The following is a 57,671-nucleotide window of genomic DNA, read 5'->3' as shown; positions in this document are numbered from 1 at the left end:
TGATCGGAACGATGATCGCAAAAAAAGTCAAACCGCATCATTTGATGTCGATTCCTATTTTGGCAGCCGGACTGCTCATTTTTGTCCTCGGCTATACGGATAAGCTGTGGATTTATTATGCGGCGGCTTTCGTCCTCGGCATGTGCATCGGCCCTGTCAATATCGCCATCGGCGGCTGGATGCCGAAAATCGTTCATCCGAAAATAATGGGCCGGGTCAGCGGCTGGCAGGATCCTTTTATGATGTTTGCCCAATCGATTACACTCGGACTGGTCGCCCTGTTATTTCCGAAATTCGTTACCAATATTGATTACCTTTATTACGGCATGGGAATCGTGATTTTAGCGGTATTTGTGTTCTATTTTATCGCTCTTCCGAAATACAGCGCCGAGGCAGCAGAGATCGATGTGCAGCAATCATTAAAGGCTGATTCTGAAAAACATGCGAAACCTGTCTAATAAAGGAAAAAGATGCGCCCTTTTCATCAGAAAAAGGCGTATTTTTATAATCAATATTTGCATTTCAACGCTAAAAAAGTATAATCTATATATGAACTTGATCAATGCAAAGGAGAGAAATAATGGACGACCACGCTTATTCGAAAGAGCTGCAGCCAACCATCGAGAATCTTTCAAAAGCTGTTTATACTGTGAACCGCCATGCAAAAACCGCCCCCAACCCTAAATACCTTTATCTGCTGAAAAAACGGGCATTACAAAAGCTTGTGAAAGAAGGCAAAGGGAAAAAAATAGGGCTTCACTTTTCAAATAATCCCAGGTTTAGCCAACAGCAGTCAGACGTACTTATCTCTATCGGAGACTACTATTTTCACATGCCTCCAACAAAAGAAGACTTCCAGCATCTTCCGCATTTAGGTACGTTAAATCAATCGTACCGCAATCCTAAAGCACAAATGTCTTTGACAAAAGCGAAAAACGTATTGCAAAAATATGTGGGCTTAAAGGAAAAACCGCTTGCCGCCAACAGGCAGCAGCCCGCTTATCATAAACCCGTATTTAAAAAACTTGGTGAGAGTTATTTTTAATTCCGCCGCAAAAAAAGCCGATGCGTCATGCATCGGCTTTTTCTATTCAATCACGTACGTATCCACTTTTTTAATGAGCTCGCTGATTTCAGGCTTGCTGATCTGTTCATCCGCTCCGACGACTTCGCCCCGGTGGCGCAGGTCGTCCGTAATCAGGGACGAGAAAATCATAATCGGCACATCAGAGCTTTGCGGGTTATCCTTAAGGAGCTTCGTCAAACGATGCCCGTCCATTTTCGGCATTTCAATGTCACTGATAATCATGTCAATATGGTCTGACAGGTTTGCTCCGTTATCCGTCAGTTCCACGACGTAATCATACGCTTCTTTTCCGTTTTCAAACGTAACGATTTCACTGTACCCCGCCTCAGTCAGCTCATCCGTCAAAAGACGCATCAGAAGCGGCGAATCTTCAACGATGATCAGTTTTTTACCCGCCCGTCTTTCATCAAATCCTTCCTGATGGACATGATAAGTCTCAACTCCGGATGCCGATTCAATATCATAAATGATCTTTTCATAATCAGGCAGAAAGAGCATCGTGTCTTCCAGTTTGATGATTCCCGTTAAATGCCGCTCCATCCCCTGGTTCAGGGAAGTCGGCTTTTCAATCGCCTCCCAGGACACCCTGTGGATTTGTGAAACGGAACCGACGTGAAAGACGATTTTCCGCTTGTTGAATTCCGTTACGATATATTTATCGTCTTTTGCTCCTTCGGCATCAACGCCGAAAAAGGTATACAGACTGATGACGGGAAGAATTTCGCCTCTCAGCTTAATCATCCCTTCTACGTCTTTATGAGACTGAGGCACAGATGTGACATCTACCGGCTGAATGATTTCCCGGACTTTCATCACATTTATGCCAAATGTATTGACGCCTACTTCAAATTTGACGATTTCTAATTCGTTTGTGCCTGAATCCAATAAAATATCGTATTGTTGTAAAGACAATTCAATCCCTCGCTATCCGCATTCAGTATTGTACTGTATATATCGGCTGTAAACAGAAAAAGTGAATGTATTCGGTCCAACTGGCCATGAACTCTTTATAAAAAGATGCTTTTTTCTGATATCCCATTGACTTTTTGACATCGAGTGGTAAAATAGTCAAGGATTTTTCAGGAAGAAGGGTGTAATAAATGGGTACAGTAGTCATATTCGACCAAGATCAAATGACAGTGTTAGAAGATATCAGCAAAACGGCTTACCTGCAAATGAAAAAAGAGGCGAAAGAGCGTCCCGACAAGCCCGCTCCATACATCTTATGGCGGGAAGACGTCAGCTTTGAATACGGGTATTAATGACATTCGCCACATATCACAATAGATAGATCATGATACAATGAAGACAATCATTTCAGCTGGTTGTCTTATTTTTTTCTGAAAGAAGGTATGTTTTCACATATCGGACATATACTCGGGATAGTTCAATAAAAAGATGACAAATGCTCAGCTAGTGGTAAAATAGGAGAAACTCAATATATAGTATAAGGTGATGAATTATGGAACATTTGCTTAATCCGAATGTAAAAGAAATTGAAATTTCAGGAATTCGCAAATTCTCAAATCTTGTAGCTCAGCACGACAATGTCATTTCGCTTACGATCGGTCAGCCGGATTTCTTCACGCCGCACCATGTCAAAGCGGCTGCCAAAAAGGCAATCGACGAGAACGCAACGGCATATACTCCGAATGCGGGCGGCCTTGAGCTGAGACAGGCCGTACAGCTTTATATGAAGAAAAAAGCTGATTTGAATTATGAAGCCGAAACTGAAATCATCGTCACAACCGGGGCAAGCCAAGCGATTGACGCGTCTTTGCGGACGATTTTATCTCCGGGCGATGAAGTTATTCTCCCCGGACCGATATATCCGGGCTACGAACCGATCATCCGCATGTCGGGCGCCGTTCCGGTCCATGTGGATACGACGACACACGGATTTAAGCTGACGGCGCGGCTCATTGAAGAATCGCTGACACCAAAAACAAAATGTGTCATTCTTCCTTATCCGTCAAACCCGACCGGAGTGACATTGTCTGAGGAAGAGCTGCAAAACATCGCAGCCGTCCTGAAGGGCAGAAATGTTTTTGTCCTGTCTGATGAGATTTACAGCGAATTAACCTATGACAGACCGCATTATTCGATCGCGTCTTATTTGAGAGACCAGACGATCGTCATCAACGGCCTGTCAAAATCACACAGCATGACGGGCTGGAGAATCGGTTTCATTTTCGCACCGAAAGAAATTGCCAAGCACATCTTAAAAGTTCACCAATACAGTGTGACATGCGCGTCTTCAATCTCTCAGAAAGCGGCTCTTGAAGCGGTGACAAACGGTGTTGATGATGCGCTTATTATGAGAGAACAGTATAAAAAGCGGCTTGACTATGTATATGACCGTCTTGTTTCAATGGGGCTTGACGTCGTAAAGCCGTCAGGCGCATTTTATATCTTCCCTTCCATTAAGTCATTCGGAATGTCATCGTTTGATTTTAGTATGGCTCTTTTAGAGGATGCAGGTGTGGCTCTTGTGCCCGGCAGCTCGTTTTCAAAGTTGGGTGAAGGGTATGTGAGGCTGTCATTCGCATATTCACTGGATACATTGAGAGAAGGCTTGGACCGGCTGGAAGCATTTATTTTAAAAACGAGAGAATCCATGCAGACTATTTAAACAACGGCATAACGCCGTTGTTTTTTATTGTTTCGGGAATGTAATATGAAAGGCCGTGCCTCTATCCGGTTTGCTGTCTACTTGGATAGCTCCCTGGTGGTTTTTAATAAGGTTGAATGTGACCATCAGCCCCAGGCCGGTTCCTTTTTCTTTCGTTGTCAAAAACGGTTCGCCTATTCGTTTCAGCACGTTTTCCGGTATCCCGTCACCCTCGTCTTTCACCGTCACATTAACGGAATACTCATCTTCTGTCATGATGATGTGAACCGTTCCCCCATCCGGCATCGACTCAACGGCATTTTTAATCAGGTTGATAAACACCTGTTTCAGCTGATTTTGATCACCGTTAATATACATGCTGTCATGTTCGTAATCCGTTTTGATAAAAATCCCTTTAAGATTTGCCTGCGTCTCTAAAAGAGCGGTCACTTCACTTATAATTTTCTTTAAGTTTACACGCTCTTTCACGGCGTTTTGCTGAGGTTTGGCAAGCATTAAAAGCTCACTTAAAATTAATTCGATTCTGCTCAGTTCAGAAAACACGATTTCAAAGTAATGTTCGTTTTCCTCCATCGTCGGCTTCATGAGCTGTAAAAATCCTTTGATCGCCGTCAGCGGATTGCGGATTTCGTGAGCGATTCCCGCCGCCAGCTGCCCTGCGATAGACAGCTTCTCCGACTTCAGCATTAATTCCTCCGTCTGCTTCCGCTCAGAAATATCACGCAGAATGACCTGCACGGCCGTTTCTCCGAAAAACGTCGTCGGAATGCAGACCATTTCCGTGTAGATCAGCCGGTTTTTAAAGGTAAACCACGACTGCTTAATGATTTCTGACTCGGTCTTTCGGTCGATAATATTTTGGATCCGCTGTTTCAAGCCGTCATGATCACAGGGATGAAGCTGATCATAGACGTTTTTCCCGATTAAATCTTCATATGTTTCAGCCTCAAACAGCGAAATGCCCGACTCATTCATGAATACCCATTTATCATTGTGAATCACGGCGATCGTGTCAATTGAATTCTGAATGAGGAGCTGATAACGCTCTCTGCTTTTTTGCAGAATCGTTTGGAATTTTTTTCGTGAAGAAATATCAATCAGAAGCAGCAATTCCGCCCGCTGATTTTTATATGTCGTCGGTGCCGCTTTCACTTCTAAATGAACGGGCGTGCCGTCGAGCCTTCTCCACGTCTGTTCGATCATTCCGACTTCCATTCCTTTTTGCATCCGCACAATTCGGTTTTTCACAATGTCGTGGTACTCTTCTTCAATAAACTCATAAGAGCGCCTGCCGATTACCTCGTCTTTGCTTTCGGCTCCCAGCATGGCAAGCATCGCGTTGTTGGCGTAGGCGATTGTGCCGTTGATGCTGACATATAAAGGATTCGGCAGCATTTCGACAAGACGCTCGAATTCGCCGTTTCCAGCCGCATCTTCCGAATGTTGTTCTGCCTTTTGCTTCTTTTGTTCATACATATAAGGCCGGCGGGGCGTCTTCTCCTCAAGCACCTTGATTTTGAGGATGATTTCCCGATCCGTCCCCTCCATTTGCGGTGTGACAATTTCCACACCCGCTTCAAGCCATACGATGGTATGATCTTTTTTAATAAGACGAAAGGTGCAAGGCATCAAATGATGCTCATTATAGAAATAACTTTCAACCAAAAATTGATCTTCTTCATGCAGGAACGTTTTGAGAAATGACCCGATCATCTCTTCCTGAGAATAACTGAAGTACGATTTGCAGTTTGCAGAAATATACATAATACGCCCGTTAGACGTCAAAACGGCATGAAGATCGGTTTTCGATTGAAACTGTTTGACATGCTGAGTATCCTGTTCCACAGAATCCCTCCTTTGCATTATACTCGCACTGCAGGCTGGACACGGACTGGTATAAAAAGAAATTCCACTAGATTGATTCGCTAAAAAATGAGCATTCTCCTTCTATTCTTATTGTGAACGTCAATTTTCCTGAATGAAAGAAAGGGCGCACGAGATGTTCGGCCGCCCTTTCATTTGTTATTTTTTATTGTATTTCTTTTCAAGCTCTTTGTAAGCGTCAACTGCTCCCTTGGCAATGTTTTTGCTGACATGATCGTGATCATCCTGAACAGTCGGTACGACGACGCTGAATGCCACTCGTGGATGTTCTGACGGATAATAGCCGACAAAGGTCAGGTTATACGTCTCTTTCCCCCACCAGTTTTTGTTCGTGCCGTAATAGTGCGTCTGCGCGGTTCCCGTTTTTCCGGAAACATCGGCGCCGGACCCCTGGAATGTTGAATAAGCCGTTCCTTGAGGTGAGCTTGTAACCAACTTCATCCCTTTATGAACCTGATCAAAATCGCTCGGGCTGTTATTTACTTTGTTCAAAATTTTACTATCTCGCTGTTCAATCGCTTTTCCAATCTTGTTTTTGCTGTCCGGTTCATGAATGCTTGTGACGATCCGCGGCTGGACGCGATACCCGCCGTTTGCGATGGCTGAAATATATTGAGCCATTTGAAGCGGCGTATATGTATCAAACTGTCCGATCGCAAAATCCAGCAGTAATCCCCCGACCAATTGCGGATTTGACTGCATGCCTGCTGATTCCTGAGGAAGATCAATCCCGGTCTTCACACCCAAACCGAATTGGGCGTAGTAGTTGCGCATTTTTTTAATATCGTCTAATCCGGCAGGCAGCGTACCGTGCGGGACGTAAGTAATGCCGGCGATATGCATGGCCACATGAAACATATATACGTTTGAACTTCTTTGCAGCGCAGTCAGCTCAGTAATGGCTCCCATTTGTGTCCACGATTGTTTTTTCGTGTCGCCTTTAAATACAAGCGGTGCATCGACAAACGTTTTATAATGCGGGAGGCCGCTTTGGTAACCCGCGAGAACAGTCGCTCCTTTAACAGAAGAGCCCATCTCATATTGGGTCGTAAATGATCCGATCGCAAAATCCTGTATTTTATTTGTTTCGAGATCGATGCGTTTCCCCGCCATTGAGAGAATATCCCCGTTGTTCGGGTCCATCATGACGGCAAATCCTCTGTCAACCATATAGTTGCCTGCGGCGCGGCTTCTTCTCAGCTCTTTTTCAATGACTTTTTCGACTTTCGACTGTAATTCCATATCGAGCGAGAGCTGCAGATCGTAGCCTCTGCTGCCTTCATCGACGGGCTTTTGGCTGACGACCTCACCTTTGCTGTTTTCCACATACTCTACTTTTTCTTTATGTGCGTTTAAATAGTCTTCATACTGATATTCAATGTAGCTTTTACCCACCCGGTCATTCAGTGAGTAGCCTCTTGTGACATAATAATCTTTCCGTTCGCCCAACAATCCCTGTTCCGGTGTCGTCACACCGCCGAACAGAGAGTACAGCGTTTTGTCGTATGGATATTTCCGCGTCCAGTCATTGATCACGTCAATGCCGGGGAGCTCTTTCAGGTGCTCGGATACCACGGAAACTTCTTCATATGTCAGGTCGCTTTTTGGTTTTTGCTTGTTGTTTTCATGCTCGTCAAGCAGTGAACCGCTGTTTCCGTTTCCGTTCAGCTTATTCGGGTCCATTGATTTGACGACTTGCGGCTGATAGGCGTTGCCGCTTGAAAAACGCGTATAAATCGCCGCGATTTCCAGCTCTTTTTTATTTTGTTTGATCGCATCAATCTCCTGCTTCGGGACGCGTTCAATCTGGCGTTTGTACACTTCTTGGGAATTCAGGCTGTTTTCTGAATCCTTCATAAGCTTTTCCGCCTTCTTCGGATGTGCGGCAAGCCAGTAATCAATGATATTTCGATCCTTCATAAATTCAGTATCAATATGAATCAGTGCGGCGAGATTTTTTGCCGTTTTCAATTTGTCCTTTGCCGAGGTTTTTGAGGTAGAAACGTATACAATTTCAGGCACAGCCTGGTTATCAACCGCCACTCTGTTCCGCTTGTCATACATCTTTCCCCGCGGTGTCGGATAATAGGCGGTTTTTGCATTTGCCTTCTCCGCATCCTGGCGGTGTTTATCCCCTTCGACAATCTGGACGATGCCGAGTTTAAAAATCAGTGCCGTAAAGAGAAGAAAAACAATCAAAAAATAGAGATTCATTCTCAGCGCTCTGTAACGTTTCGTTTTTTTCTTTGGTTCGCGCGCGACTTCAGCCACTTTCTGTTACACCTCTCAAATCATTGAATATATTTACATAAACAGATTTTAATTGTAACATTTTTGTAAAAGTTGTTACAGCGAAAACGGGTAAAAAAAACTGTCAAGATCAAATTATCTTAAAATATATCTAACACTTCAAATAATTTGAAGATATGTAACAGATTTTAAAAAATAATACAGATCGTTTTTCCCGGTATAGAGCCATTTTTCTGCGCTCAATTACAATTATGACAAGAGTTTGTTGTCAAAGGAAATGGCTGCCTGCATTATGACAAAAAAGCTGTGATAAGATTTTTCATGTAGAAAAAAACTTCTCTGGGAGGCTATTAACTATGAAAAAAGCATTTCTCTTATCTGCTGCCGCGGCAGTCAGTTTGATTACATTCGGAGGCATTCAGCAGGCATCTGCCAAAGAGCTGTCATGCCAGCACGTCGTTACCGTGAAAAAAGGAAACACTGTACAGCATCTGACTCTTCAAGAGGCTGTTGAAAAACTACATATGAAAACGAGCGTGAAAAAGCTGAACGTTAAAAATGAGAAAGAACTGACTCAGCTGCTGCAAAAACACGCAAAGCATTCTGACATGACAGTTAAAAATGTTCAAAAAGAAACACCGGCAAAAACTGCTCCGGCAGCTGCCGAAAAACCGAAAGCCGATCAAAATCAGACGGCTGACAATGCAAAACAGACAGATAACACAAACAACAGCAGCGAGAAAACTCCTTCATCTGTCAGTGCGTACGAAAAGAAAGTCGTTGAATTGACAAACGCAGAGAGACAAAAGCAAGGCTTAAAACCTCTGCAGATTGATGATAAATTAAGCAAATCAGCTCACGCAAAATCACAAGATATGAAAGACAAAAACTATTTCGATCACCAAAGCCCTACTTACGGCTCACCTTTCGATATGATGAAGTCTTTCGGAATCACTTATAAAACTGCCGGTGAAAATATCGCCAAAGGACAGCCGACTCCTGAAGCTGTCGTTAAAGCTTGGATGAACAGTGAAGGCCACAGAAAGAACATCATGAATCCTGAGTTCACTCAAATCGGTGTCGGTTATGTAGAATCAGGAAACATCTGGACACAGCAATTCATCGGAAAATAAACAAAAAAAGATTGCCCCGGCGGGCAATCTTTTGTCTGTCGAAAAAGTGGCTGAGACGGCGCAAAAAGTGCTCAAAACCCGTGAACCCGGTGACGGCAAAATCTTAATTTTCGAAGTTCCCAATACAATCAACATCCGTACGGGCGAAGAAGGGCCTGACACTTTATAAATTTATAAATTTTGAAGCTCCCGGCACATAAGTGCTGGGAGCTTTTTTGTAAAATCTTAAACGTGATGATTAAATTGGTTTTGTTAGCCTTTGCTTCTTTAGTAATACTTTATTTAATAAAAAGTAGAATTTACCTATTTTCTGTTGAATATTTTTTCAAAATTTAGTAATATATTGAATGGGTTTCTAAATAAATGGAGAAAGGAAGTTTAAATTGAAAAAAATTGTAATGACACTATTCACAGTTGCTCTATTGACATTCGGGATTTTCTCAAACAGTTCAGAAGCGTTAGCCATGACTTCAAAAGGAGCAATTAAATTCCAAACAGATGCTAATACTTACTCAAAACACGCTACTTCTATTGTCGTAACAGGTACTGTGCCTTCAAAATATGAGGTAAACTGGGGTGTTACAGTTTTTCTTGAAAATAAAAAAGGAGATATAGTCAAATATATAGTTGTTAATAGACATAATGTTCGCAATTTTAAAGTAAGCTTTTTGACGAAAAATATTCCAGCAGGCAAGTATGATGTGCAAGTAGCATTGACCTGGGGAACTCAAACCCATATAGGAGAACTGAAACACTATATTACTGTACAACATTAAAATTTATATTGCTAACAAATGGATTTAACGTTGATTTTATCTGGAATTCTCAAAAAACAACATGTAATGATAAAATCTCTGGATCGAGGATGTTTTCGTAAATCTCTTGGATTTTTTACGATACATCCTCTTTTATTTTTCAGTTTTTCTAGAAAGCTAATCTGTAGAGTTTCGGATGCCGAATTATTAGGTTTTAATTGCGGGAATCAACTCGATTTATTGCTATGTACATTTGGGTTACTCGAATTCATAGTTGAATCAAACATGATACATCCTACTTTTGGAAAGTTGTATTAATTCTAATCATTATTCGGAAATCCCCCTTTTGATTTATAATAGACAGTCTGCATCAAACAAACGAGGGGGATTCCAAACAGTAGAATATTATAAACGGATACACATTAATACATTATCCTGCCAAGTTCCTGTCTTCATTAAGGCCCTAAGAATACAAGATTTGCAGATCATTGTTTATAAAACACTACCAACAATACCGTAAGTATTCGCTTCCTCAGCATCCATAAAATAGTCGCGTTCGGGCAATCTTTTTTATTTCACCCAAAGCTTATAAATACTTTGAGTTCCGCTGTTTTCTTCTCCTTGCGCGGAAAGCTTGTCGTATAATGATTTGGCGAGCGCCAATCCGGGCATCTCTTCTCCCATGAGCTCCGCTTCTTCAAGGGCGATGCCCATGTCTTTAATAAAGTGTTTCACGTAGAATCCCGGCGCAAAATCGCCTTTCAGCATACGGGGGGCGAGATTTGACAATGACCAGCTGCCAGCCGCTCCGGTTGTAATGCTTTTCAGCACTTGTTCCGGGTTCAGACCGGATTTTTCAGCGTAAGCCATCGCTTCAGCCACTCCGACCATTCCCGCTGCAATCGCGATCTGATTGCACATTTTCGTATGCTGGCCGCTGCCAGCCGGCCCTTGATACTGAATGTTTTCCCCCATAACGGAGAAAAGCGGCAGGCATGCTTCAAACGCTTCTTTTTCTCCTCCGGCCATAATGGCAAGCGTTCCGTTCCTCGCGCCGATGTCTCCGCCGGAAACAGGTGCATCCAAGGCGTGAATGGACTTTTCTTTGGCCTGCTCCGCAATCTTTTTCGCCAGAGACGGTTTTGATGTCGTCATGTCAATGACAAACGCCCCTTCTTTTGCGTGCCGGAGAATGCCGTTTTCGCCGAGATAGATTTCCTCGACATCACTCGGATAGCCGACCATGGTAATAATAATGTCAGCTTTCTCTGAAAGGTCTTTAACCGTCTCCTGCCAGACCGCTCCCTTATTCAGAATCTCTTCCGCTTTTTGTTTCGTACGCGTGTAGACTAAAACAGGATAGCCCGCTTCTAAAATGTGCGACGCCATACTGTTTCCCATGACGCCCAAACCGATAAATCCGACCGTTTTGTTCACTGCGCTTTCCTCCCATGATGCGATTCATAATATCATTCTTTCATGTCTATATTACAATATTATAGGCTGATAGAGACCGCGTTACAAGGTGAATTTAGAAATCGCGCTGATCAGATCTTCGCTTGCGCTCTTTAACATATCAGTCGATTGCTTTACTTTTTCAAGCGTAACGAGCTGTTCATCAGTAGAAGCATTCACTTCTTCCGCGGCTGCCGCTGATTCTTGAGAAATGGCGGAGATGCTTTGAATCGCTTCTTGAATCGCGGCTTGTTCTTCACTCATTTTTTGAATGTCATTGTAAATATGATCTATACCTTGAACGAGAGACTGCATTTCCGTCGTAATCAGATTGAGGACCTCACCCGTTTCATGAATGGCGCTGTTTTGTTCATCATTCATTCTGCTTGCCTCGATCATCGCGTGTGACGCTTCTTTTGTCTCAGATTGAATCAGCCGGACCGTCTCACTGATATGGCCGGAAGAAAGAGCTGATTGTTCAGCAAGCTTGCGGACTTCTTCCGCGACGACGGCAAAGCCCCGGCCGCTTTCTCCCGCTCTCGCGGCTTCAATGCTCGCATTCAGCGCCAAGAGGTTCGTCTGGTCTGAAATGGCGGATATTGCCGTCACGACTTCTTCTATGTTTTTCGTTTGTTCTTCCAGGTCATTCAGCATTGCCTCTACTTTTTTCGTTTCTGAATTGGCTTCGTTTGACTTCATCAGCAGCTGCCCGAGCGCGTCCAATCCTTTGTAGCTGGCATCCTCTGAAGATTTTGAGAGTTGTTTTATGCTGCCCGCGCGATCTGCGATTCCTTTTATTTTGACTGAGAGATTTTCTGATTTTTCATTGATCGTCTCAACCTCTGACGCTTGCTCTGTCGCTCCGGCGGCGACTTCCTCTATCGCTTTTGCGATTTGTCCGCTCGTTTCATTTGTTTCTTGTGAAATGACGGTTAGCTGGTCAGATGTATCAGACACATTTTCTGAGGAGGCCTTAACCTGTTCGACCATCTCTTTCATATTTTCAACCATTTGGTTAAAGTCTTTTGTTAACTCGCCTACTTCATCTTTTGATTTCGTCTGGGCGCGGACGGTTAAATCTCCCGCTGAGACCGAGTTTGTTTTGGCGATCAGCTGCTGAATCGGCCCGGTTATCGTTTTTGCTAGGAAATAGCTGAGTCCGATCGTAATCACAAGGGCGATCAGTGACATAAAAATGCTCACCGTGTTCATTTTATCGGCTACTCCCATCAGCTGATCTTTTTCAAACTGCGTTCCGACTTTCCACCCTGTTTCTTTTACCGTTTGGTAGACGACCATGTTCCCCTGCAGCTCTTTGACACCTTCTTTATCCGTGGTGATGTCTTTTAACGTCTGATCTTCCGAAATATTTTTTCCCTGTTTTTCCGGATGCGCCAGAAGAGAGCCGTTTTCATCCGCCAAAAACGCAAATCCTTTATACGGTACCTTTTGCTCGTTGACCATGCTCTGAATGGAGGACAGCTTCAGATCTAAGCTCGCCACTCCGACGACGGTTCCGCTGTTTTGAATGGCTTTTGACGCCGTCACGATCATGTCTCCCGTCACTGCATCTTTATAAGGGTCAGTCCAGACAACCTTATCGGGTTTTTCAGCCGCCATCTTATACCACGTTCTATTTGTCGGATCATAGTCTTTGGCAAAGTCGGCCTTTGGATATGTAAACATTTGTTTGTTTGCGGTTCCGACGTACGCAAGCGCGACATATTTGTCATTCTGTCCGATCTGTTTTAACTCATCGTTAAAAAGCCGCGCGGTTTCTTTCTTCCCATCTGATAGAAAAGACCGGGACAATTCACCGCCTGCTAATCTCATTAATACGGTCTCATCATTTTTCAGCTGAAGCTCAATGTTCTGACCGAGTGAATTGGTGACATTCTCTGTCGTACGTTTTGCTTCCTCCGTCATCATCGGCTTTAATGTCAAATATGAAGAAACCGTTAAAAAAACAACCGTTACGATAAGCATTGCCGATACAAACACAGCAATTTTGATGTGCATTTTTTTAAACATAACCATCCCCTCCTGAGAGTTATATCGGTCTTTCGGCCAAGAAAATGAATAAATCTTGAAATAAATATCAAAAATTTCCGCCATTTGACGCAGCAAAAAAAGAGCCGTCGTACCGACAGCTCCGCCTTACGTAAAATATTCGATTTTCGCTTTCGGAAAATAGGTTTCGATATAAGATTCGAGTGTTTCCCTTAAGTCATGCTCTTCGTCTTTTTGGTATATATACTTGCCGATTCCGTAGCGTCCCCATTTGTATCTGCGCTTTTCTTCATCAAGCTCAAGCTTTGTTTTCGGATAGTTCTTCTCAATCACCCGTTTGGCCGGTTTTGTAAAACGGTGCTGGATCAGTTCAAATGTGATGTCATGCCGAACGTCTTCATCAAGCGCCGCATTAAGTTTCTCAAACAGTTCCTTATAGCCTTCCTCCCAGCCATCGTGAATATAAATCGGCGCCACGATGAAACCGAGCGGATAGCCCGCTTTAGCGACTTTGACGGCGGCTTCTATCCGTTTGTCGAGCGGAGAAGTTCCCGGTTCAAAGTTTTTAATGACATAATCCGCATTGATGCTGAATCTGAACCTAGTCTTTCCGTTATGTTTTGCATCAAGCAAGTGATCGACGTGGTGAAATTTAGTCACGAATCTGAGCTGTCCCAATTCGCTTTGTCCGAAATGTTCAATGGCTCTTTTTAATGTATGTGTCAGATGATCGATTCCTACGATATCAGACGTACAAGAGGCTTCAAATCTTGTAAATTCCGGCGCCCGTTCTTTCATATACTCATCAGCCTGATCCAGAATCTCTTCCACATTGACATATGTCCGGATGTAGGGCTTTGACCCCATCGTCGTCTGCAGGTAGCAATAGTGGCAATGCCCCATACAGCCCGTCGCAAATGGAATGGCATATTCGGCGGACGGCTTTGAAGAATCGAATTTCAGTGTTTTCCGGACGCCGATTACCAATGTTGATTTCGCGTTCCGGTATTGCTGCAAGTGATTTTTTCCCGGAATATTCCGGACTTGATTATGCGATGTCGTTTCTCTGATCTCAAGCCCCATGTTTTCAAACTTATTCTTCAGCTCTTGTCCTAACGGGTATTCGAGCGCTCTCGGTTCAATATAAACAAGCTGGGGCACAAACGGCTTCAGCATAGACAGACACTCCCTTTACATATTCTCATGTTGTTACTTTCCGTTTAAAAGAGAGTGAATATGCGTTGTAAACATTTCCTCTGATCAATGATACCGGTCTTCTTCAAAAAGCTCGCTGTAAAGCGCTTCCGCTTCCTCATATGTCGAAAAGACCGCGTCATCTTCGGCCAGCGGATGATAGGTTTCGTATAAAAACAGAGACAATTCTCCTTCATGATACGGGTGATGGACGATCTCCGCCTCTTTAATATGGGCGACATTGGCGGCATGCGGATTGCGGTAAATCACATAGACCGTATCCCCCGCTGCAAATGATTTTGTCATGATAATCCCTCCTGTTGAAAGTTATTGTTCCCCCCTTTTTTCCGAATATGAAAAAAAACCAGACGGCTTACACCGTCTGGCTTTTGTATTACTTATTGAATGTTTCTTTAACGAATGCGACAACCTCTTCTGTCGTGCTCATAGACAAGATTGTTTCTTTGAATGATTCAGCTTCTTTTTTAGAAAGCTTGCTGATCTGCGTTCTTGCCGGAAGGATGGATGTAGCGCTCATCGAGAACTCATCTAAGCCTAAGCCGAGAAGAATCGGAATCGCAATTTCGTCTCCCGCCATTTCTCCGCACATGCCGACCCATTTGCCCTCTTTGTGAGCGGCTTCAATAACAAGGGTGATCAGACGGAGAATCGCCGGATTGTATGGCTGATACAGATAAGCTACGCGCTCGTTCATGCGGTCAGCAGCCATCGTGTATTGGATCAAGTCATTTGTTCCGATACTGAAGAAGTCAACTTCTGCGGCAAACTGATCTGCGATAACGGCTGTAGACGGAATCTCTACCATCATACCGACTTCAATATCGTCAGAAACCGCTACGCCGGCTTCGACGAGTTTTTCTTTTTCTTCGAGAAGAATCGCTTTCGCCTGTTTAAACTCGTTTACTGTCGCAATCATCGGGAACATGATTTTTAAGTTTCCGTATGTACTTGCACGAAGCAGCGCACGAAGCTGAGTTCTGAAGATTTCTTGCTCTTCAAGGCAAAGGCGGATGGCTCTGTAGCCTAAGAACGGGTTCATTTCTTTAGGTAGCTGCAGGTAAGGAAGCTCTTTGTCGCCGCCGATATCCAATGTCCGCACGACAACTGATTTTCCTTCCATACGCTCAAGAACCGTTTTATAAGCGTCAAACTGCTCGTCTTCCGTCGGAAGCTGGTCGCGTCCCATGTAAAGGAATTCCGTACGGTAAAGCCCTACAGCTTCTCCTCCGTTTTCAAGAACGCCTTTTACATCGTCAGGTGTGCCGATATTTGCGGCAAGCTCTACATGATGGCCGTCTTTAGAAACAGTCGGTTCATTGACGAGCTTCGCCCACTCAGCTTTTTGCGCCAGGTAAGCACTGTGCTTTTCTTCATATTTCTTTAACGTTTCACTGGAAGGATCGATGATCACATCACCATCGATGCCGTCTACGATTACCGTAACACCGTTTTCAATTGTCCCTGTAGCCGCTTTTGTGCCGACAACAGCCGGAATTTCAAGCGAACGGGCCATGATCGCGGAGTGTGAAGTGCGTCCGCCGATATCAGTTGTAAAACCTTTTACAAACTGGCGGTTTAATTGCGCCGTATCAGACGGTGTCAAATCTTCAGCCACGATAACAACCTCTTCTGAGATCATGCTCGGGTTCGGAATTTCCACGCCCAGCAGGTGCCCCGTCACACGTTTTGTTACGTCACGGATATCCGCCGCACGCTCTTTCATGTATTCGTTATCCATTGATTCAAACATAGTAACGAACATAGAAGCTGTTTCTTTCAAAGCGAATTCAGCATTGACTGAATCTGTGCTGATTTTCTCCTTTACCGGGTTCAACAGCTCAGGATCACTCAGAACTAAAAGGTGCGCGGAGAAAATGTCAGCTTTGTCTTGTCCCAGTTCTTTTAAAGCATGCTCTTTAATTTTTTCAAGCTCTTCTTTAGAACGTACAATCGCTTCATCAAAACGGCTTACTTCAGCCGCAGCATCAGCAATGTTTTTCTTTTCAACCGTTAAGTCCGGCTCTTCAAGCCGGTATGCTTTCGCAATCGCAATTCCGGCTGAAGCGCCTATTCCTTTTAATTCTTGCATTACTCGCCGAGTCCTTCGCTTTTCATTGTTTCTTCTAAAGCGTTAAGAGCATCGTTTTCGTCAGCGCCTGAAGCGGAAATTGTGATTTCAGCGCCTTTAGCAATACCTAGAGACATAACGCCCATGATTGACTTAAGGTTTACTGTTTTGCCGTTATATTCTAAGTTTACGTCAGCATCGTATTTGCTTGCAGTCTGTACAAGAACTGTCGCAGGACGAGCGTGGATTCCGGAATCTGCTGTTACTTTAAATGTTTTTTGTGCCATGATTATCATTCTCCTTTAAATTAAAGCTATTTTACTACACAATATTATATCATACAGCCGTACTTGTCATCTGACAAGCACGGCGTATTTATATGCTTATTTTCCGATTTTCACAATATCTTTTTGTTCCCGTTTTACGGTACCTTCGGCCGAAAGGGAAATCGCTTCACCCTCGGCAAGATTTGTAAAGACAATCGGTGTCATTAATGAAGGAACATGAGGTTTAACCGCTTCAAGATCAACTTCAAGCAGCTTTTGCCCCGGTTCAACCCGGTCACCCTCAGAAACAAAAGAAGTGAATCCTTCGCCTTTCAGGCTGACTGTGTCGATTCCGAAATGAATCAGGATCTCTCTTCCGCCGTCAGACTGAAGGCCGATCGCATGTTTTGTCGGGAAAACATTCAGCACTTTTCCGCGGACAGGCGATACGACGATTCCTTCTTCAGGAAGAATCGCAAAACCGTCGCCCATCATTTTTCCTGAGAACACCTGGTCAGGCACATCGGTAATCGGATGGATTTCGCCGGTGATCGGAGAAGCGAACACTTCTTCACCCTGCTCGTTTCGGAGCGGATCTGCGATAACCTCTTCAACCTGCTGGCTGACTTCTTCTTGCGCGGATACTTTCGGTTCAGGGCGCGGCGTGCGTCCGGCGATAATATCCTGCATCTGTGTTTTTAAACCGTCAGAACGCGGGCCGAAAATGGCCTGAATATTGTTTCCGACTTCAAGAACGCCTGAGGCGCCAAGCTGTTTGAGACGGGCCTTATCCACTTTCTTCTGGTCGTTGACCGTAACGCGAAGTCTCGTGATACAAGCGTCAAGGTGCTTAATGTTTTCCTGATCACCCATTGCCTGCAGGATTTCATAAGGAAGGTCGCCGGCTTCGCCTGAGGCGCCCGCACCTTCATCCGCAGCCTCTTCTTCACGGCCCGGCGTTTTCAGATTGAACTTTCTGATCGCAAACCGGAAACCGAAGTAGTAAATGACGGCTAATCCTAAGCCGACCGGAATGACAAGCCACCAAGCCGTCCGGTTAGGCAGAATTCCGAACAGGAAGTAGTCAATCAGACCGCCTGAGAAGGTCATACCGATTTTTACATGCAGCAGCTGCATAACCATAAAGGAAAGCCCCGCGAATACGCAGTGAATCGCAAACAGGATAGGAGCCACAAACAAGAATGAGAATTCAAGCGGCTCGGTAATTCCCGTTAAGAAACTTGTCAGAGCGGCAGAACCCATGATTCCGGCTACAAGTTTTTTCTTTTCAGGCTTCGCTTCATGATAGATTGCAAGCGCTGCCGCCGGAAGACCGAACATCATAAACGGATATTTCCCCGTCATAAATGTTCCCGCCGTCAGCTGTACGCCGTCTTTGATCTGAGCCATGAAAATCCGCTGATCTCCGCGGATGATGTCTCCGGCCGCATCTTTATAGCTGAAAAATTCATACCAGAACGGCGAGTAGAAAATGTGATGAAGACCGAACGGAATCAATGACCGCTCAATCATCCCGAAAATAAAGGCCGCCAAGGTTGGATTCGCTTCCACAAGACCCGTGGAGAAGGAATTCAGACCGTGCTGGATCGGAGGCCAGATCACTAACATAATAAGACCGAGAATTAATGCGGAAATCGATGTGATAATCGGGACGAACCGCTTACCCGCAAAGAATCCGAGGTACTGCGGAAGTTCAATTTTATAAAACTTGTTGAACAATAACGCGGCCAGAACCCCGACGATAATACCGCCGAACACGCCCGTCGCCAAAGTGGGTATCCCCAGCATGTTAATATAGGCCGGATGGTTTTCCGCAAAAAACTTTGCCCGTTCAATTTTGTCAGACGGAATACTGCCGTTTGCCATAAGCACGGCGCTCATGGATACGTTCATGACCAAGTATCCGATAATAGCCGCGATTCCGGCAACACCGTCTCCGTTGGCAAGACCGATCGCAACCCCTACTGCAAAAAGAAGCGGCAGGTTGTCAAATACGATTTGGCCGGCGCTTTCCATGACATTCGCCACAAGCTGAACGTTATCATTGCTTAAGAAGTGCATGACTTGAATCATATCTTTGTTCTGCATGGCATTCCCTAACGCAAGCAAGATCCCCGCAGCCGGTAAAATCGCAACCGGAAGCATAAGAGCACGGCCGATTTTCTGGAGAACGCCGAATAATGCTTTAAACATAAAAGATGTACCTCCTCTGTTAGCTAGTGTGACCTTACAGCGAAAATTCATGACAACGAATTCACTGGCGCAAGTCTTCAGTTTAACCGTTTACATTTGCCCTTTTACACAACAAAAAAGGCATGAGTAAAAAGGGTGTGCAAAATAACGGGACCGTTCTTCCCGTTTTTTACCCTCAATCACTCATGCCTGATCGAATCAGTGACACGTTTTTAAGGTTTCAACTGAAATTATGAAATTTTATTGGTTAATCGGTACAAATGAAGCGTGAGATAAACCGCTTCCGCCTCATGAACTGGTTTTTTCAGTATTTGCTGCAAGATTTTTATCAGTTTCCAAGCAGTATTGTAGCATAGCGGGTATTCATTTTTCAATAATAACATTAACTTTTCTGGTTCTTTTGTCTGCTCTTCCCGATTAATCCTGTCTATGGTAAATCTGATATGCCGGATCAGCCGCAAATAGTGGACGCTTTCTTTATTCACTTTCATCTGGAAAGATTCCTCAATCACCTGAACGAGCCGGGACATCAGCTGTGAATGCTGATTGACCTCTGAAAGGGGCCGATTCGTCAGGGCGGAGTGGATATGCAGAGCGATAAAGCCGATCTCCCCTTCCGGAAGGCAGATTCCCGTCTTTTCATTAATCATGCCGACGACTTCACGGGCAATTTGGAATTCTTCCGGATAAAGCGTTTCGGTTTCCATGAGAAACGGGTTTTTAATGTCAAAACCCTGCTGCAGCCGCTTTACCGCAAAGGCGATATGGTCAGTCAGCGCAATATGGATATGCTCATTTAACGGTTGGCTTGTCCGCTTCTTGATATGATAAATGACGTCATTGGAGATGTCGACAAGTGTCTCGTCCACATAACCGAGGAGCTTTTTAAATTGTTTTTGTTCTTTTTCATCCTTTAAGATGAACATCTTGTCATACCCTTTATCTTCAATGACATCCGCTTGTTTTTTTCCAAAGCCGATCCCTTTTCCGATTAAGACGACCTCACTGTATCTATCATGTGTTGCGATGAGCACATTGTTATTTAATACCTTTTCAACTGTAAAGGACCCCTTCATGATCCTCAGCTCCTTTGTCATTCAATACCTCATATCGTACAAAACGAACGGAAAGCGCGTCAATTCTTTTTTTAGACGGTTGATCGTTCAATAAGGCGGTAATCAAGAACTTTCCTTGCCGGAGGCCCGCCGCTGATCCTGTTCTCAAGCATGTGAAAAGCCTGCTTTCCCATTTCTTTTGTTTGTATATCTATTGTGGAAATACCTAACATCTTGCTGATATCATGATTGTCGATGCTCAAAATCGCAAGCTCTTCCGGGATGCGCGTCCCATTTGCCTTGGCTTCAAGGTAAAGACCTGCGGATACTTGATCATTCGCCGCAAACAGCGCAGTCGGTTTGTCATCCCAGCTCTTCCATCTATGAAAAAGGGCTTTCCCGTCAAGCAGCGTCAGCGCCTTTTCCACAACCAGCTCTTCCCTGTAAGGCTGCCCGATCTTCTTGAGCGCCTCTTTGTATGCGGCAATGCGTACTTGACTGTTTTTTCCCTTTTTTCTGGCCAGGCTGATCGCTATTTTCCGGTGTCCCTTTTCTATCAGATAATCCAGACCGTGCCGAAATGCTTCCCGATGCGGATTACTGATGGAGGAAAGCCCCGCCGCATCAGTGTACTGGCAGAGGATGAGCGGTTCTTTCACGGTAAGCAGATGTTCATCAGGAATTGCTTTGGAGCAGATAATCAGGCCGTCCACTTGGCGCTCCTGTAACTGTGATAAGGCAAAACGTTCTTTTTGCTGCTGATAATCTGTCTGGTATAAAGAAAGATGCACGCCTGACGCTTCGGCAGCCTCGGCAATACCTGCAACAAGGTCTGCAAAATACGGCAGATTCACCGACGGAAGCACAACGCCGATCATATCGGTAAAACCTTTGGATAAATGTACAGCATGAATGTTGCGCGTATATCCGAGCGATTGCATCGCTTTTTTCACTCTTTCTCTTTTGTCCTTACTTACATAAGGATGATCGTTTAATACTCTTGATACCGTTGTAACGGAAACCCCGGCAGCGCCGGCAATGTCTCTGATCGTAGCCATGGCGTCCCCCTTTCTTTTTTCCCTTGATCTGGAATGCGTTTCATACAGTAAGCTAGAAACAGAAACAGCCTATTCGTTTGAAAGGAGAAGAACAGCGATGGGGATTCTTTGCTTAATCGGTTTGTGTCTGGCCATAGTCGGCGGCAGTTACCTTGCCATGCGGCCCCTGAATGAAAAGCATGACATCAAACCATTTCAGCATTTTGATGATTTTTTCATTTAAAAGGTGATAAAAAAGGACGCTGCGTTCCAGAACCGTCCTTTTTTATCACAAAGCTTTCTATTTCAGAATCGTTAATTCTTTCGGATACTGCGTTAATGCTTCGGCGCCGTCTTTTGTGACGAACACATCGTCTTCAATGCGCACGCCGCCGACATCCGGCACGTAAATCCCCGGTTCTATCGTGTATACCATGCCTTCTTTGAGGAGTGTGTCGTTCGCGCTGCTCATTGATGGATATTCGTGAACCGAAATCCCGAGTCCGTGGCCGAGGCGGTGCGGGAAATAGTCTCCGTATCCGGCTTTTTCAATAATGCCGCGGGCTTTTAAATCGAGATCGCCGATTCTGACGCCGGGTTTGCTTAATTGAAGCGCCGCCTGTTCAGCTTTAAGCACCGTTTCGTAAATCTCTTCCTGTTTCTGGCTGATTGATTGGTATGCGAATGTTCTCGTAATGTCTGAACAGTAGCCGTCAAGAATAACGCCCAGATCAAACAGAACGAAATCGCCTTTTTTCAACCGGTCTGCACCCGGATTCCCATGGGGCTGGCCTGATTTTTCCCCGAACAGCACCATCGTTGAAAATGACATGCCCTGCACGCCTTTTTTCTTCAGCTCAAACTCAATCTGCGCGAGTACTTCGGTTTCACTCACACCCTCTTTGAGCGCCGCGACACCGACTTCAACTCCGTAATCCGCGAGCTTTGCCGCTTCCCTGAGAATGCTGATTTCCTTCTCATCTTTCACGAGACGGAATTGGTTGAGCGTTTCTTCTGCCGAAACAAATGCCGCGCCCCCTGAAGCTTGTTTGAGCTGTTCTGAGCGGGAAAGAGAGATCGAATCCTTTTCAACCGCGATGGAATCAAGCCGCACATTTCGTTTTGTGAGCTCGGCTTTGATCAGCTCCCACGGATCTTCGTGATCGCCGTAGCCGATAATACCATGCTCCCACCCGGCGCTGCGGGCTTGTCCGGCTTCCATTCCCGGACAAACGAAAAACGGCTCCTGTTCCTGAAACAGGAACAATCCCATTAACCGCTCATGCGGATCCGTGTAAAAATCAGTTAAATAAAATACGTTTTCCTTTGTATGTATAAATGCCGCATCATGTCCTTCTTTTTTCAGCCAAGATGAAACACGTTCTAATCTGTTCATTTTTTGCTTTTCCTCCTTACCAAAGTGACTCTTTATTCATTCTATCAGTTTTCCGGCGTTTATGCTGTGAACGAACATTAAAAAAACAGCCGCCCGATGTGCGGCTGTCATGTTTATTTTAATAATCTCAGTCCGTTCAGAATGACCAGGATCGTGCTCCCCTCATGCCCGATCACGCCAAACGGCAGTTCCATCACCTGCAGAAAGTTAGCGCAGATCAAAAGGCAGATGACCGAGAGCGAGAAAACAATATTCTGCTTAATAATCCGGTTCATTTTCCTTGAGAGTCTGCACATTTTCACAAGCTTGTGAAGATCATTTTTCATAAGGACTAAGTCAGCCGTTTCAAGGGCCACGTCCGTTCCCCCGCCCATCGCAATACCGACGTCAGCGGTTTTCAGAGCGGGCGCGTCATTAATGCCGTCCCCCACCATGGCGATTGTGCCGTACGTTTCTTTCAGCTTCTTCACTTCTTTTGCCTTTTGGTCCGGCAGACAATCGGCAACAACCGTCGTCATGCCCGCCTCTTTTGCAATGGCAGCCGCAGTTTCAGACTGATCGCCGGTGAGCATGGCTGTTTTAATGCCCAGTGATTCAAGCTCAGCCATCACGGCTTTGGCTTCAGGTCGGATTTGATCCTTTAAGGCAAAGCAGCCCGCAATCCGGTCATCTTTTTTAACAAAGACCAGTGTAAAACCTTTATCCTTTAATTCTTTTCCCGATGTTTGCAAAAAAGCATCTGCCGCATCTTCACCTGCAAACCCCGCTTTTCCGACCATCCATTTGACGCCTTCTATTTCAGCCTGAACACCGAATCCGGACGTCTCGTCAATCGATAGATGTCCTGCGGGCGCGGCGCCCCGGCTTTCGGCAAATTCAGCTATCGCTTTTGCAAGCGGGTGGCTTGATTGCTTTTCCATCGCATACACCGCCTGCATGATCTCATCTTCACTCACATGTTCCGCAGCTTGAAATGCCGCGACTGCCGGCTGTCCCTTTGTGACCGTGCCGGTTTTGTCAAATGCGATCATCCGTACGCTTCCCAGCTGCTCTAAAAACACACTTCCTTTAACCAATAATCCGTTGCGGGCACCATTTGAGATAAGGGAAAGCGCAGCGGGCATAATAGAAGCGACAAGCGCGCACGGGGAGGCGACCACCATAAACACCATCGCCCTGTAAAAGGTTTCACTCCAGCTCCAGCCTAAAGCGAAATGAGGAATGAATAAAAGCAAAGCCACGGCTAACAGCACGCCTTTGACATAGACACTTTCGAACCGCTCAATAAATGCCTGAGCCGGTGACACGCTGTTTTGGGCTGATTCCACCAGCCGGATGATTTTTCTGAATAAAGACTGTTCATTTGTTTTCGTCACACGAACCGTTAAGGAGCCGTTTCCGTTTACCGTTCCTGTAAACACAGAATCACCGGCTGTTTTTTCCGCCGGCATCGCTTCACCCGTAAGCGCCGATTCATCGAGGCTCGTCACGCCAGACTCAATGATCCCGTCTGCTGCTACGCGTTCGCCCGGCTTAATGACGATCATGTCACCGATCTTAAGTTCAGCAGCCGGCACCCGCTTTTCCCGTCCGTCCGCAAGCAGGGTCGCTTCCTCCGGTTCCAGTTTCATTAAAGATGTTAAATCACGGCTGCTTTTATTCATCGTATATGTTTCGAGCGCGCCGCTTAACGAAAAAATAAAGATAAGAACAGCGCCTTCAGCCCAATAACCGATCAGGGCGGAGCCGACAGCCGCAAAAATCATCAGCAGTTCCACATTTAACGCCTTCGTCTCAATGGTATCCTCAATTCCCTCTTTCGCTTTTGCAAATCCCCCGATCAGGAAGGCAAGGATATACAAAGTGACGGACAGGCCTTTTGTTTCGGTAAAAAACCAGGCCGCAAGAATAAGGACGCCGGATACGAGCGCCGCAATGAGTTCTGCATGCTGGAGCCACTTTTTTCCGGCCCGCTCTTCTTGTATGTGCTGTTGTGAATGGGTTTGTGTCATCACTTGTTCATTCATTATGAATTCTCCTCTCTAATTGAGAACGCAAATCATCTTCAATTCCCCGATAAAAGCAAAACAGCCGCCTGACAGGCAGCATTTTCACAGTGTTATCGCAGTGTTTTCTTTATTATAGCATGCCGGCGGAAGATTTCAATTATAATTGTTTTAATTTCTTTTTGATAATAATTATCATTAGTGTTTCTTCAGCTGTTCATTATATGCAAAAAAGGTGCTGGAGGAATTCCTCCAGCACCTTTTTATTTCTCTGACCATTCTTTTAATTGTGAGGCGGTCATCGGACCGACGATCTTTTTTTCGATTTCTCCTTTTTCATTCAGCAGAAATGACGTGGGAATCGTCATGACATCGTATTCCTTCATAAGCTCGCCTTTCGTGTCAAGAACAATCGGGAAAGTGAGATGATGCTGACTGACAAAGTTTTGAACGGTATTTTTGTTTCGCTCGGCATTCATCAAATTTACCGTTACAAGGCTTACATCATCGGACTGATGCTGTTCATAATACGTTTGGAACTGAGGCAGTTCTTTTTTGCACGGCGGACACCACGATGTCCAAAAATGCAAAATCGTTTTCTGCCCTTTATTCGGAATCGATATCTCGTCTCCTTCAATCGTCTTCATCAGAAACACGGCGGGAACTGCCTGTTTTTCTGATGAGGCTTTTGCTTCAGGCATCCAGACGGCGGCAGCTATCAAAAGGACTGCACATACAATTAGGCGGTTTTTATGCATATGATCTTCCTTTCACGCGTTTCGGATAGCTTGCCCTTCCTTATTGAAATGTATCAGCCTTTTCAGCTTTCGATCCGGGGCGCTGTTCTTCCGCCGCCCGTCAAAAACACGGAGACACCGAGGTCTTTGCAGATCGTCGCGTAATGTAAACTTGTCAGAAGAATCATGCCGGTATTCATGCCGAGTATAATGCCGAGCATTTGCAATTCCGGCATAGAACCGAGCACATACATCATCGAAAGCCCCACAATGCTGCTCCATACGTTATGATAAAACGCCGTTTTCACGTGGCCGATACCGATCAGACAGGCCTGAAGCGGCATCACAAACAGATGAAAAAGAAAAAACGGCCACAAAAGCTGCAAATAATACTGCGCTTCCGGAGACTGAAAAAACAAATGGGTCAGCGGGCCCGCGAACTGAAACATGACCCAGACTGCCGGAATGCCGTAGCCGAATGTAATAAAAATCGCTTGTCTCAGCCGTTTCAGCACAATATCATATTGGGACAGCGCATACGCTTCTGAAATGCTGGGAATCATGACGACCATCAGCGAATGGGCGATAAATGCGGGAAACGAACCGATTGTCATCGCTACACCGGCAAGCATGCCGTATTGATCAATCGCGGCTGTCCCGGCTGCCCCGGACGCCAGCAGCGCTCCTTTCACTAAAAAGGGTTCAATGGCGTTTGTCACCGCATGAAATATACGAAGTCCCGTTGTCGGGATGGATACGGCCAGGAGGCGTTTCCGCACGTCTTTCCCGCGAAGATGAATGTGCTGATGGCCGGAAAGCGCCCTCCGCGCCAAAATAAACTGCGTATACAAGTAAACGAACACCACGACATCGCTTGCGACCAGCACAAATAATGAAATGAGCACGGCCATATCAATTTCAAAAGAATACCATTGAAAAAAGATAAACAGACAAAGCACTTGAATGATTTTTTTCATGACATTCGCAACCGCGATTTTTCCCATTTGCTGCACACCCATAAAATAACCTCTGGCGATGGATGTAAAAGCGACGACTGGAATCAGCCCGATGACAATCCCTTTAATAAACGGGTGATACGTATCGAATACAGGAATGAACGGCAGCGCGATGCTTGCGGCCGCGGTTGAAAACGCGGTAAAAACGGCGGTCATTCTGAAGGCATGCCGGAGCATGCTTTCATGCAGCTTCTGATTGGATTCCGCGATGAATTTTGAAATGGAGATCGGAAGCTCCAGACTGGCGATGACGATGATTAAAAAAATGGTGGGCAGAATACTCATGTAAAGTCCCATCCCATGCTCGCCAAGCTCCCGCGCCAGTATCATATTCACGACAAATTCCAGACATTCCGCGAAAAAGGCGGCGATGGATAAAAGAATGATCCCTTTCACAAATCGATTCATGGTGTCTCTCCTTGTCTCTCGTTCTTCCATCATCATATGAGACAAGTTCTGAAAATATTTTCGATTTCTCAAAATTGAAAAAAGCATAGCCGGGATATTTTTGATCCCGCTATGCTTACATCGCAAATACGTGTCTGCCGATCCGTTCGATAATTTTTCGGGAACGGATCCAGTGGTCAGATGCCGTTTTCGGATTGTAGAAAAACAACGCGTCCGTTTCTCTGCCCGGATGGTCAAGCGCCTCATTTGCGGCGGCGATGGAATCCTTATCCGGCTTTTGATTAATGCTTCCGTTTGCTACCGGTTCAAATGCATTCCTTTGATAGATCACGCCCCGAATGGTATCCGGGAAGCCGTTTTTTTCAGTGCGGTTCAGCACTACGCTGGCTACCGCAACCTTCCCTTTATAAGATTCACCTTTCGCTTCTGCGTGAACGAGACGCGACAGAAGTTGTCTGTCAGCGCGGGAATACGTTTTTTTCGGCGGCTGATAAGCCGTCTCTTCCGGTTTTGCTTTCTTCTCTTGGTGAGATGACAGCTTTATCGGTTGGATAGAATGCTTATAATCCGTTTTTGAAAGCTTCGGAACCGAGCTTTTTTTATTTAAATCAGCAACCAGTGTGCTGGGTTCTTGCTTTGGCTTCTTCGCAAAAGTAAACAGAGCTTCTGTATGTTCAATTTTTGATGCAGGCATAAAACATAGAAAAAAGACAGCCAAGGCAGCAAATTTTGTCGTCATACGATTTCCTCCTTAAATACTTCACTACCTTAACAAGAGCTGTGCGCAAATTCACGGTTAAAGATTTTCCAGTGCTCCCAATCAGCTTTTATGATGGAAGAAGTTCGTTAACAGCCTTGTTATTGGCAGGAAAACAGCCGTCATTTTCACAACATTAACCAAATAGCAGTAAAAGTATCCATCGGAGGGATTTTACATTTTGTTTACATCTGTTACAGCCAGATGAAATGAGAAACTAAGAAACAAAAAAAGACTCCTCAAGTGCGAGGAGCCGTCAGCTTCTTGGCTGTTCTAAATACTGGAAAACAACATCTCCGCCCTGCTGTGCAATACCGCGGAAATGCTTAAAATCTTCCTGCTTCGATAAAACTGCTCGAAATGCAAGAAAATGTTCTTTCTGCACCCTGAATTCTTTGACTTCCCCGGTGCGCATTTGGTTGATACATTCTGAAATTTCCTCAGGCAGCAACGAACACAGCCTCCTTTTCTCGGCTTTTTCCCGAAAATCAATATACCATCTTTCCCCCGCCGGGACAATGATTGAGCGGGCTGATACCCATATCGCTTTACTTCTTAAAGAAAATACTGCAAAATATTTTCAAACAGGATTTATGATAAAGGAGAGGAAGCTCGTGAAAATTGCTAAGGTTGGAAACGTCATTGAATTTAAAAACGGATTAACCGGTATTGTTGAAAAAGTAAATGAAAACTCCGTCATCGTTGATGTAACCATCATGGATAATTATCGTGACCTTGAATTAGATTCCCTCACTGTCGTCAACCATAAGAATTATAAAATCATCAGAGACTCCTATTAAACCCCCCGAACAATCCGAACCATTTACATATCCCGCACAAAAGCTGCCGGCCGGCAGCTTTTTCAAATGAATTCAGATTTCGGTCATTTCTACAAAAAAATCACCGGTCTCACCTTTATTGTAAAGATTTGTGACGGATGTATGGTAGTTGGTTATTTTACCGCGGAATTCAAGCCCACGCTCGGGCGCCTTGATGTCAAATGTTTTTTCATACAAAAGGACGGCAATATCATGATACGTTTCAGATGTCACCTTCAATACGAATGAAATCATGCGGCCGTTATTGCCTGCACTTTCTTTACAATCATACATTTTCAGCCTTACACCGTTTAACTCTAACGGCTCCATAACGAACACTCCTTCTTTTTACAGGACATGCTATCATGCTGACCATTCCTTTACAATTGATCCGCTCCGAATGAGAAAAAACTGCGCAGGCCTTTACAAACGTATGTTCCCTATTTTATAATGAAACAGACGAGCTGCCATCCAGCACCCGTCACGTATTGAAGCGGCGAGTACACTCCCCCCGGGTTTACTCGTCTTTTTCTTTTCTCTTTTCCTTATAGAAGTTCTGTGCAAATATCATGCACCTTTTTGGCGGCGCGGCCCAGACGAAAAAAACCCCCGCTTAAAAGGCGGGGGTATTTAGGTTATATTCCGAGACCGTACCCCGTCTGAAAATTAACGGTTGACAATCGTCTCCGGATACATATCATGATTCATCATCCGATGTTCGGCCATTTTTTCATATTTTGTTCCCGGTCTGCCGTAGTTTGTATACGGGTCAATGGAGATTCCGCCTCTAGGCGTGAATTTACCCCATACTTCAATGTAGCGGGGGTCCATTAATTCGATCAAATCATTCATGATGATGTTCATGCAGTCCTCGTGGAAGAAAAGGCAGGTCAAAGTCTTGTCCCATAAGTACTTGCTCTAGACATTAATCATGAAGTCACACCAATTTCACACCTTACCAAACGATTGATTTTAACCTTTTTTGGGGACTATTTGTAATCTCTGCGCAGTGAAATTATACCTGTGCTAGCCCGCCATCTACGAACAATTCAACACCCGTCAAGTAACTGCTTTCGTCTGAAGCAAGGAAAGATACAGCGTTTGCTACTTCTTCAGGGGTCCCAACTTTTCCAGCTGGAACAGTATTTCTGGTATTTTCCATTGCTCCTTCAAGTGCATCACCAAAAAGCTCATCGTATGCAGGTGTAAGAATAACTCCTGGACTCACCACATTTACACGGATTTCAGTACCTTTCAGGTCAAGAATCCAGTTGCGAACTAGTGCTCTTAATGCTGCTTTAGATGCTCCATATACACTAAACGCTGGGTTGCCAATTGATCCAGCAGTAGAGCCCGTTACAATAATAGAACCTACTTTGTCCGGGAATAGTGATAACGCTTTTTGAACAGTAAAGATGGTTCCTTTAACGTTAATGTCGAACGTTCTATCAACCTGCTCTTCAGTAATTTCACCTAATGGAAGGAAGTTGCCGGTGCCTGCATTAGCAAAAAGAATGTCCAACTTACCTTTTTCCTGCTTTATCATGTCATATAGTTTATCTAAGTCTTCAAGCTTAGAAATATCACCTTGAACACCGGTTACGTTCTTGCCAATTTGGTTAACAGCTTTATCAAGTTCGTTTTGTCTACGTCCCGTGATATAAACATATGCACCTTCGTTTACAAATTTTTGTGCTGTAGCAAGACCAATCCCACTTGTTCCACCCGTTACAAGCGCTATTTTACCTTCAAATTTACCCATACTTAACACTCCTTTAGAATTGATTTTATTTTATGTCTAGTACCTTTAAGTACTTGAAGAACAACTTACAAGATATAGTATCCTTTAGTAAGCACATTATCGGAAGTACCCACTTTTTTGTGATATAGTAACTAAAAAGTAATAAATGTGGAATGGAGAGCTTTAGACATGAAAAAATTCAGCTGTGGGTTTGAAGTGACAAAGGAAGTGATTGGCGGAAAATGGAAAGGCCTTGTATTATACTTTTTAATGAATGGACCAAAGAGAACGAGTGAATTAAAGCGCATGATCCCAAATATAACTCAGAAAATGCTGATTCAAACACTTAGAGAGCTTGAAGCCAGTGGACTTGTGAGCAGAAAGATGTATAATCAAGTACCGCCGAAGGTTGAATATTCATCCACTGAACTTGGAGAATCTCTTAAACCTATCTTGCAGGAGCTCTGTCAATGGGGAAGCCATTATGCGGAGCAAGAGTATGCAGAAGGTGAATATGAAATTGTACGTTAGGATAGATGTAGCTGCTGAAGTAAATGCTAAACAACTTCAATACCATCACCTAACAGATGAAGAACAGTCAGAAATAAATGAGATATTCAATTTTGAAAGTGAAGTTCTAATAAGAAGTGTCATGGACTATATTCAGGAAAACTTTGATGAAATTCAAAAAAGAGCTGTTTCAAATGTTAAAGAGAAGGTTCAGAAACTTAGCCAAAAAATAAATGAAGATATTGATAATAATATTTAATGCCTATGGTCTCTAGATAGGCATTTTTTCTTTCGGATAAAAAAGAAAAGACGTACAAATTGTACGCCTTAATCTGCTTCTGTACTATCAATTTTTCACTGCATAAAAGTCACAGTTCAGGTTGCACCTCAGGTCACACTTTTATTGAGCTTAGTGCTGGTCACACTTCGCTGTGACTCGGTCACAATTCCGCTGAAAATCAGCACTGAATGTTCGGATTTTACTGTGACTCCACTTCGTTTCACACTCCGTATCACACAACGGAATAATTACCGATTATCAATCGTCTCCGGGTACATATCATGATTCATCATCCGATGTTCGGCCATTTTTTCATATTTTGTTCCCGGTCTGCCGTAGTTTGTATACGGGTCAATCGAGATTCCGCCTCTAGGCGTGAATTTGCCCCATACTTCAATGTAGCGGGGGTCCATTAATTCGATCAAATCATTCATGATGATGTTCATGCAGTCCTCGTGGAAATCTCCGTGGTTGCGGAAGCTGAAAAGATACAGCTTCAGCGATTTGCTTTCCACCATTTTTTCGTCCGGAATATAGCTGATGTAGATGGTTGCAAAATCCGGCTGTCCCGTTTTCGGGCAAAGCGACGTAAATTCCGGGCAGTTGAATTTAACGAAATAATCACGGTTCACGTGTTTATTCGGAAATGATTCCAAAACCTCCGGCGCATATTCAAATAAATAGTTTGTCCCTTGATTCCCCAGGAGCGTAACTCCTTCTAATTCTGATTCTTTTCTTGTCATATAAATCTCCCTTTCTATTAAACTCCCCGTTTATTGCCCCAAAGCAATGTATGCAGCTGAGGCAGGACTCTGACGAGATTCAGATCCGAATCGGCTGAAACCTTATCAACGAGTGTTTCGTATTTTCCGAGCAGATGTGCGATCAATGCCCGGTCGTCCGTCGTATGGACGTTATCGTTTCCGACCTGAAGATAAAACGGAATATTCGGATACCGCTTGTGCACGGTTTTCGCAAATTGCAGATCTTCATCATTAAAAATGACGACCTTTAAGCTGACCGCGTTAAGCCTTTCTGCCGCATCAAGCGAAGACACAATGTGATCGAGCTTTGCAAAATCGGTTGTCATCCCCGAACTTGGCGGCTTCGGTGAAATCGTCAGGTCGTTAATCATTGTGAACCAATCCTGATAGACCGTTCCCTGCGTTTCTAAAGCGGCGCGCACCCCGTTCTCTTTCAGCAGCAGAATCAGCGCGTCAAGCTGCTTTAACAGTGCCGGGTTTCCTCCTGAGATGGTGACATGGGAAAAAGCGTCTCCGCCGATTTCTCTCAGCTCGCGGTAAATGTCTTCCGCCGTCATCCAGCGGATATCTTTTTTGGCTGAGCCGTCCCATGTAAAAGCGGAGTCGCACCAGCTGCAGGAGTAGTCGCAGCCCGCCGTGCGGACGAACATGGTTTTCTGGCCGATAACCATGCCCTCCCCTTGTATCGTCGGTCCGAAAATTTCTAATACCGGAATTCCTTTAGCCATTCCTATCACCTTTTTTCGGGCGGTATACGCAATAGCTTGTCGGGGTTTCCCTGACAAAAATCTGCACGCAGACCGGCTGATTCTCCAGTGTTTCGAGGTAGGACTGCACCTTATCGTAAATCGTTTTGGCCACGACCTCGGTCGTCGGCAGTGAATATCTGTCATCATCAGCAGAAAATTCGTCATGGTCATTCAGCAATGTATGGTCATAAGCGCCGTGCACCAATTTCTTCAGCACGCTGAAATTCACGAGAAAGCCTGAATCGTCCAGTTCATCCCCCGCAACTGTAATATTTACTGTATACGTGTGCCCGTGGACTCTGCTGCACGCTCCGGCGCTTTCGCGGGGAATAAAGTGCGCGGCTGAGATGTGCATGTCCTTATTCAACTCAAACGAATAAGGATGCTGAACCTGCGGGTAAATTTGAGAAAGCAATTAGTTTCGCTCTCCTTTCATTTTCATATATTCATCATATCCTTTATTGCGGAGCAGGCATGCCGGGCATTCGCCGCATCCGTCCGCAATGATGCCGTTATAGCAAGTCAGTGTGTTATTCTTTACAAAATCAAGCGCGCCGAGCTCATCAGCAAGTTTCCACGTTTCTGCTTTGTTCAGCCACATAAGCGGCGTATGAATGACGAACGGCTTTTCCATCGCCAGGTTGACGGTGACATTGCAGGATTTGACGAACTCGTCACGGCAGTCCGGGTAGCCGCTGAAATCAGTCTCGCAAACACCGGTGATAATGTGGCGCGCGCCGATTTGATATGCAAGAATCGATGCAAAGGATAAAAATACAAGGTTGCGTCCCGGCACAAAGGTTGTCGGCAGTTCCCCGTCCTTCGCTTCAATTTCGATATCATCTCTTGTCAGCGCATTCGGAGCGAGCTGATTTAAAAGAGACATATCAAGCAAGTGATTTTTGACACCGAGCTTTTCGGCAATCGATTTTGCCACATCGATTTCTTCTTGGTGACGCTGATTATAATGGAATGTAACGGTTTCCACTTCTTCAAAGTTTTGCAAAGCCCATAATAAACAAGTCGTGCTGTCTTGGCCTCCGCTGAACACCACAACTGCTTTTTCTTTTTTCATGTCTTTCTCTCCCTTATCTATCATTCCATAAAAAAAGCGCCTTTTTCGGAGAAGGCGCCCTAAAAAAACATAAAAAAACCGTATCCAAGGATACAGCTCGTCCTTAGTTTTTTATAGAGGGTGTAGCTAGAACCTCTCCCGCATCAATACGGATTTTCTTCTTTTTTCACTTTTGCTATCATACCATAATGTTGTTTCCCGTGACAATAAAAAAACAGCCTGAACCCTGTGTCAGGCTGCAAAAGCGGGTTTAAGCCCCGCGTTTTTTCCCCGGAAATACCATCAGCGCAATCCCGATCAGAACAAATAAAGCAGGCCAGAAAACAGAAACCGGAATGATCGGCTGATTCGTCATCATAAAGCAAAGTGCTGTCAAGGTCAGCACCGCAACCGGGATGAGCAGCGCCTTCTGTTTCCCGCCGAACAGCCACAGCTCAAATAAACCGAATGCCGTTGCCAACAGGTAAACAGGCCATGTCACACCGGAGTAGGACCAATTGGTTGCCGTTTCAAAGACAAACAAGATCCCCGTAATCAATAAGATGCCGCCCGGTACAAGAAGTCCCGCGTTTTTGACAGGTTTCGGGCCGAAAATCGGAATGTGAAAAGCGGCGCCCAGCAAAAGAATGAGAGCGGGCCAGCCGCGTTCGCTGATGACTTCATTTGCATTGGTGAATATGCCGAAAATGCCCGCGGCGCACAGAACCGCCGCAGCAGTCAAAAGCCCTCTTTGCCTTCTGCCGAACAGCCAGGCTTCAAACAGGCCGAACGCAACGGCAAAGAGGTAGACAGGCGATGTCACATTTGCGTATGTCCAATCCGTCAGCGTTTCAAACCATAACAAGCAACCCGTCACAAGCAAAATGCCGCCCGGAATAAGAAGGCCCGATCTTTTTTTCGGCTGCATAAAGGCAACGGCGTGAAACAAAAGCGCGGCTGCGATGATCAAAAGCGGCCACAGCCCCGGCATCAGCATACCGGCAAAGCATAGTGCTCCCACGGCTGTCAGGATGAAAGCAGGAATCAATACACCTAACTTCCTCCCGCCGAAATACCACAGCTCAAACAGACCGAGAGCAGGCGCCCATATATAAACAGGCCACGTCACGTCTGAATACGTCCATCCCGTTGCCGTTTCAAAACAAAACAGGCAGCCCAGCACAAAAAACATACCGCCCGGAACGAGCAGTTCCGCCTGTTCAGGCGTTTTTTTCGCAAAAATAAATCCGGCGTGAAACCCTGCGGACATTATAATGAAAAGAAACGGCCACGCCGAACCTGCGGATATATGAATAACTCCCGCCCTCTGTAAAAAAAACGCAATGCCGATACAAATAAAAATAAATCCCAATAATACACGTCGAGCTTTCATCTCTTACTCCTCCCCATCATTTCCCAATTCATTATACAGAAATGTCAGGAAAAAAGAAGGGGAATTCCCAAAAAATACAGACATTTTCCTTATATCCTTATTTTTCTTTCGGGATTTTTTTGCAAATCAATGCGCCGATGAAAGCGAGGCTCACATACCCAAACACCGGATAAACGGTGGAAATCAGCTGTCCGTAGCCGATTTGGCTGATAATGAAAGCAAACGCCAAAATGCCGCCGTAAATATATGTACTTTTTATATGAAGAAAACTGTTTAATTGTTTTTCCAATCCGTATAGATTGCCGATGACCGACGTAAACACTTCCCCGAAAATAATAAACAAATAAATGATATGAAGCGAACGCGAGTACGAATAGACGACTTGAGCCATCGGAATGTCAAACTCCAGCACATCCGGCAGCACCGATAATGATAAAAAGCTCGCGGCAAGCACCAGTGTCAACAGAACGCCGCCAAAATAAGCCCCCCTTCTGATCACCTTCTCTGAAGACATTTCATTCGCAAGCGGCACAAGGACGGCTTGGGCGAGCGATAAATTTAACGCGCCGTAAGAGACGGCGGACAAAAGCCAATTCCACTTGTCAGGCCATACCCATTCGTCCGCGTTTCTCGTGCTTGTAAATACAAATGAATCAGCTGTCACGATAAAAGAGAAGGAAATTAAAAGCGGCACAACCAATATATTGACGCCGAACACACCTTTAACGCCGCTTGTCATGACGGCAAAGCTCAGTACGATCGTCAAAAGGATCCCCGCTTGTGCGGACCAGCCAAGCTGTTCATGAAACAGCGCTCCCGCTCCGGACAGCATGACAGAGGTCACTCCCAGCAATATAAACATCATAAACATATTAACGGCGCGGCCGATGGACTTGCCAAATAAATATGTGTTCAATTCCTGATAAGATGCTGCATGAATCCGTTTGGAAATGATCATGATTTTGGCGCCTAAATATGTAAACATCAGACCGCTTACCACGATACCGAACAGACCGATCCAGCCAAACTTCAGAAAAAACTCAACGATTTCCCGTCCCGTGGCAAAACCGGCTCCTACAACCGTGCCTACGTATACAAATGCAAGCTGACTTGCAGAACCTTTTGTTTGTCCCATTTCACCCTCCGGCTAAGCGCAGATTTGTCCAGGCCTTTATATATGCTTATGAGACAAGTCGCCCGAAAAGACGAACAAATCGTCCTTCCCCGGAGAAAACAGATTCAGCTCTCTCCTCTAAGCAAAAATATTGAAAGAAAAAAAGGGCCGGCGTATACTCTTCATCAAGAAAGGTCAAAGCATTTCATTTCCTTTCTGACTATATTGGTCAAAAATAATCAAACCTCACAAATATCACTTATCATGCTGTAAACATTTATTTTTCGGGGTTTGAAACAAAACACTTGAAAGTCAAAGAAGGTCAGAGTATACTATTAATCAAAGAAGGTCAAAGTTAAGACCTTATTTTCTAATCCATTTGGTCAAAGATGATCAAACATTTTTCGAGGAGGTTTTGGCAAATGCGTTGTCAACATTGTCAGAAAAACGAGGCGACGATTCGCCTGAACATGCAAGTCAATTCCATTCAAAAACAATTCGTTTTATGTGAAACATGTTATACAGAATTAACCCGAAAACCGTCTATGAGCATGGGGCCGCAATCATTCGGATTCCCGTTTGAGCAAGGTTTCGCTCCCAATCAAAATAAACAGCAGGCCGGCCCTGAAAAAGGCCTGCTCGACGAGCTCGCTCAAAACGTCACAAACGGCGCAAAAGCAGGTCTGATTGACCCTGTGATCGGCCGCGATCATGAAGTGGCGCGCGTAATTGAAATTTTGAACCGCCGGAATAAAAACAATCCGGTGCTGATCGGTGAGCCGGGCGTCGGTAAAACGGCTATTGCAGAAGGCCTCGCGCTTAAAATCGCTGAAGGCGATGTGCCGAACAAATTGAAAAACAAAGAGCTTTACCTGCTTGACGTCGCTTCTCTCGTCGCCAATACAGGGATCAGAGGCCAGTTTGAAGAAAGAATGAAACAATTAATGAACGAATTAAAAGAACGGAAAAACGGCATTTTGTTCATTGACGAGATTCACCTTCTTGTAGGCGCCGGCTCTGCCGAGGGTTCAATGGATGCCGGGAACATCCTGAAACCGGCGCTTGCCAGAGGCGAGCTGCAGGTCATCGGGGCGACAACGCTGAAAGAGTACCGCCAGATTGAAAAAGATGCGGCGCTTGAAAGACGCTTCCAGCCTGTCATGGTTCACGAGCCTACAATAGAACAAGCCATCAGCATTCTGGAAGGCATTAAAGATAAATACGAGAAATACCACGGCGTCACATTCAGCAATGAAGCGATAAACGCCTGTGTTACGCTTTCATCCCGTTACATTCAGGACCGCCACCTGCCGGATAAAGCGATCGACTTATTAGATGAAGCCGGCTCTAAGGCGAACCTGGAGCTTGATACCGTAAATGAAGAAGATGCGGCTGAGAGACTCAAAGCAATTGACGCGGAGAAAACAAAAGCGCTTCATGAAGAAAATTATGAGCTTGCCGCGAAACTGCGTGATGAAGAAGCGGCGTTGGAAAAGCAGCTGGCACAAGAAGCTCCGGCCTCTTCACCTGAAATCGGGGCGGAGCATATTCAAGCCATCATTGAACAGAAAACAGGCATTCCGGTCGGAAAACTCCAGGCTGATGAACAAGTCAAAATGAAGGAACTTGAAGAGCATCTTCATCAGCGCGTCATCGGTCAGGAAAAAGCCGTGAAAAAAGTGGCGAAAGCGGTCAGACGAAGCCGCGCCGGCTTAAAATCCAAAAACAGACCTGTCGGCTCCTTCCTCTTTGTCGGACCGACCGGAGTCGGAAAAACCGAGTTATCAAAGACACTCGCAGATGAACTGTTCGGTACAAAAGATTCCATTATCCGTCTCGATATGAGTGAATACATGGAAAAACACGCCGTATCAAAAATCATCGGTTCACCGCCGGGATATGTCGGACACGATGAAGCCGGTCAATTAACGGAAAAAGTGCGCCGCAATCCGTACAGCATCGTGCTGCTCGATGAGATTGAAAAAGCCCACCCTGATGTCCAGCATATGTTTCTGCAGATTATGGAGGACGGCCGTCTGACAGACAGCCAGGGCAGAACGGTCAGCTTCAAAGATACCGTTTTGATTATGACAAGCAACGCTGGAACCGGCGAAAAACAGGTGAAAGTCGGATTCCAATCTGAAGAGAGCGTCTTGGAAGAACAAACGCTGATTGATTCACTGAGCTCGTTCTTCAAACCGGAGTTTTTAAACCGGTTTGACAGCATCATTGAATTCCAATCCCTGAAAAAAGAACATCTCGTGAAAATCGTCAGCCTGCTTCTCACAGAGCTTGAAGACACATTAAAAGAGCGCGGCATCAGCCTGAACGTCACCGATGATGCGAAAGAAAAAATCGCTGAAATCGGCTACCACCCAGCTTTCGGAGCACGCCCGCTCAGAAGAACCATCCAAGAATTGATCGAGGACGAAATGACAGATCTCTTATTGGATGACAACGAAATAAAAGCCTTCCATGTCGTAATGGAAGAGGACGGCATCAAAGTCCGGGCACAATAAGAAAAAAGCGGTTCCCTCCTCGCGGGGAGCCGCTTTTTTGTTTCTTTCTCCATGCCGAAAGGGAGAAACTGTGAAGAATTCGGGAACAATTTCTCAATCACCCTAAAGTTCCATGCACTGCCACCGATATTAACCATAGAAAGCTAGTATAAAGGATTTGGTGAAAACTATGGATAAAACATCGATTATCGGTATCATCCTCGCCTTGATTGCTTTAAGCGTGGGCATGGTGCTGAAAGGGGTCAGCTTAAGCGCACTCGCTAACCCGGCAGCTATTCTGATTATTTTGTTCGGTACGATTTCTGCGGTGATCATCGCATTCCCCGGAAAAGAAATCAAAAAAGTGCCTGCCCTTTTTAAAGTGCTGTTTAAAGAAAACAAACAGCTGACAATTGCGCAATTAATTCCTATGTTCTCTCAATGGGCGCAGATCGCCAGACGTGAAGGTCTGCTCGCATTGGAAGCAAGCATTGAAGACGTGGATGACGCATTTTTGAAAAACGGCCTGAGTATGGCGGTTGACGGACAAAGCGCAGAATTTATCAGAGATATTATGACTGAGGAAGTTGAAGCGATGGAAGACAGACACCAGGCCGGCGCAGCCATCTTTACACAAGCCGGCACATATGCGCCGACACTCGGCGTTTTGGGTGCGGTCATCGGCCTTATCGCGGCTCTTTCCAACATGAACAATACCGAGGCGCTCGGACATGCCATCAGTGCGGCGTTTGTCGCCACCCTTCTCGGGATTTTCACAGGATATGTACTATGGCATCCCTTCGCCAACAAACTGAAACGCAAATCAAAGCAGGAAGTCAAACTGCGTGAAATCATGATCGAAGGCGTTCTGTCAGTGCTTGAAGGACAGGCCCCGAAAGTGATCGAACAAAAACTTCTCATGTATCTTCCTGCGAATGAACGCGCAAAAGTCGCTGAACAAGAAGGAGAGGCAAACAATGGCGAGAAAAAAGAAGAAGAAGCATGATGACGAGCATGTGGATGAGTCTTGGCTGATCCCGTACGCGGATTTGCTCACCCTTCTTTTGGCTCTGTTCATTGTATTGTTCGCCATGAGCTCGGTCGATGCGGCGAAATTCCAAATGCTGTCTAAATCATTTAACGCCGTGTTTACCGGAGGCACGGGTGTTCTTGAATATTCAAGCGTCACCCCTCCTGAAAACGAAAAAGACGGCGTTGATCAGTTAAAAAAAGACAAGGAAAAAGATAAAGAACAGAAAAAGAAAGAAAGAGAAGCAGCCGACCGCGAAGAACTTGAAGGCGTGCAAAAACAAGTCAATCAATTTATAAAAAATAAAAAGCTTGAAACTCAGCTGGAAACAAAGCTGACTAAAGAAGGACTCTTAATTACCATTAAAGACAGTATCTTTTTTGATTCCGGACGGGCGGATATCCGTCAGGAAGATATTCCGCTTGCCAAGGAAATCTCGAATCTCCTTGTGCTGAATCCGCCAAGGAACATTATCATCAGCGGACATACGGACAATGTACCGATTAAAAACTCACAATATCAATCTAACTGGCATTTAAGCGTCATGCGGGCCGTCAACTTCATGGCTATTCTGACAGAAAACCCGAAACTTGACGCAAAAGTATTCAGCGCCAAAGGTTTCGGAGAGTATAAACCGGCCGTGTCGAACAAAACCGCTGAAGGGCGCAGCAAAAACAGGCGCGTCGAGGTATTGATACAGCCTAGAAACGCCGCGACTGACCAAAATCAGTAATATAAAAAAGGAAGCCTTTCAAATGGCTTCCTTTTTTATTTCTGATGAAAATGTTTAGCGTTTAACCCCACTCTTTTCAGCATTTCCGTACACATTTCTATCTCTTCATCACTCAGCACACTGATCATTTCTTTAATTTCGTCAGCATGATCAGGGAAAATATCGTCCAAAAGACGGATTCCCTTTTCGGAAATCTGTGCGAAAGTCACTCTTCTGTCAGTCGGCGAGGCTTTTCTGATGAGAAGTTCTTTTTTCTCTAATTTGTCAACAACGTATGTAATACTTCCGCTCGCTAATAAAATTTTGTCGCCGATCTGCTGAAGCGGCTGGTTGCCTTTGTGGTACAGCAGCTCAAGCACCGCAAATTCCGTCGGGTTCAGGCCGTGCTTATGAATATGTTTATTCATATGGTCGTTAATAGATCGGTACGCACGTGACAGTACAATAAATAATTTCAATGAGTTTTCTGTTTTATCCGTCATACATTCAATCATCCTTTTACAAAAGAAACCGTTACAGAGAAACATTAATAAACAAAATGAAAAATGTCAACAAAAATGTTTCCAAAATTTCTCTTCTTTTTGTCAGACCTTAATAAAATAATTTGTTTTTCTATCATTTTGGTTATTTTTTCTTATTAAAGAAGTATAAAAATGATATAATACCTCTATTCAAGTGTAATGTTGGAGCGATGCAGAGTGAATACATTTAAAGGTGCCCGGGGAAAGATCAAGCTTTATCTCATATTGGTGATCATCCCGGCACTTATTATCAGCTTTTTCATTTATGAAAAAGAAAAGCAGAAAATAGCCGATAAACACATACAGGAAGCCAGTATGATGCTCAACCTTCACCGCAATAAGCTCAATTATTTAATCGGTGAAACAAAAGCCCGGATGACAACACTTGCGATCGCTGTCGATAAGCCTGTCAATGAAGAAAAGATCATTGACATTCTCGATCAGGCTTTTGAGGATGAACCCAGATTCAGCGGACTGTATATGCTGAATTCCAAAGGTGATGTCATCGCAAGCACGACTGATCTGAAATCAAAGGTGAATTTGGCCGACAGACCGTATTTTACGAAGGCGAAAAAGACGAAAAAAACGGTCATCACAAATGACTACTCCAGCAGAATTACAGGCCAGCGCATCTTCACGATCTGCGTGCCGGTGTTAGACGCAAAACGGGAAGTCACGGATTATTTAGTAGCCGCCATACAAGTCGATTATTTGAGAAATATGATCAATATGCTGAGCCCTGACGTTTATGTCAAGGCAACCAATCAGAATAAAGTGATATTTGCCAGCGGACGGGCTGATCAATCAGAAGGTGTGAAACCGGTCAGCGGCTATCTGGATGATATTAATTGGAATATCAATGTTTATCCGAAACCGGTTGAGCTGAATGAGCTGACCAAAAGCGTGCTGCTGCCGATGTCCAGTATTGCCGTGCTGCTGAATATTCTGTTCATTCTCGTTCAATATTATCTGCTTAAGCGCAAGACCCAGCTGGAGCGCGCTCAAAATGAAGCGCAGAAATTGGAGCTGATCGGAACGCTTGCCGCCAGCACCGCCCATGAAATCCGCAACCCGCTTACAGGGATCAGCGGCTTCATTCAGCTTTTGCAGAAAAAATACAAATCGGAGGAAGATCAGCTGTATTTCTCAATTATTGAGCAGGAGATTAAACGGATCAATCAGATTGTCAGTGAGTTTTTAGTGCTTGGAAAACCCACTGCTGAACGGTTGGAAGTGAACTCGCTGCAGGATATTCTTGATGAGATTATGCCGATTATTTATTCTGAAGGGAATCTGTATAATGTAGAAGTGAATGTGGAGATTCTCGTCAATCGGCCGCTCAAGGTCAACTGCACGAAAGACCATATTAAACAGGTGATTTTAAATGTCGCGAAAAACGCTTTGGAATCCATGCAGGAAGGCGGCCGGCTGTCCATCTATTTAGAAGCCCGCGATCATAAAGCAGTCATTAAGGTGGCCGACAACGGAATGGGCATTTCTGAAGATATGCTTGAGCACATTTTTCTTCCGTTTGTAACGTCAAAGGAAAAAGGCACCGGCCTCGGCCTTGTCGTATGTAAACGAATCATGCTGATGTACGGCGGTTCGATTGACATTCAAAGCGAAGTCGATAAGGGCACAGAGGTCACCATTACCCTCCCTGCCGCTTCTCGATGAAAAAAAACACCCTGGATCGGGGTGTTTTTTATTTAAAGGAGAGTATGTGTAAGAGGATATACGAGAGGAACGGCATCATAGCCGGCAGATAGTACGAGGCGCTTCGTGAGCCGTGCCAGCGGAAAAATCTGCTGACTGTACGCGGTCATCTTTCGGATGCGGCGCTTGATCAGGAAGCGCATTCAGTCTTCGTTATCTGTTTTATCATCAATCATTTGTTTGCTTCATATGCAGGCATGACGTCACCTCGGGAGAACAAGCCTATTTTCTTCACAAGGCCCTGTATTCCTTGGTGATGTGTACGATCACGGTTTACCAGCTGCTGATACGCGTTCATCAGACAGTCCAGTTCCTGGCTGTGCCTGATCGTGTCATATCCTGTAAACCCTTGCCTGTTAGCTGCATCTATCATCATTTTTCTTTTTTTATCAATAGATACAAGCAATTTTTCTTGTTCAGAATAACTGCCCATTCACTTCACCCCTCACCGCTAAAAGAATAGGAAACAAGTTTGATTGGGTTATTGAGCATTATTACAGATTATACTTTATTTGTAAACATTTTTTTACTAAATAACTTATTTTTTCATTTCATATTGGAATCTTTAGCATGAATACGAGAATAATACCCATTCGGGTAATGATATAAACAGAATGCGGCATATTCAAGAATTAAAAAACAGCCACAGCTGACTTTATATTACAATAAAAAACCTCTCATGCCGGTGGGTGCATGAGAGGTTCGGGCGTCTATCAGTTTTGCACACTTTCATTTTCGTAAATCGGCACCCAGCCCTCAGTCGTCACGAAGATTCGGATTGCGACGACCCGGCGGTCTTCCTGAAGCGTAAAGTAGTGGCGGATGTTCTCCGGAACTGAAATCAAATCTCCCGGATTTAAACGGACGTCGAAAAATGTGCCGTCTTTGCCTTGAATGACGAAGATGCCGTGTCCGCTGACGATAAAGCGGACTTCATCATCCGTGTGGTGATGTTCTCTTTGGAAGTTTTTTAATAATTCATCAAGATTCGGCGTGGTGTCTGATAAAGAAATGACATCCTGAGACTGATATCCGCGCCGGGCTGAAATGTCCTGAATCTCCGTGTCAAACGCCGCGAGAATCCGTTCTTTTTCATCTTCGGTTAGATCGTATTTTTCCGAAAGCTCAGACGGAAGTTTTTCAATGTTCCACTGCTCATAGATCACCTCTTGTTCGTCTAAGAAGCGCGCTACTTCTTCCTGATGTTCAATGAGCGTATTTTTTTCGTCATGAATTCTGATGGTCGCCATTTTCTATTCCTCCTTTTATTTTACTAGCTGCGGCCGAAGTGACAGAAGCTTGAGGTGACAGCTGAATAAAAATTCATAGGCTTCCAGCACCCTTTTCGCTTCAAATGCGGTCCGCCCCCATGCCGTAATGCCGTGATTGCGGATTAACACCGCGCCTGATCCGGCGTCGGCATGGTGCGCGAAGTTTTCGGCCAATGCCGGGATGTGCGCCGGATTGTCAATGATCGGAACGGTCACGGACGCGTTTTCCTCCCATAATCCGAGCGCCTTAATCATCTCCTGCCCCTGAAAAGTGATTTGTTTTTCATCCCCGTAAAGCTCTGAGATGACATTATTATTGACAGTATGGACATGCAGACAGCATCCCGCGTCTGTCTTTTGGTATAAGTAAGTATGGAGAAGCGTTTCCGCTGAAGGTTTTAAAGAATGGCCGGTCTCAGCGGGCTTTCCGTTCTCATCGATTAAGAGAAAATCTTCGTCTGTTTCTTTTCGTTTGTCTTTTCCGCTCGCCGTAACGAGAAAAGTCAGCGGCCCGTCGGATACTTTGATGGAAAGATTCCCGCTCGTTGCCGGGAACCAGTCTCTTTCAGCCAGCTCGCGTTTTACCTCGGCAAGTTCGCGCCAGCGTTCTTCTTTTGCAGCCATGCCTGCACCTCCCCGATGTTTTCAATGCCTGTTTTCACCTCATGAAAATCTTGAAAAGGCAGATGCCGGAGGCCGAGTTCTTTGCATTCAGTCAAAAGATAATCTCTCGCAAAGCACATATCGGACAACTTTGCAGCCTCGACATCCGTGACCGAATCACCGATCATAATGAGAAATTTCTGCTGATCGGATAGCTTACGGATGACTGACGGTTTGCAGCAGCCGCATTGATTGGTACAGTCTCCGTCACAGGCGTGCGGCCAGTCTATATGAATATGCTCATTGTCAAAGGATGCATGATTGCAGAAAATCCGCTCCTTTTCTACGATCCCTTCCAAAAGCGGATGCACAAAAAAGTCCATTCCCCCGCTTACGATATAAAACGGGAGACCGTTTGACCGGACAAACGAGACAAAATCCAAAAAGCCGTCCCGTATTTTCGCATCCTTCAGAATAAAGCCGGTCAGTTCTTCTTTTAAGCTGCTCGGCAGCAGTCCGAACATCCGGCCGACTCCTTCTTGGATTGATATGCTTTTAGACAGAACACCGTCTTTTAATTCAAGCCACTCAGGAGGCGCGAATTCTTTCATCATGCTGACAATGTTGTCGTTCATGGTGACCGTTCCGTCGAAATCACAAATAATCAGCGGCGTGCGGGTCATACGGCTTCCACCCTTCCCCATTTGTCTAATGCGAGCTGAAGATCTTTGCACGACGCGGCTTTTTCTTCAATCGGCTGCGCTTCAAGCACCGCATCAATGATGGCGCGGAACGCTTTTCCCCCGCCCTCGGCTCCTTTCGGATGGCCGTGAATGCCTCCGCCGGCATTGATGATGTGATCGATGCCGAAATCGCGCATCAACAATGGCACCATACCGGGGTGAATGCCTGCTGACGGGACGGCAAACGACGGATGAAAGACATCGTCTTTTACACATTCATCATGGATTGCAAGCGCGGACTCCTTCGGAAGAGCAACGGATCCGTAAGGTGACGGAAATAAACTGAAATCAGCGCCGCAATAGCGGTTCAGCTTGCCGAGCAAAAGCGCATGCGACAAGCCGTAAACGGGAGATGATGTGAACGCGCCGCTGACTGCCGGATGCGCCATGATCGGAAGCGGGATTTCCCTGTCTTCAGCAAGGCTCTGCATCACATCTAAACCGTAAGCGAACACATTCAATAAAAGCGCGTCTGCCCCGAGTTCTGCCGCGCGCCTCGCTTTATCCCGCAATTCAGCAGTCCTTCCCGTAAGGTTTACGGCATACAGCGTTTTATGCCCCGTCTCCTCCCGGGTTTCCTTCAGGACTTGTTTTCCTTCGATAATGCGGGTTTCAAACGGAGCCAGTTCATTTTCAAAGAAAATTTCGTCATCTTTAATCAGATCCACGCCGCCGAGCGCCTGCTGTCTGAGCTGTTCTTTAATGTCGGCAAGATCCCGTCCGATCACGCCTTTAAATATGCTCATCAGAAGCGGTCTTTCAAATTCGCCCAGCAGTTTGCGGATGCCGTATATACCGAATTTCGGCCCGGGAAGCGAGCGTTTAAACCCTTCGGAAAATTCAAGATCAGTCAATTTTATTTTTCCGTCCAGTGACAGCTTTCCGAATACCGTCGTCAGGACGGCCGGAATATCTCTTGAAAAGTTCGCCTCGGGATAGGCGATGGTGATGACGGATTGTGTTTCGTTTTCTGAGGTTCCTTCTTTCTCCTCAACTTTTACGACCCGCCCTTTATGTTTTCTGAGCTGTTCCTGCTTCACCAGAGGCAGGTCAGTCCAGGAGCCTACCGTCAGCCCCTCCGCAATCTGTTCCGCCCGCTTTTCACTGTCCGTTGTGTCTGTCAGAAGATATGTTGCCAATACTTCGCTCATGCGTGAACGCCTCTCTTTCTTTCGCAAAACATAAAAAAACCTCTTCCGTATGAGCAGAAAGAGGCTTCGTGTTATGTCCGAATCTTATCTCTCAGCTCCTGCTGCAAGAATTAGCACCGTGCTTTATCAGTCGGTTGCCGGGCTTCATCGGGCTCGTCCCTCTGCCTGCTCTTGATAAGAATAATGATTTTATAAAGTATTTTGAATTATCGCATTGTTATCCAGATATGTCAATGCTTTTTCGGGCGAAAAGATTCAGTTTCCCGATCCGTTCCGCAGCTTCTTTAAGTCTTTCTTCACTTGTCAGAAGACCGACCCTTATATAGCCTTCCCCCCATTTTCCGAACCCGTTTCCGGCAGCGACCGCGACATCCGCTTTCTCGAGCAGCAGGTCTGAAAACGACTGTGACGTATAACCGTCAGGCACAGGGAGCCATGCAAAAAAGGAGCCCGCCGGAGCCGTCACATCCCAGCCGATATCGCGGCAGGCTTTAATCCATGCATTGCGTCTCGATTCATATCTGTCATTTTGCGCCGCGACGCATGCCTGATCCGCTGAAAGTGCGGCTGCCGCCGCCTGCTGCGCCGCGGGAAACAGGCTGACAAACATATGATCCTGATAAAGGTTGATCGCTTCGATGACAGAAGCGTTTCCGACGGCAAATCCGACCCGCCAGCCCGCCATATTATACGTTTTGGACAAGGTATAGATTTCGATTCCCGTCTCTTTTGCGCCTTCGGTCTGCAAAAAGCTCAGCGGTTTATGCCCGTCAAAGCCGACGGCTCCGTACGCGAAATCATGAACGACACAAATGCCGTTTTGCTCCGCAAAACCGACCGTCTCCTCGAAAAACGCCTCTGTCGCCACAGCGCCGGTCGGATTATTCGGATAATTGAGATACAGCAGCTTCGCCTCGCTCCGCACCTTTTCAGGAATTACACTGTAATCAGGGAGAAACCCTCTTTCTTCCGTCAGCGGCATCATTTCCATTTTCGCTTTTGCAAGGGCGACGCCTGACCAGTAATCAGGATATCCGGGATCAGGCACCAGAATGGTATCTCCCGGGTTTAAAAGACATTGCGGAAGCTCAACAAGTCCCGCCTTGCCTCCGAACAGCACGGCGACTTCCGTTTCCGGATCAAGCGTGACCCCGTACTCCCTTTCATAAAATGCAGCGGCTGCTTTTTTGAAGCTGTAAGCGCCCCGGAATGATGAGTATTTATGATTTTCCGGCCTTTCGACGGCGCGCTTCATTTCTTCAACGATATGCTGAGGCGTCGGCTGATCAGGGTTTCCCTGCCCTAAATTGATGACGTCTCTGCCTTCTTTCAGCTTTTGATTCACTTTTTGCACCAATGATGCGAAAAATTGTTCCGGCAGCTGTTTGAGTACATCTGAGATTTCAAAGTTCATATTTTCACCTTCTAAAAATGTCTTGAAATGATAGTCCATCATCATATATGGTTAAATAAAAAAAGTAAAGAGAAACTTGAGGTGTTAAAAAATGAAATGGACCGTTTCCTGTTTGCAATTTGATATTTCATACGGAAATCCTTCAGAAAACTTTAAAAAAGCAGAATCTTTGATTGAGCAAGAAAGCCGCCATGCTGATGTAATCGTGCTTCCTGAGTTGTGGACGACCGGCTATGATCTCACACGGCTAGACCAGCTGGCGGATGAAAACGGCAAAGTTTCGGAACAATGGCTTAAAGAAACGGCAAAAACATACAACGTACACCTCGTTGCCGGATCTTTTGCGGTCAAAGAAGGCGAAAATGTCTATAACACCATGTACATCGCCGATAACAGCGGACAGATCGTGAAGCGGTATCAGAAAGCCCATCTGTTTCAGCTGATGGATGAACACCTTTACTTGGCAGCAGGAAACAGCGACGGTTCCTTTGAGCTTGACGGTGTCAAGTGCGCCGGGCTGATCTGCTATGATATCCGTTTCCCCGAATGGATCAGAAAGCATACGTCCCAGGGCGCGAATGTCCTGTTTATCTCTGCGGAATGGCCTCTGCCCCGCCTTGATCATTGGCGAAGCCTGCTTATCGCCAGAGCAATTGAAAACCAATGTTTTGTCGCAGCCTCTAACTGCACGGGGTCCAATCCCGATAATGAATTTGCCGGCCACAGCCTGATTATTGACCCGTGGGGCCGGATTTTAGCCGAAGGAGACCGGACGGAAGGCGCAGTCCGGGCGGAAATCGATGTGTCAGAAAGCGCGGACGTGCGGGGAACCATTCCGGTTTTCCAAGACTTGCGGCGTGATTTATATTAATTTTCAAAAAAATGTTGACAAGAATATCCGGCACCTGCTAATATTTTCATCAACTGATTAATCCGAATTGTGATACAAATCAATATATTTTTCTCTTATCGAGAGTTGGGCGAGGGATTGGCCTTTTGACCCCAACAGCAACCGACCGTAATTCCATTGTGAAATGGGGCGCGTACATTTTGCGCCGAGACGATTGTCTCATAAGGCACGGTGCTAATTCCATCAGATGTTATCTGAGAGATAAGAGGCGGACTGCACTGTTTCAGCCTCCTTCTCTTTCAGAGAAGGAGGCTTTTTTTCGGGCGTATTCTCCGTCACGATCTCTTACTGCCACTACATAATTGGAGGGTAAATCCATGTCAGCAACTAAAACAAGTCTTTATGAACAATTAACAGAAAGCTCCGCCGCCGCGTTAGCCGTCAAGCTCGGTTTATTCCAAAGCAAAAGCACTCTGACATGCCGTGAAATCGGCGACGGCAATTTAAATTACGTCTTTCATGTTTACGATAAAGAAAACAAAAAAGGACTGATTATCAAACAGGCGATTCCTTACGCGAAAGTCGTCGGTGAAAGCTGGCCGCTTACCATTGACCGGGCGAGAATCGAAAGCAGCGCCCTCATCCGCCAGGGCGAACACGTGCCGCACCTCGTTCCGGCCGTTTACTATTCCGATACTGAAATGGCCGTCACGGTAATGGAAGACCTCTCGCATTTGCGGATTTCAAGAAAAGGGCTGCTGGAAGGGCAGCATTATCCGAACTTATCGGTTCATATCGGTGAATTTTTAGGGAAAACGCTTTTTTACTCATCCGATTATGCGCTTGATGCGAAAGTAAAGCAGCAGCTCGCAAAGCAGTTTACAAATCCTGAGCTTTGCAATATTACGGAAAGGCTTGTGTTTACAGAACCGTTTCTCGACCATGAGACAAACGATTTTGAAGAGGAGCTGCGCCCATACGCAGAAAAAGTTTGGAACAATTCCCGGCTGAAAGAAGGCGCTGACGAATTGAAAGCCATCTTTCTGAATTCCGCGGAAACATTGGTTCACGGTGATCTGCACACGGGAAGCATCTTCGCAGATGAACATGAAACAAAGGTGATTGATCCCGAGTTTGCTTTCTTCGGACCGATCGGGTTTGACATCGGCCAATTTATCGCCAATCTGCTGTTAAACGCCCTCAGCCGCGACGGTGACGACAGACAGCCGTTATATGATCATACTGCCGCCGTATGGGATACATTTGTGAAAACATTCAGTGAAGCATGGGAGAAAGACTGCTTGCCTTCCCGCAGACACCTGCTGGAAGACACACTGAAAAACGCGTTTGAGGAAGCGGTCGGTTTTGCGGGATGCGAACTGATCCGGCGCACGATCGGACTCGCTCATGTGGCTGACTTAGATGAAATCACTCCGTTTGACAAACGAATCGAACGGAAGAAGCTGGCGCTTGACATCGGCGCCTATTATATCGAAAACAGAAAAGAACTGAAGCATATCACCGAGGTTCTGGACCAATTTAAGCTCCGTGTAAAGGAATGATGCAGCATGACCAATGAATTTGCCATCCCCCGTTCTGTAGAATGGAAAGAAACCTACATCCGCATTTTAAATCAGCAAAAGCTTCCCGACGTCACTGAATATGTGGAACTTGAAACAAAGGAAGATGTATTCGACGCGATTGTCACGCTGAAAGTGAGGGGCGCCCCGGCCATCGGTATAACCGCGGCGTTCGGACTCGCGCTCTCCGCCAAGTCGTTTGAAGCCCGCGACCTTTCAGATTTCCGACGTCAGTTCGCAGATGTCAAAACGTATTTAAACAGTTCGAGGCCCACTGCCGTCAACCTCGCGTGGGCGCTTGACAGACTGACGGATTCCATCAGGGATGCGATCTCAATCAATGAAGCGAAGACAACGCTCGTTCATGAAGCCATTCAAATTCAGATTGAGGATGAAGAAACATGCCGAATGATCGGCCAGAATGCGCTGCACCTTTTTAAAAAAGGCGACCAAATCATGACCATCTGCAATGCGGGCTCGATTGCCACAAGCCGATACGGTACGGCGCTTGCCCCCTTTTACTTAGCGAAACAAAAAGATCTCGGCCTTCATATCTACGCATGTGAAACAAGACCCGTTCTCCAAGGATCACGGCTGACGGCGTGGGAGCTGATGCAGGGCGGAATTGATGTCACGCTCATTACGGACAGCATGGCCGCCCATACAATGAAGGAAAAACATATTTCTGCAGTCATTGTCGGCGCTGACAGAATTGCAAAAAACGGTGATACGGCCAACAAAATCGGAACGTACGGTCTCGCTATTTTGGCAAACGCCTTTCAAATTCCGTTTTTTGTTGCCGCACCGCTTTCGACATTTGACTTGCAGATTGAAAACGGCGATCAGATTCCGATTGAAGAGAGAGATCCGGATGAAGTCAGACAGATCTCCGGCATACGCACCGCTCCCGAAGATGTGCCGGTCTTCAATCCGGCCTTTGACATCACACCGGGCAGCCTGATTTCCGGCATTATAACCGAGAAAGGAATTGTGACCGGCTCTTACACGGAAGAAATTGAACAATTATTCACTGACTGCCAGCTGAGCTGAAAAACCGCTGATGATATTGCCTCAGGCAATGTCAGCGGTTTTTTTGTCTGCACAATGTAATCACTTCATCTTTTTGGACGGCTGTAATGAGATGCATTTTAAAAAACAGCTCTGCATAGCCGGCTATCTTTTGCGGACGGCTCATTTTCATCAGGCTTCGTCCTCCTTTTTCATCAGACCAACTTTTTTCACTTAATAAAATGATATGTCGGACGTGAAAAAACGGAACGTGCCATACGCTTTATTTTTCTTTATAGGATATTTGTTCGATGTTCAGCAGCACCGCTTTTACATCCGTCTTCGTGCCCGCGTATCCCGTTAAGGCGCTGTTTTTGCCGATTACCCGATGGCAAGGGATCAAAATCGGCAGCCGGTTTCGTTTATTGGCTTGTCCGATGGCGCGCACCGCTTTCGGTTTTCCGATCGCTTCAGCCATATCGCCGTAGCTTCGGGATTCCCCGTAAGGAATCATCGTCAGCGCGTTCCATACTCTTTCCTGAAAGGGTGTGCCTTTTTGTCTCAGAGGCAGAGAGAATTGCTTTCTTTCTCCTGAAAAATATGATGTCAGCTGCTGTTTCGCCTCCGACAGCAAAGCGGTTTCGCACGGCTTTACGCCGGGCGCGTCTTTCCGCCATTCCTCAAAATCTTCCCCGGTGAGAAACAGGCCGGTAATAAAGCTCTCTTCCTCTGTTATGATGACGGTTCCAAACGGCGCTCTCACACTTGTAAAACAGATCATTCCCCGCTCCTTCTTTCTTCGGTATTCTGCCGGATCGGAAGCGTCAAATGAAAAACGGTGCCCTTCCCTTCTTCACTTTCCACATGAATGCGTCCCTGATGTTCTTCGATGATTTTATAGCTGACCATGAGACCGAGACCCGTTCCCCTGTCTTTTGTCGTGTAAAATGGTTCACCCAGACGTTTTAATTTGTCTTCGGAAATGCCTGTTCCTTCATCTTGAATAGAAATCAAAATGTGGTCTTGATCAGAAGACTGAATGGTCACGTAGATATTGCCGCCGCCCGGCATGACTTCAATGGCGTTTTTTAAAATATTGATAAACACCTGTTTTAATTGATTCGGTTCACAGTAAATCGGCGGGATGTTTCCGGTCAGGTTCAGATGGATCTGCACATTGACAAGATTGGCCTGGGCATTCAAAAGATCAGCCGTGTCTTTCATAATCTGCGTCACGTCTTTTTCTTCATATAATATCGCCTGAGGTTTCGCTAAAATTAAAAATTCAGTGATGATAGACTCGATGCGTTTTAATTCTGAGGTAATAACGTTAAAGTACAGAGAATATTCGCCTTCAATGCTTCCTTGAAGAAGCTGAATGAACCCTTTCAGCGCCGTCATCGGGTTTCTGATTTCGTGGGCGATGCCCGCCGCCAGCTCCCCTACAACATGAAGAGTGTCGGATTTCCGCAGCCTCTCTTCAAGCTCTTTGGCCTCTGTGACATCTTTAAAGATGGCCAGATTCATATTTTGAATGATATTTCTTTTGAAGGAGAATTCCAGTTTGCGGCTGTCGCTGCTGCTTAACAGGAAGGGGATTTCATTATCCATTCCTTCTAAATCAATCTTTCTGGCGGGAACACCCGCGTTTTCAATATCAAATAAAGAAAGAATATCCGGAACGGTGTACGCTCTCAGCTCCTCATCCGGCATGCCGAGTATACGGCTTGCGAGAGGATTCGCGTCAATAATGCGGAATTGGTTGTCAAATAAGACCTTGCCGTCCATTGAGCCGTTGAATACTTTTCTGAATTTCAGCTCGCTTTCCCGCAATTCTTTTTCCATCCGCTTACGATCGCTGACATTTCTTAAAATGGTTAAATGCTGACCTTCAAGTATGGTTCGTTTTGATGTGAATTCCAGCTCTTTAAATTGGCCGTTTGCCATCTGAAACAGCATTTCTTCACGGATTTCCCCATATTTTTCATATTTTTTCTTAATCTGCTTATATTTTTTCTGCGGATCAACGATAAACGTACATAAATTCGTCTCCACCAGTTTATCCATCGGCAGTTCGAAAATGCGGCACGCCGATTCGTTTGCTTTGGCAATCTTTCCGTCATCAGACCAAATGACAATCGCGTCCATGGCGTTTTCAAAAATTTCGCGGAATCGCTCTTCGCTTTTGAAAAGTTTCAATTCCATCAGCCGTTTCTCTGTTATGTCCCTCATAATGGACATGTAGAACCCGCTGATTAAGTTGGACGTAATCGTAAATTCAAACAGCTTCTCTTCACCCGACCGAAGCTTGACGGGCAGTTCTCCTTTGGCGTTTCCTTTTCTGCGGAGGGTTTCCCAGATTTCTTTCAGATGCTTTTTGTTTTCTCCGTCGGTAAAATGGCGGAGCGACAGATGGGACAATTCATTCTGGCCGATCTCAAAGCTTTTGCAAAAAGAGAGGTTCGCATCAATAAACCCGCCGTCCTTATCAAACAGCACGATGCCGTCGACAGCCCTGTCAAACAAATCTTTAAACAGCTGCTCGTTCATGGAGAATTCGCGCTCTAATATTTTTTTAGAGGAGATATCCCTCATCACCACAAAAAAATAATCCTCCCCAATTCCGTCTCTGGCGAGGAATTCAATGTATTTCGTCGCGCCGCTGTCAAGCTTAATCGGCACCTCTTTCCACAGATGGCCTTTTTTTAAAAACTTTTTCACGGCCTTATTCAGTTCTTCCTGAGGCACGGAATATAAAAAATCCAGGACTGAGCGGTTAATGAGGCTCTCTGCCTCAATCTGCATCATCCGGGCCGCAGCCTCGTTCGCCTGGACGATTTTCATTTCCTTACGGCATATAAAAATGGCATCAAGCGTGTTATTCATAATCACGTGATACCGGTTCAAATCACTCTTCAGGCGGTCATTTTCCTCTTTCATCCGCTTCAGCTGCTCTTTCAGCGACTCGTTTGTTTGCAAATCCAGAGTTTCAGCCATTCAGTACACTCCTTCTTCAAAAACCTATCCTTCAATATTTCTACAAAATACCTCATCTTCCTTCATTCGCCCTATACATTTCAGAAAATTTCAATGATATGACAAGTTAAAGTCTTTTTCTACGATCCTTACCTCCCCATTACATCATCCTAACAATCCCTTTTGTCCTCCTTCAATTTTTTGTTTTTTATTTTAAAATGAACACCAACAGGAAATAATCATGCAGTGGATGATTTTTGAAGAGAAGGTGATGCTATGACAAAATCGCGAGACAGTTACTTTGACAACGCCAAGTTTATCTTGATTTTTCTGGTGGTGTTCGGCCATATCCTCCGGTCATTTATTAACGGAAATGAGTTTATGCTCCATCTCTACAAATTCATTTATACTTTTCATATGCCGGCCTTTATCCTGGTTTCCGGCTATTTCGCAAAAAACTTTAAGCGGAAAGGTTATGTGAAGAAGCTGGCTGTGAAGCTGATTATTCCGTACCTGATTTTTCAGGGCATTTACTCAGTTTTTTACTATTTGATTCAGGATGAAAGCATGGCAAGCGTCAATCCGATTGATCCCCAGTGGTCTCTCTGGTTTTTAGTCAGCTTATTCTTTTGGAATCTGCTGCTTTACCCCTTTACGAAGCTGCCGAAAATGTGGGCGCTTGGGGCGAGCTGCGGGCTTGCCGTCATGATCGGGTATCTTGATTTTATCAGCAGCACGCTGAGTCTTTCACGGACGTTTGTTTTTCTACCGATGTTTCTCGTCGGGTTTTATTTAAAGAAACAGCACTTTGATTTGCTTCGGGCTAAAAGAGGCAGGCAGATTGCCGCGGGCGTACTGGGGATTGTTTTCCTCTTATGCTGGTGTATTGATTTTGATTACTCGTGGCTGTTCGGATCGGAGCCTTATTCTACATTCGGCACGGTGTCGCTGTTGAGCGGTCTGTCGCGCATCGGCTGGTATGTTTTGGCCTTTGCCGCCACTTTCAGCTTTTTGGCGCTCGTTCCGCAAAAGCGTTATTTCTTTACGAAATGGGGTACGAGAACGTTTTACGTGTATCTGCTGCATGGATTCATTATAAAAACGCTGCGGCAGATCGGGCTTGAAGATCACTTATCTGATTATCAGAATTTAGTCATGCTCTTAATTTTAACGGCCGCTCTTACGTCCATTCTCTCCAGCAATGCGGTGAAAACGGCCGCACAGCCGTTTATTGAGCTGCGGATCACCGGCTGGCTTGAAGCGGTGAAAGGAACAAGAAACGGTGCTTATTCGAAATAATGCAAAATACCTCTTAAGCGTTGCCGCCTAAGAGGTATTTTTTATTGTTTGCCGTCTTCTTTTTTCTTTGGCTTCGTCTGTTCAAGCGTTTCAATCCATTTTCCGGCGTTATAATCACCGAGCTCGCTTGCAAACTCTTCTTCAAGCAATTTAGGGTCCATCGGCTTTTTATGGTTTTGCATGTCTTTGCTGTGGCGGTTTTTTTTCGTCATGTTACTCGCCTCCTTGTTTGCCGTGTTTTGATTTGCGGTTTGCGCCTCTCAGTCCGGGATCACCGTCATATTGTGTTTTGTATGCATCTTTGTCCATGCTCTCAGTCGGTGTGTTGTTGTTGGTCAAAGCTTCATTCTTTGCTGCTTTGCGTTTCATTTGATTTCCTCCTTCTGTCAGCAAATCTGTTTTGAATTCATCAAGCATTTTTTTCAAGTCGCGCACTGTCACGTTTTTGGCCTCATCAATGAGTTCATAGCCGATCTGTCCGTTCGGCTCAAGCAGCACATATTTAAAATCTTGAATGTCTCCGAGGCCTTCCTGCCTGATCCTCATTGACAGCTGAGCTTCGGTAAAACGCATTTTTTTTAAATTTTCCGGGATGATTTTTCCGTTTCTGACAACGGCGACGGTTTTTCCTGAAAATAAAAACTCAAAAAAGCTTGATTTGATTTCTAAATATTCCATCAGGATTAATACCGCAATAAAAATCGCCGCCGCGAAAATGGTTTCCCATAAATTATGTTCAATAAACGGCTGAATAATAATCGAGCCGATCGAAATCATGATGACTGTCTGGGTCACCGACAGCTGGCTGATTGATTTCCGTCCGGCAATCCGCAATAAAAAGGTACCGACCGCTATCATAACTACCGACTTCCAAAATACGGCAAACAATGACGTCACCTCTTTACAAGTAGAATCTCCAAAGAAACTGTTTCCACTCATCCATTTTACGGCAATAAAAAACACCGCTTTCTAAAAAGCGGTGTCAGCCGATAATCATTCTTTCCTTCGGATAGTGATAATTTGCTTCGATTTCTTTTCGGCCGATCAGATAGAGGAACGTCAAAATGCCGATCCGGCCGATAAACATGACAATCATGATGACGCATTTTCCGATGTCGCTTAAATGCGGAGTAATCCCAAGCGACAGGCCGGTCGTTCCGAATGCGGAACACACTTCAAAAAGCAGTCCGAGCAGCGTCTGATTTTTCTCGGTCACAGCCAGAATCAGCGTCGATCCGAACACGAGCAGAATCGCCATCATCGTAACGACCAGCGACTTCATGACATCAGCCTGGTGAAGCTCGCGTTTAAAGACCTTGACCGCTTTATTCCCCCGGGCAAAATGAAACAGGGCAAGAAGGTTAAGCGCAAACGTCGTCGTACGGATTCCGCCGCCGACCGAGCTCGGTGATGCGCCGATGAACATGAGGGCACAGATGAAAAATAATGTCGGCGCCGACAGCTGGCTGATATCAATTGTCGCAAGCCCGCCGCTTCGCGTAGCGGTTGATTGAAAGAGACATAAAAATAAAACATCATGCCAGCTTTTCCCCTTCATGACATGGCTTGCTTCAAGCGCGTAAATGCCCACGGCTCCGAACAAAACGAGCATTCCGAACGTAACGGTCGTAATTTTCGTAAACAGCGTGAATGAGTATCTGCGCTGTTTTGAAAACAAAAAGTCCTTTACTTCTACGAGCACCGGAAAACCGATCGCACCGAAAATAATCAGAAGCATCGTAATAAACTGCACGAAATAGTCATGTCTGAACGGGACGAGTGAATTTCCCGTAATATCAAAACCGCCGTTTGTCGTGGCGCTGACGCTCGCAAAGAATCCGTGCAAGTACGCCTGTTCAAACGAATCATAATACGTTAAAAAATATGTTCCTAAGATGATGCCGCCTAAAAACTCGATTAATAAAATCAAAAACAGCACTTGCTTCATCAGGTTGACGATACCGGAAAACTGCGATTGATTCTGATCCACCATGATGAGCTTCCGTTCCCGCAGACCGATCCGTTTGCCCATAATGAGCCAGACGAATGTTCCGAGCGTCATGATGCCGATTCCGCCGAATTGAAGCACGAAAGCCAAAATGACAATCCCGGCCGTGCTGAATGTATCAGCCGTGTTGACGACCGTTAAACCGGTGACACTGACTGAGCTGACAGCCGTAAACAGCGCGTCTATAAACGACCAGCTGGCCCCTTGTTTGTGGGCGGCCGGCAGACTTAGCAAAATAAATGCCACCGTCACAGCAAGAAAATAATATAATGCAATCAGCTGTGCTGGCGACAAGATCTGTATGAATTTCTTCAGTTTTAATTTCATAAGATAGTTCCTTCTGCCTCTCAAATGTAGTACGTAATTATTCTAATGATATTGGGAGAATTTTTAAAGGTCTTTTTAGAAAGATTTTTCATTACCTTATGTAATTTGCCGATCTTTAAACAAAAAACCTCTGAAACGA

Annotated in this window: 56 protein-coding genes, 3 pseudogenes and 3 riboswitches (1 of these 62 running past the window's edge); of the genes and pseudogenes, 19 read left to right on the top strand and 40 right to left on the bottom strand. The window is 45.3% G+C overall.

Features of this window, described 5'->3' with window-relative positions; all coding sequences use genetic code 11:
- Positions 1–458: the final stretch of an MFS transporter gene (locus tag NQS30_RS06595; RefSeq protein ID WP_015239757.1), read on the top strand. It extends 835 nt beyond the left edge of the window; the window shows 458 of its 1,293 coding nt (coding positions 836–1,293); its start codon lies off the left edge, out of view; the stop codon is at positions 456–458.
- Between the two features lie 122 nt (positions 459–580).
- The gene (locus NQS30_RS06590; RefSeq protein ID WP_003154622.1) at positions 581–1,045 is read left to right on the top strand and encodes a YkyB family protein; all 465 of its coding nucleotides are present in this window, start codon (positions 581–583) and stop codon (positions 1,043–1,045) included.
- A 42-nt stretch (positions 1,046–1,087) separates the two neighbouring features.
- On the opposite strand, the gene cheV is transcribed toward NQS30_RS06590, so the two are convergent.
- Positions 1,088–1,999 (bottom strand): chemotaxis protein CheV, encoded by a 912-nt coding sequence (gene cheV / locus NQS30_RS06585; RefSeq protein WP_043021221.1) that lies wholly within the window; start codon positions 1,997–1,999, stop codon positions 1,088–1,090.
- 188 nt (positions 2,000–2,187) lie between these two features.
- Here cheV and NQS30_RS06580 point away from each other — a divergent pair, with 188 nt between their 5' ends.
- Both NQS30_RS06580 and NQS30_RS06575 read left to right on the top strand, forming a co-directional pair.
- Positions 2,188–2,349: a hypothetical protein gene (locus NQS30_RS06580; RefSeq protein ID WP_007409608.1), complete on the top strand. Its 162-nt coding sequence runs from the start codon at positions 2,188–2,190 to the stop codon at positions 2,347–2,349.
- 200 nt (positions 2,350–2,549) lie between these two features.
- A pseudogene (locus NQS30_RS06575) lies at positions 2,550–3,763 on the top strand (aminotransferase A).
- Here the strand turns inward: NQS30_RS06575 and NQS30_RS06570 are convergent.
- Together NQS30_RS06570 and NQS30_RS06565 are read right to left on the bottom strand one after the other, a co-directional pair.
- Positions 3,744–5,564, bottom strand: a complete 1,821-nt coding sequence (locus NQS30_RS06570; protein ID WP_043021222.1) for a PAS domain-containing protein — start codon at positions 5,562–5,564, stop codon at positions 3,744–3,746. The pseudogene NQS30_RS06575 and the gene NQS30_RS06570 overlap by 20 nt on opposite strands.
- 177 nt (positions 5,565–5,741) lie before the next feature.
- A complete protein-coding gene (locus NQS30_RS06565; protein ID WP_124693070.1) occupies positions 5,742–7,874 on the bottom strand; it encodes a peptidoglycan D,D-transpeptidase FtsI family protein in 2,133 nt (710 codons plus the stop codon).
- Between the two features lie 335 nt (positions 7,875–8,209).
- Between NQS30_RS06565 and NQS30_RS06560 the strand changes: the two genes are divergently transcribed.
- The 3 genes and pseudogenes from NQS30_RS06560 to NQS30_RS06550 all read left to right on the top strand — a co-directional run bounded on the left by NQS30_RS06560 (position 8,210) and on the right by NQS30_RS06550 (position 9,762).
- Entirely contained in the window at positions 8,210–8,986 is a 777-nt protein-coding gene (locus tag NQS30_RS06560) for a CAP domain-containing protein (protein ID WP_015239753.1), read from the top strand.
- 43 nt (positions 8,987–9,029) lie between these two features.
- Positions 9,030–9,155, top strand: a pseudogene (locus NQS30_RS06555) (P-II family nitrogen regulator); the annotation flags it as partial.
- A gap of 214 nt (positions 9,156–9,369) precedes the next feature.
- Positions 9,370–9,762, top strand: coding sequence for a hypothetical protein (locus tag NQS30_RS06550; RefSeq protein WP_079891065.1), 393 nt, complete (start codon positions 9,370–9,372; stop codon positions 9,760–9,762).
- Between the two features lie 471 nt (positions 9,763–10,233).
- Here the strand turns inward: NQS30_RS06550 and NQS30_RS06545 are convergent, their stop codons facing one another.
- From NQS30_RS06545 to NQS30_RS06500, 10 genes are all read right to left on the bottom strand, one after another.
- Positions 10,234–10,305, bottom strand: a complete 72-nt coding sequence (locus tag NQS30_RS06545) for an ATP-dependent Clp protease proteolytic subunit (protein WP_349816684.1) — start codon at positions 10,303–10,305, stop codon at positions 10,234–10,236.
- 6 nt (positions 10,306–10,311) lie between these two features.
- On the bottom strand, positions 10,312–11,178 hold the full coding sequence (locus NQS30_RS06540) for an NAD(P)-dependent oxidoreductase (protein WP_015239752.1): 867 nt from the start codon (positions 11,176–11,178) through the stop codon (positions 10,312–10,314).
- A gap of 81 nt (positions 11,179–11,259) precedes the next feature.
- Positions 11,260–13,227, bottom strand: a complete 1,968-nt coding sequence (locus tag NQS30_RS06535; protein ID WP_015239751.1) for a methyl-accepting chemotaxis protein — start codon at positions 13,225–13,227, stop codon at positions 11,260–11,262.
- 126 nt (positions 13,228–13,353) lie between these two features.
- Positions 13,354–14,382 carry a spore photoproduct lyase gene (gene splB, locus NQS30_RS06530; protein WP_015239750.1) on the bottom strand — a complete coding sequence of 343 codons (1,029 nt, stop codon included), beginning with the start codon at positions 14,380–14,382 and terminating at the stop codon, positions 13,354–13,356.
- Between the two features lie 84 nt (positions 14,383–14,466).
- Positions 14,467–14,706, bottom strand: a complete 240-nt coding sequence (gene splA, locus NQS30_RS06525) for a splAB operon transcriptional regulator SplA (protein WP_003154646.1) — start codon at positions 14,704–14,706, stop codon at positions 14,467–14,469.
- An 88-nt stretch (positions 14,707–14,794) separates the two neighbouring features.
- Positions 14,795–16,510 (bottom strand): phosphoenolpyruvate--protein phosphotransferase, encoded by a 1,716-nt coding sequence (gene ptsP / locus NQS30_RS06520; RefSeq protein WP_015417356.1) that lies wholly within the window; start codon positions 16,508–16,510, stop codon positions 14,795–14,797.
- Positions 16,510–16,776, bottom strand: a complete 267-nt coding sequence (locus tag NQS30_RS06515; protein WP_003154654.1) for a phosphocarrier protein HPr — start codon at positions 16,774–16,776, stop codon at positions 16,510–16,512. The genes ptsP and NQS30_RS06515 overlap by 1 nt, the downstream gene beginning before the upstream one ends.
- Before the next feature lie 96 nt (positions 16,777–16,872).
- Positions 16,873–18,969, bottom strand: a complete 2,097-nt coding sequence (gene ptsG / locus NQS30_RS06510; protein WP_007409599.1) for a glucose-specific PTS transporter subunit IIBC — start codon at positions 18,967–18,969, stop codon at positions 16,873–16,875.
- Positions 18,970–19,199: 230 nt separating this feature from the next.
- Positions 19,200–20,066: a glucose PTS transporter transcription antiterminator GlcT gene (glcT, locus tag NQS30_RS06505; RefSeq protein ID WP_012117426.1), complete on the bottom strand. Its 867-nt coding sequence runs from the start codon at positions 20,064–20,066 to the stop codon at positions 19,200–19,202.
- Between the two features lie 50 nt (positions 20,067–20,116).
- Positions 20,117–21,082, bottom strand: a complete 966-nt coding sequence (locus NQS30_RS06500) for a LacI family DNA-binding transcriptional regulator (RefSeq protein ID WP_015239748.1) — start codon at positions 21,080–21,082, stop codon at positions 20,117–20,119.
- A gap of 97 nt (positions 21,083–21,179) precedes the next feature.
- Between NQS30_RS06500 and NQS30_RS06495 the strand changes: the two genes are divergently transcribed.
- Complete coding sequence (locus tag NQS30_RS06495) at positions 21,180–21,305, top strand: hypothetical protein (protein WP_014721086.1); 126 nt, start codon at positions 21,180–21,182, stop codon at positions 21,303–21,305.
- A gap of 57 nt (positions 21,306–21,362) precedes the next feature.
- Here NQS30_RS06495 and NQS30_RS06490 read toward each other — a convergent pair whose 3' ends face one another.
- From NQS30_RS06490 to NQS30_RS06465, 6 genes are all read right to left on the bottom strand, one after another.
- Positions 21,363–22,457 carry a M24 family metallopeptidase gene (locus NQS30_RS06490; protein ID WP_015239747.1) on the bottom strand — a complete coding sequence of 365 codons (1,095 nt, stop codon included), beginning with the start codon at positions 22,455–22,457 and terminating at the stop codon, positions 21,363–21,365.
- Between the two features lie 113 nt (positions 22,458–22,570).
- The gene (locus tag NQS30_RS06485; RefSeq protein ID WP_007409595.1) at positions 22,571–24,484 is read right to left on the bottom strand and encodes a heavy metal translocating P-type ATPase; all 1,914 of its coding nucleotides are present in this window, start codon (positions 24,482–24,484) and stop codon (positions 22,571–22,573) included.
- A gap of 242 nt (positions 24,485–24,726) precedes the next feature.
- Positions 24,727–25,221 (bottom strand): endospore biogenesis thiol-disulfide oxidoreductase StoA, encoded by a 495-nt coding sequence (gene stoA, locus NQS30_RS06480; RefSeq protein ID WP_007409594.1) that lies wholly within the window; start codon positions 25,219–25,221, stop codon positions 24,727–24,729.
- A 62-nt stretch (positions 25,222–25,283) separates the two neighbouring features.
- Positions 25,284–26,624 (bottom strand): polysaccharide biosynthesis protein, encoded by a 1,341-nt coding sequence (locus tag NQS30_RS06475; protein ID WP_007409593.1) that lies wholly within the window; start codon positions 26,622–26,624, stop codon positions 25,284–25,286.
- A 115-nt stretch (positions 26,625–26,739) separates the two neighbouring features.
- The gene (locus NQS30_RS06470; RefSeq protein WP_059367103.1) at positions 26,740–27,363 is read right to left on the bottom strand and encodes a cell wall hydrolase; all 624 of its coding nucleotides are present in this window, start codon (positions 27,361–27,363) and stop codon (positions 26,740–26,742) included.
- A 274-nt stretch (positions 27,364–27,637) separates the two neighbouring features.
- The gene (locus NQS30_RS06465; protein WP_059367104.1) at positions 27,638–27,832 is read right to left on the bottom strand and encodes a hypothetical protein; all 195 of its coding nucleotides are present in this window, start codon (positions 27,830–27,832) and stop codon (positions 27,638–27,640) included.
- A gap of 163 nt (positions 27,833–27,995) precedes the next feature.
- Between NQS30_RS06465 and NQS30_RS06460 the strand changes: the two genes are divergently transcribed.
- Positions 27,996–28,181: a YkvS family protein gene (locus tag NQS30_RS06460; protein WP_003154669.1), complete on the top strand. Its 186-nt coding sequence runs from the start codon at positions 27,996–27,998 to the stop codon at positions 28,179–28,181.
- A 72-nt stretch (positions 28,182–28,253) separates the two neighbouring features.
- On the opposite strand, the gene NQS30_RS06455 is transcribed toward NQS30_RS06460, so the two are convergent.
- The 3 genes and pseudogenes from NQS30_RS06455 to NQS30_RS06445 form a co-directional block, all read right to left on the bottom strand.
- The gene (locus NQS30_RS06455; RefSeq protein WP_025284650.1) at positions 28,254–28,529 is read right to left on the bottom strand and encodes a DUF3219 family protein; all 276 of its coding nucleotides are present in this window, start codon (positions 28,527–28,529) and stop codon (positions 28,254–28,256) included.
- Between the two features lie 336 nt (positions 28,530–28,865).
- Positions 28,866–29,078 (bottom strand): annotated as a pseudogene (locus NQS30_RS06450) (7-cyano-7-deazaguanine reductase); the annotation flags it as partial.
- Between the two features lie 136 nt (positions 29,079–29,214).
- Positions 29,215–29,961, bottom strand: coding sequence for an SDR family NAD(P)-dependent oxidoreductase (locus NQS30_RS06445; protein WP_015239743.1), 747 nt, complete (start codon positions 29,959–29,961; stop codon positions 29,215–29,217).
- 168 nt (positions 29,962–30,129) lie between these two features.
- Here NQS30_RS06445 and NQS30_RS06440 point away from each other — a divergent pair, with 168 nt between their 5' ends.
- Positions 30,130–30,471 (top strand): winged helix-turn-helix transcriptional regulator, encoded by a 342-nt coding sequence (locus tag NQS30_RS06440; protein WP_012117419.1) that lies wholly within the window; start codon positions 30,130–30,132, stop codon positions 30,469–30,471.
- Positions 30,455–30,709, top strand: a complete 255-nt coding sequence (locus NQS30_RS06435) for a hypothetical protein (protein WP_041482013.1) — start codon at positions 30,455–30,457, stop codon at positions 30,707–30,709. Before NQS30_RS06440 ends, NQS30_RS06435 begins: the two co-directional genes overlap by 17 nt.
- Before the next feature lie 269 nt (positions 30,710–30,978).
- Here NQS30_RS06435 and queF read toward each other — a convergent pair whose 3' ends face one another.
- The 6 genes from queF to NQS30_RS06405 form a co-directional block, all read right to left on the bottom strand.
- Positions 30,979–31,473: a preQ(1) synthase gene (gene queF, locus NQS30_RS06430; RefSeq protein WP_003154673.1), complete on the bottom strand. Its 495-nt coding sequence runs from the start codon at positions 31,471–31,473 to the stop codon at positions 30,979–30,981.
- Between the two features lie 17 nt (positions 31,474–31,490).
- Positions 31,491–32,222 (bottom strand): 7-carboxy-7-deazaguanine synthase QueE, encoded by a 732-nt coding sequence (gene queE / locus NQS30_RS06425; RefSeq protein WP_015239741.1) that lies wholly within the window; start codon positions 32,220–32,222, stop codon positions 31,491–31,493.
- Positions 32,215–32,658, bottom strand: a complete 444-nt coding sequence (gene queD, locus NQS30_RS06420) for a 6-carboxytetrahydropterin synthase QueD (RefSeq protein WP_007408455.1) — start codon at positions 32,656–32,658, stop codon at positions 32,215–32,217. Before queD ends, queE begins: the two co-directional genes overlap by 8 nt.
- A complete protein-coding gene (gene queC / locus NQS30_RS06415) occupies positions 32,659–33,318 on the bottom strand; it encodes a 7-cyano-7-deazaguanine synthase QueC (protein WP_003154679.1) in 660 nt (219 codons plus the stop codon). It lies immediately after the preceding gene.
- 97 nt (positions 33,319–33,415) lie between these two features.
- A riboswitch (PreQ1 riboswitch) is annotated at positions 33,416–33,460 on the bottom strand.
- A 108-nt stretch (positions 33,461–33,568) separates the two neighbouring features.
- Positions 33,569–34,690, bottom strand: a complete 1,122-nt coding sequence (locus NQS30_RS06410) for a hypothetical protein (protein ID WP_061581993.1) — start codon at positions 34,688–34,690, stop codon at positions 33,569–33,571.
- Positions 34,691–34,787: 97 nt separating this feature from the next.
- Entirely contained in the window at positions 34,788–35,825 is a 1,038-nt protein-coding gene (locus tag NQS30_RS06405) for a YkvI family membrane protein (protein WP_012117417.1), read from the bottom strand.
- Positions 35,826–36,226: 401 nt separating this feature from the next.
- Between NQS30_RS06405 and clpE the strand changes: the two genes are divergently transcribed.
- The 3 genes from clpE (at position 36,227) to motB (ending at position 40,065) form a co-directional block, all read left to right on the top strand.
- A complete protein-coding gene (gene clpE, locus NQS30_RS06400) occupies positions 36,227–38,323 on the top strand; it encodes an ATP-dependent protease ATP-binding subunit ClpE (RefSeq protein WP_218791612.1) in 2,097 nt (698 codons plus the stop codon).
- A gap of 169 nt (positions 38,324–38,492) precedes the next feature.
- Positions 38,493–39,308 (top strand): flagellar motor stator protein MotA, encoded by an 816-nt coding sequence (gene motA, locus NQS30_RS06395; protein ID WP_007408461.1) that lies wholly within the window; start codon positions 38,493–38,495, stop codon positions 39,306–39,308.
- On the top strand, positions 39,280–40,065 hold the full coding sequence (gene motB / locus NQS30_RS06390) for a flagellar motor protein MotB (protein ID WP_003154685.1): 786 nt from the start codon (positions 39,280–39,282) through the stop codon (positions 40,063–40,065). Before motA ends, motB begins: the two co-directional genes overlap by 29 nt.
- Before the next feature lie 35 nt (positions 40,066–40,100).
- On the opposite strand, the gene mhqR is transcribed toward motB, so the two are convergent.
- The gene (gene mhqR / locus NQS30_RS06385) at positions 40,101–40,547 is read right to left on the bottom strand and encodes a MarR family transcriptional regulator MhqR (protein WP_007408463.1); all 447 of its coding nucleotides are present in this window, start codon (positions 40,545–40,547) and stop codon (positions 40,101–40,103) included.
- A gap of 198 nt (positions 40,548–40,745) precedes the next feature.
- Between mhqR and NQS30_RS06380 the strand changes: the two genes are divergently transcribed.
- Positions 40,746–42,263, top strand: coding sequence for a sporulation kinase KinD (locus tag NQS30_RS06380; RefSeq protein WP_046559543.1), 1,518 nt, complete (start codon positions 40,746–40,748; stop codon positions 42,261–42,263).
- A gap of 211 nt (positions 42,264–42,474) precedes the next feature.
- On the opposite strand, the gene spo0E is transcribed toward NQS30_RS06380, so the two are convergent.
- The 6 genes from spo0E to NQS30_RS06350 form a co-directional block, all read right to left on the bottom strand.
- Entirely contained in the window at positions 42,475–42,735 is a 261-nt protein-coding gene (gene spo0E, locus NQS30_RS06375) for an aspartyl-phosphate phosphatase Spo0E (protein WP_003154690.1), read from the bottom strand.
- A gap of 280 nt (positions 42,736–43,015) precedes the next feature.
- Entirely contained in the window at positions 43,016–43,552 is a 537-nt protein-coding gene (locus NQS30_RS06370) for a 1,2-dihydroxy-3-keto-5-methylthiopentene dioxygenase (protein WP_007408465.1), read from the bottom strand.
- Positions 43,553–43,567: 15 nt separating this feature from the next.
- Entirely contained in the window at positions 43,568–44,197 is a 630-nt protein-coding gene (locus tag NQS30_RS06365; protein WP_022553436.1) for a methylthioribulose 1-phosphate dehydratase, read from the bottom strand.
- Complete coding sequence (mtnX, locus tag NQS30_RS06360) at positions 44,155–44,859, bottom strand: 2-hydroxy-3-keto-5-methylthiopentenyl-1-phosphate phosphatase (RefSeq protein ID WP_007408467.1); 705 nt, start codon at positions 44,857–44,859, stop codon at positions 44,155–44,157. The genes NQS30_RS06365 and mtnX overlap by 43 nt, the downstream gene beginning before the upstream one ends.
- Positions 44,856–46,070, bottom strand: a complete 1,215-nt coding sequence (gene mtnW / locus NQS30_RS06355; protein ID WP_060561768.1) for a 2,3-diketo-5-methylthiopentyl-1-phosphate enolase — start codon at positions 46,068–46,070, stop codon at positions 44,856–44,858. Before mtnW ends, mtnX begins: the two co-directional genes overlap by 4 nt.
- A gap of 81 nt (positions 46,071–46,151) precedes the next feature.
- Positions 46,152–46,251, bottom strand: a riboswitch (SAM riboswitch).
- Between the two features lie 36 nt (positions 46,252–46,287).
- Positions 46,288–47,484: a pyridoxal phosphate-dependent aminotransferase gene (locus tag NQS30_RS06350; protein ID WP_043021235.1), complete on the bottom strand. Its 1,197-nt coding sequence runs from the start codon at positions 47,482–47,484 to the stop codon at positions 46,288–46,290.
- A gap of 91 nt (positions 47,485–47,575) precedes the next feature.
- Here NQS30_RS06350 and NQS30_RS06345 point away from each other — a divergent pair, with 91 nt between their 5' ends.
- The 3 genes from NQS30_RS06345 to mtnA all read left to right on the top strand — a co-directional run bounded on the left by NQS30_RS06345 (position 47,576) and on the right by mtnA (position 50,964).
- Positions 47,576–48,355, top strand: coding sequence for a carbon-nitrogen family hydrolase (locus NQS30_RS06345; RefSeq protein WP_015239733.1), 780 nt, complete (start codon positions 47,576–47,578; stop codon positions 48,353–48,355).
- 92 nt (positions 48,356–48,447) lie between these two features.
- Positions 48,448–48,602: riboswitch (SAM riboswitch) on the top strand.
- Positions 48,603–48,711: 109 nt separating this feature from the next.
- The gene (gene mtnK, locus NQS30_RS06340) at positions 48,712–49,896 is read left to right on the top strand and encodes an S-methyl-5-thioribose kinase (RefSeq protein ID WP_021493785.1); all 1,185 of its coding nucleotides are present in this window, start codon (positions 48,712–48,714) and stop codon (positions 49,894–49,896) included.
- 6 nt (positions 49,897–49,902) lie between these two features.
- Positions 49,903–50,964, top strand: a complete 1,062-nt coding sequence (mtnA, locus tag NQS30_RS06335; RefSeq protein ID WP_069007520.1) for an S-methyl-5-thioribose-1-phosphate isomerase — start codon at positions 49,903–49,905, stop codon at positions 50,962–50,964.
- A gap of 241 nt (positions 50,965–51,205) precedes the next feature.
- On the opposite strand, the gene NQS30_RS06325 is transcribed toward mtnA, so the two are convergent.
- Both NQS30_RS06325 and NQS30_RS06320 read right to left on the bottom strand, forming a co-directional pair.
- A complete protein-coding gene (locus tag NQS30_RS06325; protein WP_122503867.1) occupies positions 51,206–51,703 on the bottom strand; it encodes a methylated-DNA--[protein]-cysteine S-methyltransferase in 498 nt (165 codons plus the stop codon).
- On the bottom strand, positions 51,700–53,919 hold the full coding sequence (locus NQS30_RS06320) for a PAS domain-containing sensor histidine kinase (RefSeq protein ID WP_020955724.1): 2,220 nt from the start codon (positions 53,917–53,919) through the stop codon (positions 51,700–51,702). The genes NQS30_RS06325 and NQS30_RS06320 overlap by 4 nt, the downstream gene beginning before the upstream one ends.
- 255 nt (positions 53,920–54,174) lie before the next feature.
- On the opposite strand from NQS30_RS06320, the gene NQS30_RS06315 reads away from it, so the two are divergent.
- Positions 54,175–55,197 carry an acyltransferase family protein gene (locus NQS30_RS06315; RefSeq protein ID WP_007408475.1) on the top strand — a complete coding sequence of 341 codons (1,023 nt, stop codon included), beginning with the start codon at positions 54,175–54,177 and terminating at the stop codon, positions 55,195–55,197.
- 41 nt (positions 55,198–55,238) lie between these two features.
- On the opposite strand, the gene NQS30_RS06310 is transcribed toward NQS30_RS06315, so the two are convergent.
- From NQS30_RS06310 to NQS30_RS06300, 3 genes are all read right to left on the bottom strand, one after another.
- On the bottom strand, positions 55,239–55,409 hold the full coding sequence (locus NQS30_RS06310; protein WP_007610936.1) for a hypothetical protein: 171 nt from the start codon (positions 55,407–55,409) through the stop codon (positions 55,239–55,241).
- A 1-nt stretch (position 55,410) separates the two neighbouring features.
- A complete protein-coding gene (locus NQS30_RS06305; protein ID WP_021493789.1) occupies positions 55,411–56,085 on the bottom strand; it encodes a DUF421 domain-containing protein in 675 nt (224 codons plus the stop codon).
- Between the two features lie 94 nt (positions 56,086–56,179).
- Positions 56,180–57,532 (bottom strand): TrkH family potassium uptake protein, encoded by a 1,353-nt coding sequence (locus NQS30_RS06300; protein ID WP_007408478.1) that lies wholly within the window; start codon positions 57,530–57,532, stop codon positions 56,180–56,182.
- Positions 57,533–57,671: the final 139 nt, after the last annotated feature.

Source organism: Bacillus sp. B1(2022) (assembly GCF_040259625.1).
In the GTDB taxonomy this organism is placed as follows: domain Bacteria; phylum Bacillota; class Bacilli; order Bacillales; family Bacillaceae; genus Bacillus; species Bacillus velezensis.
This window is presented reverse-complemented; position numbering and strand designations above follow the sequence as displayed.

Bases quoted from the DNA above. Each gene is read 5' to 3' on its own strand.
- NQS30_RS06590 (WP_003154622.1), top strand. From the start codon at position 581: ATGGACGACCACGCTTATTCGAAAGAGCTGCAGCCAACCATCGAGAAT.
- NQS30_RS06580 (WP_007409608.1), top strand. From the start codon at position 2,188: ATGGGTACAGTAGTCATATTCGACCAAGATCAAATGACAGTGTTAGAA.
- NQS30_RS06560 (WP_015239753.1), top strand. From the start codon at position 8,210: ATGAAAAAAGCATTTCTCTTATCTGCTGCCGCGGCAGTCAGTTTGATT.
- NQS30_RS06535 (WP_015239751.1), bottom strand. From the start codon at position 13,227: ATGTTTAAAAAAATGCACATCAAAATTGCTGTGTTTGTATCGGCAATG.
- splB (WP_015239750.1), bottom strand. From the start codon at position 14,382: ATGCTGAAGCCGTTTGTGCCCCAGCTTGTTTATATTGAACCGAGAGCG.
- splA (WP_003154646.1), bottom strand. From the start codon at position 14,706: ATGACAAAATCATTTGCAGCGGGGGATACGGTCTATGTGATTTACCGC.
- ptsP (WP_015417356.1), bottom strand. From the start codon at position 16,510: ATGCAAGAATTAAAAGGAATAGGCGCTTCAGCCGGAATTGCGATTGCG.
- NQS30_RS06515 (WP_003154654.1), bottom strand. From the start codon at position 16,776: ATGGCACAAAAAACATTTAAAGTAACAGCAGATTCCGGAATCCACGCT.
- ptsG (WP_007409599.1), bottom strand. From the start codon at position 18,969: ATGTTTAAAGCATTATTCGGCGTTCTCCAGAAAATCGGCCGTGCTCTT.
- glcT (WP_012117426.1), bottom strand. From the start codon at position 20,066: ATGACAAAGGAGCTGAGGATCATGAAGGGGTCCTTTACAGTTGAAAAG.
- NQS30_RS06500 (WP_015239748.1), bottom strand. From the start codon at position 21,082: ATGGCTACGATCAGAGACATTGCCGGCGCTGCCGGGGTTTCCGTTACA.
- NQS30_RS06495 (WP_014721086.1), top strand. From the start codon at position 21,180: ATGGGGATTCTTTGCTTAATCGGTTTGTGTCTGGCCATAGTCGGCGGC.
- NQS30_RS06490 (WP_015239747.1), bottom strand. From the start codon at position 22,457: ATGAACAGATTAGAACGTGTTTCATCTTGGCTGAAAAAAGAAGGACAT.
- NQS30_RS06485 (WP_007409595.1), bottom strand. From the start codon at position 24,484: ATGAATGAACAAGTGATGACACAAACCCATTCACAACAGCACATACAA.
- stoA (WP_007409594.1), bottom strand. From the start codon at position 25,221: ATGCATAAAAACCGCCTAATTGTATGTGCAGTCCTTTTGATAGCTGCC.
- NQS30_RS06475 (WP_007409593.1), bottom strand. From the start codon at position 26,624: ATGAATCGATTTGTGAAAGGGATCATTCTTTTATCCATCGCCGCCTTT.
- NQS30_RS06470 (WP_059367103.1), bottom strand. From the start codon at position 27,363: ATGACGACAAAATTTGCTGCCTTGGCTGTCTTTTTTCTATGTTTTATG.
- NQS30_RS06455 (WP_025284650.1), bottom strand. From the start codon at position 28,529: ATGGAGCCGTTAGAGTTAAACGGTGTAAGGCTGAAAATGTATGATTGT.
- NQS30_RS06445 (WP_015239743.1), bottom strand. From the start codon at position 29,961: ATGGGTAAATTTGAAGGTAAAATAGCGCTTGTAACGGGTGGAACAAGT.
- NQS30_RS06440 (WP_012117419.1), top strand. From the start codon at position 30,130: ATGAAAAAATTCAGCTGTGGGTTTGAAGTGACAAAGGAAGTGATTGGC.
- NQS30_RS06435 (WP_041482013.1), top strand. From the start codon at position 30,455: ATGAAATTGTACGTTAGGATAGATGTAGCTGCTGAAGTAAATGCTAAA.
- queF (WP_003154673.1), bottom strand. From the start codon at position 31,473: ATGACAAGAAAAGAATCAGAATTAGAAGGAGTTACGCTCCTGGGGAAT.
- queE (WP_015239741.1), bottom strand. From the start codon at position 32,222: ATGGCTAAAGGAATTCCGGTATTAGAAATTTTCGGACCGACGATACAA.
- queC (WP_003154679.1), bottom strand. From the start codon at position 33,318: ATGAAAAAAGAAAAAGCAGTTGTGGTGTTCAGCGGAGGCCAAGACAGC.
- NQS30_RS06410 (WP_061581993.1), bottom strand. From the start codon at position 34,690: ATGAAAGCTCGACGTGTATTATTGGGATTTATTTTTATTTGTATCGGC.
- NQS30_RS06405 (WP_012117417.1), bottom strand. From the start codon at position 35,825: ATGGGACAAACAAAAGGTTCTGCAAGTCAGCTTGCATTTGTATACGTA.
- clpE (WP_218791612.1), top strand. From the start codon at position 36,227: ATGCGTTGTCAACATTGTCAGAAAAACGAGGCGACGATTCGCCTGAAC.
- motA (WP_007408461.1), top strand. From the start codon at position 38,493: ATGGATAAAACATCGATTATCGGTATCATCCTCGCCTTGATTGCTTTA.
- motB (WP_003154685.1), top strand. From the start codon at position 39,280: ATGGCGAGAAAAAAGAAGAAGAAGCATGATGACGAGCATGTGGATGAG.
- mhqR (WP_007408463.1), bottom strand. From the start codon at position 40,547: ATGACGGATAAAACAGAAAACTCATTGAAATTATTTATTGTACTGTCA.
- NQS30_RS06380 (WP_046559543.1), top strand. From the start codon at position 40,746: ATGTTGGAGCGATGCAGAGTGAATACATTTAAAGGTGCCCGGGGAAAG.
- spo0E (WP_003154690.1), bottom strand. From the start codon at position 42,735: ATGGGCAGTTATTCTGAACAAGAAAAATTGCTTGTATCTATTGATAAA.
- NQS30_RS06370 (WP_007408465.1), bottom strand. From the start codon at position 43,552: ATGGCGACCATCAGAATTCATGACGAAAAAAATACGCTCATTGAACAT.
- NQS30_RS06365 (WP_022553436.1), bottom strand. From the start codon at position 44,197: ATGGCTGCAAAAGAAGAACGCTGGCGCGAACTTGCCGAGGTAAAACGC.
- mtnX (WP_007408467.1), bottom strand. From the start codon at position 44,859: ATGACCCGCACGCCGCTGATTATTTGTGATTTCGACGGAACGGTCACC.
- mtnW (WP_060561768.1), bottom strand. From the start codon at position 46,070: ATGAGCGAAGTATTGGCAACATATCTTCTGACAGACACAACGGACAGT.
- NQS30_RS06350 (WP_043021235.1), bottom strand. From the start codon at position 47,484: ATGAACTTTGAAATCTCAGATGTACTCAAACAGCTGCCGGAACAATTT.
- NQS30_RS06345 (WP_015239733.1), top strand. From the start codon at position 47,576: ATGAAATGGACCGTTTCCTGTTTGCAATTTGATATTTCATACGGAAAT.
- mtnK (WP_021493785.1), top strand. From the start codon at position 48,712: ATGTCAGCAACTAAAACAAGTCTTTATGAACAATTAACAGAAAGCTCC.
- mtnA (WP_069007520.1), top strand. From the start codon at position 49,903: ATGACCAATGAATTTGCCATCCCCCGTTCTGTAGAATGGAAAGAAACC.
- NQS30_RS06325 (WP_122503867.1), bottom strand. From the start codon at position 51,703: ATGATCTGTTTTACAAGTGTGAGAGCGCCGTTTGGAACCGTCATCATA.
- NQS30_RS06320 (WP_020955724.1), bottom strand. From the start codon at position 53,919: ATGGCTGAAACTCTGGATTTGCAAACAAACGAGTCGCTGAAAGAGCAG.
- NQS30_RS06315 (WP_007408475.1), top strand. From the start codon at position 54,175: ATGACAAAATCGCGAGACAGTTACTTTGACAACGCCAAGTTTATCTTG.
- NQS30_RS06310 (WP_007610936.1), bottom strand. From the start codon at position 55,409: ATGACGAAAAAAAACCGCCACAGCAAAGACATGCAAAACCATAAAAAG.
- NQS30_RS06300 (WP_007408478.1), bottom strand. From the start codon at position 57,532: ATGAAATTAAAACTGAAGAAATTCATACAGATCTTGTCGCCAGCACAG.